This window comes from Streptomyces sp. NPDC058685 (assembly GCF_042714725.1).
Classification (GTDB): Bacteria; Actinomycetota; Actinomycetes; order Streptomycetales; family Streptomycetaceae; genus Streptomyces.
In genome coordinates this window covers 1-41,798 of record NZ_JBHXSL010000062.1, presented here as the reverse complement: position 1 = coordinate 41,798, position 41,798 = coordinate 1, and the positions used below count along the sequence as shown (strand labels likewise).

The 41,798-nt window shown below is 71.7% G+C and carries 39 protein-coding genes and 1 pseudogene; 30 read left to right on the top strand and 10 right to left on the bottom strand.

Annotated elements, in window-relative coordinates; all coding sequences use genetic code 11:
• The first annotated feature begins 476 nt into the window (after positions 1-476).
• Entirely contained in the window at positions 477-1,373 is an 897-nt protein-coding gene (locus ACFWU3_RS32070) for a hypothetical protein (RefSeq protein ID WP_384444550.1), read from the top strand.
• An 86-nt stretch (positions 1,374-1,459) separates the two neighbouring features.
• Here ACFWU3_RS32070 and ACFWU3_RS32065 read toward each other — a convergent pair whose 3' ends face one another.
• Positions 1,460-2,740: a DUF1015 domain-containing protein gene (locus ACFWU3_RS32065; RefSeq protein ID WP_384444543.1), complete on the bottom strand. Its 1,281-nt coding sequence runs from the start codon at positions 2,738-2,740 to the stop codon at positions 1,460-1,462.
• 71 nt (positions 2,741-2,811) lie between these two features.
• Between ACFWU3_RS32065 and ACFWU3_RS32060 the strand changes: the two genes are divergently transcribed.
• On the top strand, positions 2,812-3,840 hold the full coding sequence (locus ACFWU3_RS32060; protein ID WP_384444542.1) for an HAD-IIA family hydrolase: 1,029 nt from the start codon (positions 2,812-2,814) through the stop codon (positions 3,838-3,840).
• 89 nt (positions 3,841-3,929) lie between these two features.
• On the opposite strand, the gene ACFWU3_RS32055 is transcribed toward ACFWU3_RS32060, so the two are convergent.
• Complete coding sequence (locus ACFWU3_RS32055) at positions 3,930-4,919, bottom strand: ABC transporter substrate-binding protein (RefSeq protein ID WP_384444549.1); 990 nt, start codon at positions 4,917-4,919, stop codon at positions 3,930-3,932.
• A gap of 129 nt (positions 4,920-5,048) precedes the next feature.
• On the opposite strand from ACFWU3_RS32055, the gene ACFWU3_RS32050 reads away from it, so the two are divergent.
• The 3 genes from ACFWU3_RS32050 (at position 5,049) to ACFWU3_RS32040 (ending at position 8,025) form a co-directional block, all read left to right on the top strand.
• The gene (locus tag ACFWU3_RS32050; RefSeq protein WP_384444541.1) at positions 5,049-6,101 is read left to right on the top strand and encodes a FecCD family ABC transporter permease; all 1,053 of its coding nucleotides are present in this window, start codon (positions 5,049-5,051) and stop codon (positions 6,099-6,101) included.
• The gene (locus ACFWU3_RS32045) at positions 6,098-7,126 is read left to right on the top strand and encodes a FecCD family ABC transporter permease (protein WP_384444540.1); all 1,029 of its coding nucleotides are present in this window, start codon (positions 6,098-6,100) and stop codon (positions 7,124-7,126) included. The genes ACFWU3_RS32050 and ACFWU3_RS32045 overlap by 4 nt, the downstream gene beginning before the upstream one ends.
• 92 nt (positions 7,127-7,218) lie before the next feature.
• Positions 7,219-8,025, top strand: coding sequence for an ABC transporter ATP-binding protein (locus tag ACFWU3_RS32040; RefSeq protein ID WP_384444539.1), 807 nt, complete (start codon positions 7,219-7,221; stop codon positions 8,023-8,025).
• On the opposite strand, the gene ACFWU3_RS32035 is transcribed toward ACFWU3_RS32040, so the two are convergent.
• Positions 8,009-8,356 carry an SCP2 sterol-binding domain-containing protein gene (locus tag ACFWU3_RS32035; protein WP_384444538.1) on the bottom strand — a complete coding sequence of 116 codons (348 nt, stop codon included), beginning with the start codon at positions 8,354-8,356 and terminating at the stop codon, positions 8,009-8,011. The genes ACFWU3_RS32040 and ACFWU3_RS32035 overlap by 17 nt on opposite strands.
• A 156-nt stretch (positions 8,357-8,512) precedes the next feature.
• On the opposite strand from ACFWU3_RS32035, the gene ACFWU3_RS32030 reads away from it, so the two are divergent.
• The 5 genes from ACFWU3_RS32030 to ACFWU3_RS32010 all read left to right on the top strand — a co-directional run bounded on the left by ACFWU3_RS32030 (position 8,513) and on the right by ACFWU3_RS32010 (position 13,684).
• Positions 8,513-8,851 (top strand): hypothetical protein, encoded by a 339-nt coding sequence (locus tag ACFWU3_RS32030; RefSeq protein WP_384444548.1) that lies wholly within the window; start codon positions 8,513-8,515, stop codon positions 8,849-8,851.
• 7 nt (positions 8,852-8,858) lie between these two features.
• Positions 8,859-9,674 carry a TlyA family RNA methyltransferase gene (locus ACFWU3_RS32025; protein WP_384444537.1) on the top strand — a complete coding sequence of 272 codons (816 nt, stop codon included), beginning with the start codon at positions 8,859-8,861 and terminating at the stop codon, positions 9,672-9,674.
• The gene (locus ACFWU3_RS32020; protein WP_340472341.1) at positions 9,671-10,585 is read left to right on the top strand and encodes an NAD kinase; all 915 of its coding nucleotides are present in this window, start codon (positions 9,671-9,673) and stop codon (positions 10,583-10,585) included. Before ACFWU3_RS32025 ends, ACFWU3_RS32020 begins: the two co-directional genes overlap by 4 nt.
• A 118-nt stretch (positions 10,586-10,703) precedes the next feature.
• Complete coding sequence (gene recN, locus ACFWU3_RS32015) at positions 10,704-12,431, top strand: DNA repair protein RecN (protein ID WP_384444547.1); 1,728 nt, start codon at positions 10,704-10,706, stop codon at positions 12,429-12,431.
• A gap of 170 nt (positions 12,432-12,601) precedes the next feature.
• Positions 12,602-13,684 carry a glycosyltransferase family 4 protein gene (locus ACFWU3_RS32010; RefSeq protein ID WP_384444536.1) on the top strand — a complete coding sequence of 361 codons (1,083 nt, stop codon included), beginning with the start codon at positions 12,602-12,604 and terminating at the stop codon, positions 13,682-13,684.
• A gap of 89 nt (positions 13,685-13,773) precedes the next feature.
• Here ACFWU3_RS32010 and ACFWU3_RS32005 read toward each other — a convergent pair whose 3' ends face one another.
• The 3 genes from ACFWU3_RS32005 to ACFWU3_RS31995 form a co-directional block, all read right to left on the bottom strand.
• Entirely contained in the window at positions 13,774-15,411 is a 1,638-nt protein-coding gene (locus ACFWU3_RS32005) for a PucR family transcriptional regulator (RefSeq protein ID WP_313947175.1), read from the bottom strand.
• Between the two features lie 106 nt (positions 15,412-15,517).
• Entirely contained in the window at positions 15,518-16,912 is a 1,395-nt protein-coding gene (locus ACFWU3_RS32000; RefSeq protein WP_384444535.1) for an FAD-binding oxidoreductase, read from the bottom strand.
• 102 nt (positions 16,913-17,014) lie between these two features.
• Positions 17,015-18,817, bottom strand: a complete 1,803-nt coding sequence (locus ACFWU3_RS31995; RefSeq protein ID WP_384444534.1) for a glycoside hydrolase family 15 protein — start codon at positions 18,815-18,817, stop codon at positions 17,015-17,017.
• A 496-nt stretch (positions 18,818-19,313) separates the two neighbouring features.
• Between ACFWU3_RS31995 and ACFWU3_RS31990 the strand changes: the two genes are divergently transcribed.
• The 14 genes from ACFWU3_RS31990 to ACFWU3_RS31925 all read left to right on the top strand — a co-directional run bounded on the left by ACFWU3_RS31990 (position 19,314) and on the right by ACFWU3_RS31925 (position 34,743).
• Positions 19,314-20,963 carry a CTP synthase gene (locus ACFWU3_RS31990; protein WP_384444533.1) on the top strand — a complete coding sequence of 550 codons (1,650 nt, stop codon included), beginning with the start codon at positions 19,314-19,316 and terminating at the stop codon, positions 20,961-20,963.
• Positions 20,964-21,082: 119 nt separating this feature from the next.
• The gene (locus ACFWU3_RS31985) at positions 21,083-21,709 is read left to right on the top strand and encodes an NUDIX domain-containing protein (protein ID WP_384444532.1); all 627 of its coding nucleotides are present in this window, start codon (positions 21,083-21,085) and stop codon (positions 21,707-21,709) included.
• Between the two features lie 161 nt (positions 21,710-21,870).
• The gene (locus ACFWU3_RS31980) at positions 21,871-23,892 is read left to right on the top strand and encodes a tetratricopeptide repeat protein (protein WP_384444531.1); all 2,022 of its coding nucleotides are present in this window, start codon (positions 21,871-21,873) and stop codon (positions 23,890-23,892) included.
• Between the two features lie 145 nt (positions 23,893-24,037).
• Complete coding sequence (gene ald, locus ACFWU3_RS31975) at positions 24,038-25,153, top strand: alanine dehydrogenase (protein WP_384444546.1); 1,116 nt, start codon at positions 24,038-24,040, stop codon at positions 25,151-25,153.
• A gap of 419 nt (positions 25,154-25,572) precedes the next feature.
• Positions 25,573-26,703: a ParA family protein gene (locus tag ACFWU3_RS31970; RefSeq protein WP_313949067.1), complete on the top strand. Its 1,131-nt coding sequence runs from the start codon at positions 25,573-25,575 to the stop codon at positions 26,701-26,703.
• Positions 26,700-27,239, top strand: coding sequence for a hypothetical protein (locus ACFWU3_RS31965; protein ID WP_384444545.1), 540 nt, complete (start codon positions 26,700-26,702; stop codon positions 27,237-27,239). Before ACFWU3_RS31970 ends, ACFWU3_RS31965 begins: the two co-directional genes overlap by 4 nt.
• Positions 27,240-27,287: 48 nt before the next feature.
• Complete coding sequence (locus tag ACFWU3_RS31960; protein WP_384444530.1) at positions 27,288-28,655, top strand: segregation/condensation protein A; 1,368 nt, start codon at positions 27,288-27,290, stop codon at positions 28,653-28,655.
• A gap of 32 nt (positions 28,656-28,687) precedes the next feature.
• Entirely contained in the window at positions 28,688-29,257 is a 570-nt protein-coding gene (scpB, locus tag ACFWU3_RS31955) for an SMC-Scp complex subunit ScpB (RefSeq protein ID WP_327686925.1), read from the top strand.
• A complete protein-coding gene (locus ACFWU3_RS31950) occupies positions 29,257-30,309 on the top strand; it encodes a pseudouridine synthase (RefSeq protein WP_313947184.1) in 1,053 nt (350 codons plus the stop codon). Before scpB ends, ACFWU3_RS31950 begins: the two co-directional genes overlap by 1 nt.
• A 201-nt stretch (positions 30,310-30,510) precedes the next feature.
• The gene (pnuC, locus tag ACFWU3_RS31945; RefSeq protein ID WP_384444529.1) at positions 30,511-31,164 is read left to right on the top strand and encodes a nicotinamide riboside transporter PnuC; all 654 of its coding nucleotides are present in this window, start codon (positions 30,511-30,513) and stop codon (positions 31,162-31,164) included.
• Entirely contained in the window at positions 31,161-32,240 is a 1,080-nt protein-coding gene (locus ACFWU3_RS31940; protein WP_384444528.1) for an AAA family ATPase, read from the top strand. The genes pnuC and ACFWU3_RS31940 overlap by 4 nt, the downstream gene beginning before the upstream one ends.
• Positions 32,240-32,959 carry an NUDIX domain-containing protein gene (locus ACFWU3_RS31935; protein ID WP_327684992.1) on the top strand — a complete coding sequence of 240 codons (720 nt, stop codon included), beginning with the start codon at positions 32,240-32,242 and terminating at the stop codon, positions 32,957-32,959. Before ACFWU3_RS31940 ends, ACFWU3_RS31935 begins: the two co-directional genes overlap by 1 nt.
• Positions 32,956-33,987, top strand: coding sequence for an ADP-ribosylglycohydrolase family protein (locus ACFWU3_RS31930; RefSeq protein ID WP_384444527.1), 1,032 nt, complete (start codon positions 32,956-32,958; stop codon positions 33,985-33,987). The genes ACFWU3_RS31935 and ACFWU3_RS31930 overlap by 4 nt, the downstream gene beginning before the upstream one ends.
• Before the next feature lie 3 nt (positions 33,988-33,990).
• Positions 33,991-34,743 carry a DNA polymerase beta superfamily protein gene (locus tag ACFWU3_RS31925; RefSeq protein WP_384444526.1) on the top strand — a complete coding sequence of 251 codons (753 nt, stop codon included), beginning with the start codon at positions 33,991-33,993 and terminating at the stop codon, positions 34,741-34,743.
• On the opposite strand, the gene ACFWU3_RS31920 is transcribed toward ACFWU3_RS31925, so the two are convergent.
• From ACFWU3_RS31920 to ACFWU3_RS31905, 4 genes and pseudogenes are all read right to left on the bottom strand, one after another.
• Positions 34,669-35,412 (bottom strand): DNA polymerase beta superfamily protein, encoded by a 744-nt coding sequence (locus tag ACFWU3_RS31920; RefSeq protein ID WP_384444525.1) that lies wholly within the window; start codon positions 35,410-35,412, stop codon positions 34,669-34,671. The genes ACFWU3_RS31925 and ACFWU3_RS31920 overlap by 75 nt on opposite strands.
• Before the next feature lie 10 nt (positions 35,413-35,422).
• Positions 35,423-35,878 (bottom strand): Rieske (2Fe-2S) protein, encoded by a 456-nt coding sequence (locus ACFWU3_RS31915; protein WP_384444544.1) that lies wholly within the window; start codon positions 35,876-35,878, stop codon positions 35,423-35,425.
• 141 nt (positions 35,879-36,019) lie between these two features.
• Positions 36,020-36,076: pseudogene (locus tag ACFWU3_RS31910) on the bottom strand (hypothetical protein); the annotation flags it as partial.
• Between the two features lie 63 nt (positions 36,077-36,139).
• Complete coding sequence (locus ACFWU3_RS31905; protein WP_384444524.1) at positions 36,140-36,472, bottom strand: DUF952 domain-containing protein; 333 nt, start codon at positions 36,470-36,472, stop codon at positions 36,140-36,142.
• Positions 36,473-36,567: 95 nt separating this feature from the next.
• On the opposite strand from ACFWU3_RS31905, the gene ACFWU3_RS31900 reads away from it, so the two are divergent.
• The 6 genes from ACFWU3_RS31900 to der all read left to right on the top strand — a co-directional run bounded on the left by ACFWU3_RS31900 (position 36,568) and on the right by der (position 41,656).
• Positions 36,568-37,044: a YidB family protein gene (locus tag ACFWU3_RS31900; protein ID WP_384444523.1), complete on the top strand. Its 477-nt coding sequence runs from the start codon at positions 36,568-36,570 to the stop codon at positions 37,042-37,044.
• 217 nt (positions 37,045-37,261) lie between these two features.
• Entirely contained in the window at positions 37,262-37,624 is a 363-nt protein-coding gene (gene aroH, locus ACFWU3_RS31895) for a chorismate mutase (protein ID WP_313947194.1), read from the top strand.
• Complete coding sequence (locus ACFWU3_RS31890; RefSeq protein ID WP_384444522.1) at positions 37,621-38,706, top strand: prephenate dehydrogenase; 1,086 nt, start codon at positions 37,621-37,623, stop codon at positions 38,704-38,706. Before aroH ends, ACFWU3_RS31890 begins: the two co-directional genes overlap by 4 nt.
• Positions 38,707-38,828: 122 nt before the next feature.
• Entirely contained in the window at positions 38,829-39,512 is a 684-nt protein-coding gene (gene cmk / locus ACFWU3_RS31885; protein WP_384444521.1) for a (d)CMP kinase, read from the top strand.
• Positions 39,470-40,153, top strand: coding sequence for a lysophospholipid acyltransferase family protein (locus tag ACFWU3_RS31880; protein WP_384444520.1), 684 nt, complete (start codon positions 39,470-39,472; stop codon positions 40,151-40,153). The genes cmk and ACFWU3_RS31880 overlap by 43 nt, the downstream gene beginning before the upstream one ends.
• A gap of 54 nt (positions 40,154-40,207) precedes the next feature.
• Entirely contained in the window at positions 40,208-41,656 is a 1,449-nt protein-coding gene (der, locus tag ACFWU3_RS31875; protein ID WP_384444519.1) for a ribosome biogenesis GTPase Der, read from the top strand.
• The last annotated feature ends 142 nt before the right edge of the window (positions 41,657-41,798 follow it).

The window sequence follows — 41,798 nt, the reverse complement described above, 5'->3', positions numbered from 1 at the left end:
ACCGTCCCAGCGGTGGTGGCTACGGCCGTCGTGACGACCGCCCCAGCGGCCCCCGTCGTGACGACGACCGCGGAGCCCGCCCCACTGGTGGTGGCTACGGGCGTCGTGATGACGACCGTGGTGGTCGTCCGAGCAGTGGTGGCGACCGTGGTGGGTTCCGTCGCGACGACCGTCGTGACGACCGTCCCAGCGGTGGTGGCTACGGCCGTCGTGACGACCGCCCCAGCGGCCCCCGTCGTGACGACGACCGCGGAGCCCGCCCCACTGGTGGCGGTGGCGGTGGCTACGGACGCCGTGACGACCGCCCCAGCGGCCCCCCGCGCCGGGACGACCGCGACCGTGGTGGATACCGCGGGCAGCGCGACGACCGTCGTGACGACCGGGGTGGTTACCGGGGCTCCCGCGACGACCGCGGTGGCTACGGCCGTCGCGACGACCGCGATCGGGACCGTGGCGATCGTGAGCCGATCAAGCGGCTGCCGATTCCCGACGACGTCACCGGCGACGAGATCGACAAGGACGTGCGTCAGGAGCTCCAGAGCCTGCCGAAGGGCCTGGCCGAGGATGTGGCGAGGAACCTCGTCATGGTCGCCAACCTGATCGACGAGGACCCTGAGCAGGCGTACGCCTACTCCAAGATCGCCCTGCGGCTCGCCTCTCGTGTCGCCGCTGTGCGTGAGGCCGCAGGCTTCGCCGCGTACGCGACGCAGAAGTACTCGGAGGCGCTTGCCGAGTTCCGCGCCGCCCGGCGGATGACCGGAAGTGTCGAGCTGTGGCCCGTCATGGCGGACTGCGAGCGCGGCCTGGGCCGGCCCGAGCGGGCCATGGCCATGGCCGGCGAGCCCGAGGTGCAGAAGCTCGACAAGGCGGGCCAGGTCGAGATGCGGCTGGTCGCGGCCGGGGCGCGGCGGGACATGGGGCAGATCGATGCCGCCATCGTCACGCTGCAGAGCCCTGAGCTCGCCTCCAACTCCGTACAGCCCTGGACCGCGCGGCTTCGTTACGCCTACGCGGACGCGCTGCTGGCGGCCGGGCGTGAGGGCGAGGCGCGTGAGTGGTTCGCCAAGGCGCTGGAGGCGGACAAGGACGGCGCCACTGACGCCTCCGACCGGCTCGCCGAGCTGGACGGCGTGGAGTTCGTCGACGCGCACGACGAGCACGACGAGCAGGACGCGCAGGACGCGCAGGACGGCGTTCACGGTGACCTGAGCGACCCGACCGACGTGCGGGACGACGCGGACGACGAGCAGGACGACCTGAGCGACGATGTCGTCGACGCACAGTCCGACGAGTCCCACGACTCCGACGAGTCCGACGATGTCGTCACCGACACCGACACCGACACCGACACCGAGGGCGACAAGTCCTCGTAGTCGTCAGCGATGACAGAAGGGCGGCACCCCGTGGGTGCCGCCCTTTTTGCTGTCGCCTTCGTGTGACGTCACGCCGTATACGCGCGTCACTCCAGTGTCAGACTCCGCAGCACCAGGCCCGTGGCCGGCTTCGGGCCGAACGATGTGGACTTGCGGGGCATCGTGACGCCTTCGCGGGCCAGGTCCCGTACGACCTCCTCGCGTACCGGATGCATCAACACGGCGGTGCTGTCGTGGCGTTCGGCCTGCAGGACGGCCGCCGCGGTGTCGTGGATGTACGCGATGTGCTCCGGCGCGTCCGGGATGTTCCAGATGTGGTCCAGCAGCGTGGAGTGCAGGACCGCCGCGTCCAGGGTGCGCCATGCCTCCGGGCGGTCCGTGCGGACCGTACGGGACAGCAGCTCGGGATCGGGGCGGTCCACGAGATGGAACGAACCGTCGCCGGCGAGGAGGAAGGCGTTGCCCTCGGCCGCCGCTTCGGCCAGGGCTGCCGTCGCCTCGGCGAGCGGGACCTCCAGGCGCCGCACCCGGAAGGCGCCGTTCAGGGACGCGAGGGCCTTGCGGACCGGGAGCCGGTGCAGCAGCCGGTGGATGGCGCGCACACGCAGGGGGTAGCGGGCCGTGTCCACCAGCAGGACGAGGCCGTAGCTCCACGGGCTGGGAGCGTCGTGCTCGGAGTTCAGTTGCAGATAGGTCGCCCAGCGGTGGTGGCCGTCGGCGATCAGGGCCTGGCGGTCGCCCAGGTCGCTCCGGATCTCCGCGAGGTCGCCGGGGTCCGTCACCGACCACAGGCGGTGGCTGAAGCCGTCCTCGGTGGTCGTCGACAGCAGGGGGGAGCCCAGGACGGTCCGTTCGATGACGGCCGTCGCGCCCGTCGCGTCGCCCATGCTCCGATAGGTGAGGAGCAACGGCTCCAGGTTGGCGTCCGTGGTGCGCATCAGGTCCGTACGGTCCGCCACGATGTCCGGCATGACGTCCTCGTGGGGCAGGACGACCCCCTCGGACGGCTCGGACAGGGCGAGCGCGCCGATGATGCCGCGCTGGAGGATGTCGTCCTGGCGCTGCTCGTACACGTACAGCGCGGGCTCGGGGTCCGGGGCCAGGACACCCTCGTCCAGCCAGCGGGACAGCGTCTGGGCGGCCAGCCGGTGGCGGGCGCCCGCGGTGTCCGCCTGCGGCAGGATGAGCCGGACGATGTTGTACGGGTCCGCGGACTCCAGATGGTGCAGTCCGTCGGGCCTGACGACCACGTCGTAGGGCGGCGAGGTCACGGCGGCGAGACTGCCGACCCGCTCGGGGACGTATCGCAGTCCACGGAAGGGGATCAGGCACAGACCGTCGTTGGCCGCGGGACCTTCGCTGTTCATTCGAGCATCGTATGTGCGTTGCCCGATGCGCGATGATCGGGGGAGTGACTCGGACGAAGGAGCGGAAGCGAATGAGCCAGCCCAGCAGGACCCGGCCGAGCGGAAGCGCTACGGCGCTGAGCGAGGCGTACGACACCGCTCTGCTGGACCTGGACGGTGTCGTGTACGCGGGGGGCGCGGCCATCGCGCACGCCGTGGAATCGCTGCTGACAGCGCGGGACGGGGGCATGCATCTGGCGTATGTGACGAACAACGCGCTGCGCCCGCCGGAGGCGGTGGCCGAGCACATCACCGAGCTGGGTGTGCCGACGTCGGCCGACGATGTCATCAACTCCGCGCAGGCCGTCGCCCGGCTGATCTCCGAGCAGGTGCCGGCCGGGTCGCGGGTGCTGGTCATCGGTGGCGAGGGGCTGCGGGTGGCGCTGCGCGAGCGCGGTCTGGAGCCGGTGGAGTCGGCCGACGACGACCCTGCGGCGGTCGTGCAGGGCTACGGCGGCCCGGACCTGGCCTGGGGCCGGTTCGCGGAGGCCTGCTACGCCATCGCGCGAGGTGTGCCGTGGTTCGCGTCCAACACCGACCTGACGATTCCGAGCGGACGCGGGATCGCGCCCGGCAACGGCGCGGCGGTCGAGGTCGTCCGGATTGCGACGGGTGCCGAGCCCCAGGTGGCGGGCAAGCCCCTGCCGCCGATGCACAAGGAGACGATCCTGCGGACGGGCGCGACGAAGCCCCTGGTGGTCGGCGACCGGCTGGACACGGACATCGAGGGTGCCCACAACGGCGGTGTGGACTCGCTGCTCGTGCTGACCGGGGTGACCGACGGTGCGCAGCTGCTGGCCGCGCCGCCGCAGCACCGGCCGACGTATGTCGACGCCGATCTGCGCGGGATGCTGACGGGGCAGCCCGAAGTCTCCGCGGACGGTGAGGGGTTCACCTGCGGCGGTTTCACCGCGTCGGTACGGGACGAGGAGCTGGCGCTCGACGGTGAGGGTGAGCCGCTGGACGGGCTGCGTGCCCTGTGTGCGGCGGCGTGGACCCGGGCCGGGGACGGCACCTGCACGCTCGACGCGGGCAAGGCGCTGTCCCGGCTGGGTCTGTAGAGGCTCGGGGTCTTGGAGTCACATGGGCTCTGCGGAGCCGTCGCCGTTCGGTCCCCCCGCCCCCGCCGCGCGTGGGCGGGGGAGTCCGCTCAGCCGCTGAGCTTCTTCGACGAGCTGATGGCGGCGGCCAGTTGCTCCAGGACCGGCGCGTAGCCGAGGTAGCTGTAGCGCTCCTCCATCGCCCAGGGCACGGTCTGGCCCGCCTTGACCGCGGGAAGCCGTGCCCAGGTGGGCTTCTTGGCGAGTTCCTTGGCGGGCAGGGCGCTGGAGCGGTTGTCGATCATGATGAGGTCGGCGTGGTACCTGCCGGCGTTCTCCCAGCTGAGGAACTCCCAGAAGCCCCACTCGTCGCTCTTCTTGCCCTCGACGAACTCGATGCCGAGATCCTTGAAGTAGTTGAGGTCGCAGTAGGAGTCGGGCACGGCGACGTACATCTGCTCGGCGTCCCCGGTCATGGCGAGGACCTTGAGGCCGCGCTTGGCCTCCGCGGCCTTCCGCAGGGTCGCCTCGGCCTTGTCGAAGCGCGCCCGGGCGGCGGTCACCTGCCGGGTCTTCAGGTCGGCGCCGAGTGCCGCGGCGAGGTCGGTGACCCGTTCGAGCGGTTCGCGCAGGGAGCGGTGGGCACCGGCGATACCGACGGTCGGCGCCAGGGCCTCGATCTTCTTGCTGCTCTCCTCCGGCACGAACCACAGGGCGGGCGGCGGGAACATGTTGCTGATCAGCAGGTCGGGCTGGAGCGCCGCGTACTTCTCGACGTTGAACTCGCCCCAGGCCTCGCCGAGACTGGTCAGCTTCGCGACATCGAGGTTGCCGGCCTGCGGGTTGGGCTTGCCGTTCACCGGCTTGCTGGGCCCGAAGACGCCGGTGCACTCGATGCCGTAGTCGTGGAGCGCGGCAGCGGTACTGACAAAGGCGACAAGGTTCTTCGGCGTCTTGTCGGTTCTGGCGACCTTTCCGCGGTCGTCCTTGAAGCTCCAGGGCCCGCCGTCCGCGGTTCCGCTTGCGGCGGGCTTCTGCTCGCCGCCTCCGCAGGCGGCGAGCAGGGCGCCGAGGCCGAGGGCGCCGGTGGCGGTGAGCAGTCCGCGTCGGCTGAGGCCGCCGCCGGGCGCGGGTGCCGCGGATTCGTACGGCTGGGCGGGTACGGAGCGGTTCGGCACAGGCTGTTCCCTCGTCTCAGAGCAAATGCGAGGGTAGGCTAACCTAACCACGTGTTGGTCGACAGTCCCCCCAAACAGAGCGCGGAGCCGCAATCCGCACCTGCGTCCCGGAAGCGCCATCTCCTGCGCGCCACCGGGCTGCTGGTGGCCGTCGGTGTCCTGCTGCTGGTCTGTGTCGCGAGCATCGCCGTCGGTGCGAAGTCGATTCCGCTTGCCGATGTCTGGCACGGCCTCTTCGACAACCAGGGCTCGGGCAACGACGTGATCGTGGCCGATGTGCGCGTACCACGGACCCTGCTCGGTCTGATCGCGGGCGCCGCCCTCGGGCTCGCGGGCGCGGTGATGCAGGCGCTCACCCGCAACCCGCTCGCGGAACCGGGACTGCTGGGGGTGAACGCGGGTGCCTCAGCAGCCGTCGTCTCCGCCATCAGCTTCCTCGGCGTCACCTCCCTCACCGGATATGTCTGGTTCGCGTTCCTCGGCGCCGGTGTGGTCTCGGTCCTCGTCTACATCCTCGGCGGCAGCCGCAGCGCAACTCCCGTACGGCTCGCGCTCGCCGGAACGGCCGCCACCGCCGCGCTCTACGGCTACATCAACGCCGTACAGCTGCTGGACTCGGCCGCGCTCGAACGCCTGCGGTTCTGGACCGTGGGTTCGCTGGCCTCCGCCGACATGGAGACCATCACCAAGGTCGCGCCGTTCATCGGCGTCGGTGTGCTGCTCGCCCTGCTGCTCGCCCGGCCGCTCAACGCCATGGAGATGGGCGACGACACCGCCCGCTCACTCGGTGCGCACCTCAACCGCACACGCGCGCTGTCGATGCTGGCCGTGACCCTGCTGTGCGGGGCGGCGACCGCGGCCTGCGGGCCGATCATCTTCATCGGGCTGATGATTCCGCACCTCGTGCGCTCCATCACCGGCCCCGACATGCGGTGGATCCTGCCGTACGCGACCGTCCTCGCCCCCGTACTGCTGCTCGGCGCCGACGTCGTCGGCCGGGTCGTCACCCGCCCCGCCGAACTCCAGGTGGGCATCGTCACCGCCCTGATCGGCGGGCCGGTCTTCATCCACCTCGTACGCCGCAAGAGGATGGCCCAGCTGTGAAAGCGATACGCACCCCGGGCGGGTTCTCCGTCCGGACCGACCCGAGGGCCGTCGCCGTCGTCCTCGTCCTCACCGCGGTCACCCTCGGCGCGGGAATCGTCCTCATCGGCAGCGGAGACTTCCCGATCGCGCCCGGCGACGTCGTCGCCACGCTGCTCGGGAACGGCACGGCCGCACAGGAGTTCATCGTCCAGGACCTGCGGCTGCCCCGCGCGCTCGTCGGGCTCCTCGTCGGCGCCTCGCTCGCCCTGAGCGGCGCGATCTTCCAGACCATCTCCCGCAATCCGCTCGGCAGTCCGGACGTCATCGGCTTCGGACAGGGCGCGACCGTCGGGGCGCTCACCGTGATCGTCATCTTCCACGGCAACCCCCTCGCCGTGGCGGGAGGCGCGATCGTCGGCGGACTGGTGACGGGAGTCGCCGTCTACCTGCTGGCGTGGAAGCGCGGGGTCCACGGCTACCGTCTCGTCCTCATCGGCATCGGCGTGGCCGCGATTCTCACAGCCGTCAACCACTACCTGGTCACCAAGGCGAGTCTCATCGACGCCACCCGGGCCACGCTGTGGATGACCGGCTCGCTCGACGGCCGTGACTGGGCCCAGTTCTGGCCGCTGCTGGCGGTCTTCGCGGTCCTCGTGCCCCTGGTGTTCGTGTACGGCCGGCCGCTTCGCCTGCTGGAGATGGGCGACGACGCCGCGTTCGCGCTGGGCGCCCCCGTCGAGCGCACACGCGTCGTCCTGATGGGCTCCGGCGTGCTGCTGATGGCGGTCGCCACGGCGGCCGCCGGCCCGATCGCCTTCGTCGCGCTGAGCGCGCCTCAGCTCGCCCGTCGCCTCACCCGCTCGCCCGGACCCAACCTCGCCGCCTCCGCCGTGATGGGCGCCGCGCTGCTGCTCCTCGCCGACTGGACCGCGTCCACGGCGTTCGGCGACCGGCAGCTGCCGGTCGGTGTGGTGACGGGTGTGCTCGGCGGCTGCTATCTGCTGTGGCTACTGGTCACCGAACGCAAGGCGGGACGCATATGAAGGACCGTTCGCCCGCGAGCACGCCCACGCGAGCCGGGACGAGTACGAACCCCGTGACGCCCGTGAACCCCCGATCCAGGAGTACGACCACCATGCAGCGTCTCACCGCGGAATCGGTCACCCTCGGCTACGACCAGCGTGTCATCGCCGAAGACCTGTCGGTCGAGATCCCCGACAACTCCTTCACGGTCATCGTCGGACCGAACGCCTGCGGCAAGTCGACCCTGCTGCGCGCCCTGTCGCGCATGCTGAAGCCCTCCCAGGGGCGGGTCCTGCTCGACGGACAGGTCATCCACTCCCTGCCGGCGAAGAAGGTCGCCAGGACCCTCGGCCTGCTGCCGCAGTCCTCCATCGCGCCCGACGGCATCACGGTCGCCGACCTCGTCGCACGCGGCCGCTACCCGCACCAGGGCCTGCTGCGCCAGTGGTCGCCGGAGGACGAGCGCATCGTCCAGGAGTCGATGGCCGCCACCGGTGTCGGTGAACTGGCAGAGCGCTATGTCGACGAACTGTCCGGCGGACAGCGCCAGCGCGTGTGGATCGCCATGGCGCTCGCACAGCAGACCCCGCTGCTGCTCCTGGACGAGCCGACGACGTTCCTCGACATCCAGCACCAGCTGGAGGTGCTCGACCTCTGCGCCGAGCTGCACGAGGAGCAGGGGCGCACGCTCGTCGCCGTCCTGCACGACCTCAACCAGGCCGCCCGCTACGCCACCCACCTGATCGCTCTGCGGGAGGGACGGGTCGTCGCCGAAGGAGCGCCCGTCGACATCGTCACGGCCGAGCTCGTCGAGCAGGTCTTCGGGGTGAAGAGTCAGGTCATCGCCGACCCGGAGTCCGGGACACCCCTGGTGGTGCCGGCCGCCCGCAGGCGTGGTGCGGTTACAGCAGCGTCCTGAGGCGGATCAGATCGCGGAAGCCGGCCTCCAGCCTGACGCGGCCGGAGGCCCACGCCTTCGCGAAGTTCAGCTCGCCGTTCACCATCGCCACCAGGTCGTCCCCGGTCATCGCGAGACGGATCTGCGCCTTCTCGGGCGGGGGTCCGTCGACCGTGTCCGCGACCTCGATCCGGCCGCCCTCCAGGCGGCCGGTGAACGTCACGTCCAGATCCTTGATGTGGCAGCTCAGGGAACGGTCGAGCGCGGCCGCGCTGCGCACATCACCATCCGCCTGCGCCAGGTTGTCCGAGAGCTTCTTGAGTGCGCTGCGGCACTCCTCCGTCGTCGCCATCGTGATCGACGGTACCGCAGCGCTTCGCGGTAGCGTCTGGGCATGAGCGACTCGATGCCGGGCCCGCACGCCCGGATGATCCAGGAGCAGGGGAACGACGGCGACCCACCGGGCCCGAACGCCGGGCACGCCCCGGACATCTCCCTGGAGCAGGAGATGGAGCGGGAACCGGCGGTGACGGCCGGGCAGGAGCGCGAGCACGAGTCCGAGCAGGACGCCGCGACCTCAGAGACCTCAGAGACCTCCGCGACCTCCGCCTACGAACCCGCCGCGCCCGCCCCCCTCGGCGTCCAGCGCGTGCCCACGGGCAACGCCGAGATCGACGCCCGGCTCGAGCGGCTCGGTGATGCCGACCACCTCCCGGCGGACGGACACCTCGCGGTGTACGAGGATGTACACCGAGGGCTGCGCGACGCGCTGACCGCGCTCGACGCACGCCCGGCGCCCGCACCCCAGGCGCCCCCGCCGTCACCCCCGTACAACTACAGGAGCTGAACCGAACGTGGCAGGAGTGGCCCGCCGCCGTCTCGACGCCGAGCTGGTACGCCGCAGCCTCGCGCGCTCTCGCGAGCACGCCGGCCAGCTGATCGCCGCGGGGCGGGTGACCGTCGGAGGCAATGTCGCGACGAAGTCCGCCACCCAGGTCGAGACCAGCGCCGCCGTCGTCGTGTCGGCGGACGACAACGACCCCGAATACGTTTCACGCGGTGGGCACAAACTCGCCGGGGCGCTGGCGGCCTTCGTGCCGCTGGGGCTGCGGATCGAGGGACGGCGGGCCCTCGACGCGGGAGCGTCGACCGGGGGATTCACCGACGTCCTGCTGCGTGCGGGCGCCCGCGAGGTGGTCGCGGTGGACGTCGGATACGGACAACTCGCCTGGTCTCTGCAAAGTGATGAACGCGTGAAGGTCAAAGACCGTACGAATGTGCGCGAGCTGACGCTCGGCACGATCGACGGTGAGGCGGTGGACCTGGTGGTGGGAGATCTCTCCTTCATTCCGCTGGGCCTCGTCCTGCCGGCACTCGTCCGGTGCACGGCCCCGGACGCCGATCTGGTGCTGATGGTCAAGCCGCAGTTCGAAGTCGGCAAGGAGCGCCTCGGCAGCGGAGGGGTCGTACGCAGCCCCGAACTGCGCAAGGAGGCTGTGAGGACCGTGGCCGGCAAGGCCGCGGGACTCGGTCTGGGCGTACTGGGTGTCACCGCCAGCCCGCTGCCGGGACCCTCCGGGAACGTCGAGTACTTCCTGTGGCTCAGGGCCGGCGCGCCCGAGCTCGATCCGGCGGACGTCGATCGTGCAGTTGCGGAGGGACCTCGTTGACCACACCAGCAGCGACTTCAGGACGCACCGTCTTCCTGCTCGCCCACACCGGCAGGCCTGCGGCGATCCGCAGCGCCGAACTCGTCGTGCAGGGGCTGATGCGCAACGGTCTCGGTGTGCGTGTGCTCCAGGCCGAGGCGGCCGACCTGCCACTGCCGCCGTCCGTCGAGACCGTCCCCGAAGCGACACCGGGCGTGCTCGACGGCTGTGAGCTGCTGATCGTGCTCGGCGGCGACGGGACGCTGCTGCGCGGCGCCGAGTTCGCCCGGGCCTCCGGCGTGCCGATGCTCGGCGTCAACCTGGGGCGCGTCGGGTTCCTGGCCGAGGCCGAGCGCGACGACCTGGACAAGGTCGTCGACCGCGTCGTCACCCGGGCGTACGAGGTCGAGGAGCGGATGACGATCGATGTGGTCGTGCACCGCAACGGAGACATCCTCCACGAGGACTGGGCGCTGAACGAGGCGGTCGTCCAGAAAGTCTCGCCCGACCGCATCCTGGAGGTCGTCCTCGAGATCGACGGGCGGCCGGTGACCGGGTTCGGCTGCGACGGCGTCGTCTGCGCCACCCCGACCGGCTCCACGGCCTACGCCTTCTCCGCCGGCGGCCCCGTGGTGTGGCCCGAGGTGGAGGCGCTGCTGATGGTGCCCATCAGCGCGCACGCCCTGTTCGCCAAGCCGCTGGTGACCTCGCCGACCTCCGTTCTGGCGGTCGAGGTGCAGGCCCACACCCCGCACGGGGTGCTGTGGTGCGACGGACGACGGACGGTGGAGCTGCCACCGGGCGCCCGGGTCGAAGTACGGCGCGGAGCCGTTCCGGTCCGTCTGGCCCGGCTGCATCACGCGTCGTTCACGGACCGCCTGGTCGCCAAGTTCGCGCTGCCGGTGTCCGGTTGGCGCGGAGCGCCCCATTGACGTCCCCGTGACGAGGGCCCCGGAACCGCCGCTCGCGGCCCGGGAGAGTGAATCCGACACCGGGGTCCGTCGCACGGGCGGCCCCGGACCTCGTAAGGTCGTGTCCGTGTTGGAGGAGATGCGGATACGGTCGCTCGGCGTCATCGACGACGCGGTCGTCGAGCTGTCACCCGGTTTCACCGCGGTGACCGGCGAGACGGGCGCGGGCAAGACCATGGTCGTCACCAGCCTGGGGCTGCTGCTCGGCGGGCGCGCCGACCCCGCCCTGGTGCGGATCGGCGCGAAGTCGGCGGTGGTGGAGGGGCGCATCGGCGTACCCGCCGGGGCTCCCGCCGCCGTACGGGCCGAGGAGGCCGGGGCCGAACTCGAGGACGGCACGCTGCTCATCAGCAGAACGGTGTCGGCGGAGGGACGCTCCCGCGCGCACATCGGCGGCAGGTCCGTGCCGGTGGGTGTGCTGTCCGAGCTCGCCGACGAGCTGGTCGCCGTCCACGGCCAGACCGACCAGCAGGGGCTGCTGCGCCCGGCGCGGCAGCGCGAGGCCCTCGACCGGTACGCGGGCGGGGCGGTGTCCGGACCGCTCGCCAAGTACGCATCGGCCTACCGCAGGCTGCGGTCCGTCGCCACCGAACTCGACGAGCTGACCACCCGCGCCCGCGAGCGCGCCCAGGAAGCCGATCTGCTGCGCTTCGGGCTGAACGAGATCGCCGGAGTCGAGCCACGCGCCGGTGAGGACGTGGAACTCGCCGCGGAGGCGGAGCGACTGGGTCACGCGGAGGCGCTGGCGTCCGCCGCGTCCGTCGCGCACACCGCGCTCGCCGGCAACCCCGAGGACCCCGAGGGCGTCGATGCGACGACCCTCGTCGCCGGCGCCAACCGTGCGCTGGACGCCGTGCGCGCCCACGACCCGGCACTCGCCTCGCTCGCCGACCGGATGGGCGAGATCTCCATCCTGCTCGGCGATGTGGCCGGTGAGCTCGCCGGATACGCGGACAACCTGGACGCCGATCCGCTGCGGCTGGCCGCGGTGGAGGAGCGCCGGGCCGCGCTGACCGGGCTGACGCGCAAGTACGGCGAGACCGGTGAAGGCATCGCCGCCGTGCTCGCCTGGTCCGAGGAGAGCGCGGGCCGGCTCACCGAGCTGGAGGGCGACGACGACCGGATCGGCGAACTGACGGCCGAGCGGGACGCACTGCGCGGTGAACTGTCGGGTCTGGCACAGGCCTTGACCGACGCCCGCACGGAGGCGGCGGCCCGGTTCGCCGAGGCCGTCACCGAGGAGCTGGCGTCTCTCGCGATGCCGCACGCACGCGTGTCCTTCGCCATCGGGCAGACCGAGGACCCGGAGGGCGTCGAGGTCGGCGGCCGGACGGTGGCCTACGGCCCGCACGGCGCCGACGAGGTGGAGCTGCTGCTCGCCCCGCATCCGGGAGCCCCGCCGCGGCCGATCGCCAAGGGTGCGTCCGGCGGTGAGCTCTCCCGGGTGATGCTCGCGGTCGAGGTGGTCTTCGCGGGCACGGACCCCGTGCCGACCTATCTCTTCGACGAGGTCGACGCGGGCGTGGGCGGCAAGGCGGCCGTCGAGATCGGCCGGCGTCTCGCGAAGCTCGCGAAGACGGCGCAGGTGGTCGTGGTGACGCACCTGCCGCAGGTGGCGGCGTTCGCGGACCGGCAGCTGCTGGTGGAGAAGACGAACGACGGCTCGGTGACCCGCAGCGGTGTCACCGTCCTGGAGGGCGAGGACCGGGTCCGGGAGCTGTCGCGGATGCTGGCGGGCCAGGAGGACTCGGAGACGGCGCGGGCCCACGCGGAGGAGCTGCTGGCGACGGCGCGGGCGGACGGCTGAGGTCCGGACCGTCCGTGCGGTCGGGGACAGGGCCGCGGGCCGTGTGACGCACCGCTGAGCGACAGCGCGTCACCCGCCTGGGTGAAGACCATCGTTGGCTGCCGTGCTGCGACACGGGAACGACACCCGGACGGTGCCGGAACGTGCGTACGGGCTGGCATCCTTGGCGGGTGACACAGCTGCGTACGGTCCAGGTCCTGGGCGGCGGCAGCGCGGGCAGCAGCGCGCACGTCCGGTCGCTGGCCTCGGGGCTGGTGGCGCGGGGCGTACGGGTGACGGTGTGCGCGCCCGCCGGACTGGAGCACGTCTACGACTTCCCGGGCGCCGGGGCCGACTTCGCGCCGGTGCCGCGCCGCAGCGACCCCGCCGCCGTCGGGGCCCTGCGCGCCGCGTGTGCGCGGGCCGACGTGGTGCACGCGCACGGACTGCACGCGGCCGTACGCGCCTCGGTGGCCCTCAGGGGTCTGCGGGTGCCGCTCGTCGTCACCTGGCACAGCCGCCCGGACGCCGACGGACCGCGCGGGCCGTTGCTGCGTCTGCTGGAGCGAAGGGCCGCCCGCGCGGCGGCGGTTGTGCTCGGCACCTGTTCCGAACTGGTCGACCGGGCCCGCCGGCACGGCGCCCGGGACGCCCGCCTCGCGCCGGTCGCGGTGCCCGCCCCGCGTCGCGCCGATCGCTCCGAGGGCAAGGCCAGGGCCGAAGTGGGCGCGGTCGACCGGCCGTTGGTGATGGCCGTCGGCTCCCTGGTTCCGCAGCGCGGGTACGGCACGCTGCTCGACGCGGCCGCGCGGTGGCGCACCGTCGATCCGCTGCCGCTGGTGGTGATCGCGGGGGAGGGGCGCGAGCGGGCCGCGCTCCAGCGGCGTATCGAGGCGGAGGGCCTGCCGGTACGGCTGGTGGGCCGCCGCGACGACATCGGAGACCTGATCTCCGCGGCGGACGTGGCGGTGCTCCCCAGCCGCTGGGAGGCACGTGCCCTGCTGGCCCAGGAGGCCCTGCGGGCGGGAGTGCCGCTGGTCGCGACGGCCGTCGGCGGTGTCCCGGAACTCGTCGGCGACGCGGCGGAACTGGTGCCCTACGGCGACGGGGACGCGCTCGCGGAAGCGGTGGCCCGGCTCCTGCGAGAGCCTGCCCGACGGGACGAGCTGGCCGCAGCGGGCCGTGCGCAGGCGGCGACCTGGCCGACGGAGGACGAGACGATCGCGCAGGTGCTGAGCGTGTACGACGAACTGACAGCGGGGCGGGCGGGCTGAGCCCCGCGGCAGTGGGCTGAACCCCGAACGGCCCGGGCTGAACCCCGAACGGGCCGGGAGCGCGGTCCCGCCACCCCCACCCCCTCACCTCATGGCAGGTGCCGTCTCGCCCCCAGCGCCAGGCTCAGTGCCAGCACCGTCTGCGGGTCGTCCAGGTCCGTGCCCAGCAGTTCGGAGATGCGGGCCAGCCGGTTGTACAGCGTCTGGCGGTTCAGATGCAGTTCACGGGCCGTCTCCGCCTTCCGGCCCGCGTGGGCCAGAAAGGTCTCCAGCGTCGGCAGCAGCGGCGGGCGCGAGGTGGCGTCGTGGTCGCGCAGCGGGCCGATCGCGCGCTCCACGAACGCGGCCAGGTCCGGATGGTCCCGCAGTCGCCACAGCAGCAGGTCGGTGTCCAGCCGACGCGCGTCGTACCAGGGCCGGTCGCTCAGCCCCTGGGCCGCTGTCGCCGTCTCGGCCGCATGGCGCAGACCCGCCGATGCCGCGGCCCAGCCGCCCGCGACGCCCACGACCACCACCGGCGGGTGGCCGCCCGCGCGTTCGAGCCCGGCGCGTTCCACCCCCGCCCGCAGCGCGACCGCCACCCGGTCCGCGACCGCCGTGCGTTCGGACTCGGTGCGCAGCCCCAGCAGCAGGGGCACCCGGCCCTCGACCGGCCGTACGCCCAGCAGGACGGGCACGCCCACCACGGACAGTTCCTCCAGCACCGCACGGGCGAGCAGCGCCCAGTTGCCCGACGGCGACAGTTCGGGCGCCAGTCGCATCACGACCGGCAGCAGCGGTCCGTCGCCGGGCTTGAAGCCGAGTACCCGCGCCTGGGCCGGCGCGTCCTCCGCGGTGATGCGGCCCTCGGCGAGGTCGGTGAGGAAGTCGCCCCGGCCGCGCGCCGCGAGCTCCTCCTCCTGCCGGGCCTGCATCAGGACCACGGCCAGCAGCCCGGCGGCCCGTTCAGCGGCCATGCGGTGGACCGTCAGCAGCGGGGAGCCGACGGCCGGCACCACGAGCCGGGCCCGTACCGAGGCCGCGCCCTGACCCCCGCCGGGCACGTCCACGAGGACCGTCCCGGCCGGCGGGCTCTCGCGCGCGGCGGGCTGTCCGCGCAGACCCTCCCACACCTGGAGGGGCTCGGCGCCCGCCTGCCCGGACCCGGAGCCCGCCGCGTACAGCAGCTGGCCGTCGGCCGTCTCCAGGAAGACCGGGTTGGCGGTGAAGTCCGCGAGGATGCGCAGCACCTGGGGCACCCCGCCGCCGCCGAGCAGCACCTCAGTGCACCGCCGGTGCACGTCCTCGGCCCGCCGCAGCAGCGCGTAGTGCCCGTTGACGATCTCGGTGTGGACCTCCTCCGTCACCGAGACGAAGGGGACCTCGCGGTGCAGCTGTACGAGCGGGAGCCCGGCCGCGCGGGCTGTGTCCACGATCGCGGCGGGCAGCCGGCTGAAGCGGGGCCCGAGCTCCACCACCAGCGCGGCGATGCCGCGGTCGGCCAGCTGCCGTACGAACGCGCGCTGCTCGGCGGGCCGGGTGCCCAGCCCGAGGCCCGTGGTGAGCAGCAGCTCGCCGCCCTTCAGCAGGGAGGCGATGTTCGGCACCTCGCCCGCGTGCACCCAGCGGACCGTCCGCTGAAGCCGTTCGGCCCCGGCGACGACCTCCGGAAGGCCGGAGCGCAGCCCCGGCAGCTCCAGCGCCCGGCGGACGGTGATGCCGCCCTGGGGCTCGCCTTGCGTCTCCACTGACGGTCGCCTCGCGCTTCACTCGGCAGTACGGGAGCTTCGGACGCTACCTGGCCGGGGGATCGCCGCACATCACCCGGGTCCCGCAGTCCCGCAAGGGGCGCGGTCAGACCGCGGGCTGAAGCGGCTTGATGTTGTGGTTGAGCCGGAAGACGTTGTCGGGGTCGTACTCCGTCTTCACGGCCGCCAGCCGCCGGTAGTTCTCCTCGCCGAAGGCGGCGAGGACCCGGTCCTCGCCCTCCAGCCCGATGAAGTTGAGGTAGACGGTGCCGATCGACCAGGGCCGCATGCCGGCGCGGACGTCACGGACCCACTCGACGGCCCGTTCGTCGTCCGCCGGACTCTCCCAGATCCCGAAGGGGTGCACCGCCCACGGCGCCGTGCGCCAGGGCAGGGGGTGGTCGCCGGGGCCTGCGGCCACGGCACCGCCCATCGGGAACAGGATGTGCTGAGAGCTGGAGGGCACGGGCATGGTCCCGGCGCGGGCGGTGAAGGCGTCGACGGCCGCGTCCGGGAAGCCGGCCAGATACTCGGCCGACCAGTAGTTCCGCTGCCCGGGCGGGTCGTCGAGCATGCACTGGAGCTCCGCGTACGGGAGTTCGGCGATGAGCTCGGCCTCGCGGGGGAGCGCCAGCAGCGGCTCGGCCACATTGCGGGCCTCCATCTCGGTTCCCGCGTAGGTGATCAGCAGGATGCAGGTCAGCTTGCCGACGAGATGGTCGGGCACGAACGGCTCGGGCGGTCCGGTGAGATAGAACAGGCCGCCGCCGAGCTCGTCGGGCGCCGAACCCAGGAAGTCCCGGTAGGCGCGGGCGACGTGGAGTCCTTCCTCCGGCCGGAACAGCAGCATCATCATCGACATCGCCGGCAGGGGGTGCAGCTTCAGCGTGATGGCGGTCGCCACCCCGAAATTGCCCCCGCCGCCGTGCAGCGCCCAGAACAGCTCCGGGTTCTCGTCCGCACTGGCGTGCACCGTGCTGCCGTCCGCCGTCACCAGCTCGACGGCGACGAGGTTGTCGCAGGCGAGCCCGAACTTCCGCTCCAGCCAGCCCGATCCGCCGCCGAGCGTGAAGCCGCCGACGCCGGTCGTGGAGGCCCGGCCGCCGGTGGTCGCCAGGTCGTAGGGCTGGCAGGCCCGGTCGAGGTGGCTCATCGTGGCTCCGCCGCCGATGCGTGCCGTCCGCTCTGCCGGGTTGACGATCACGGTGTGCATCCGGCGCAGGTCCACGACGATCCCGTCGTCGTTGAGCGCCATGCCGGCGACGCTGTGCCCGCCGCCGCGTACGGCGATCTCGAGGTCGTGCTCGCGGCCGAAGCGGATGGCCCGGGCGACATCGGCCCCTGTCTCGCACTGTGCGACGACCGCCGGGTGCCGGTCGATCATTCCGTTGAAGACGGCGCGGGCCTCGTCGTACCCGGGGTCACCGGGGGCGATGGCATCGCCGGTCAATTGCTGACGGAGGCCGCCCAGTGCCGCCTCCGCGATGGCGTGGGGCGCCATGGCAGGCCCCCTTCCGAGGGCTGATCAGGACCATTTCATCGTAGTCCCGTTCGGCGGAGCCCGATCGGTGAACGGGCTCCGCCGGTCCTGCCGCGGGCGGGGTCAGCCGCCGTACGCGCCGGAGGCCGTCAGCCGCAGCGCGGTGTCGATGAGCGGCACGTGGCTGAAGGCCTGCGGGAAGTTACCCACTTGCCGCTGGAGCTTGGGGTCCCACTCCTCGGCCAGCAGTCCCAGGTCGTTGCGGAGCGCGAGCAGCTTCTCGAAGAGCTTGCGCGCCTCGTCGACCCGCCCGATCATCGCGAGGTCGTCGGCGAGCCAGAACGAGCACGCGAGGAACGCGCCCTCGTCGCCCTCGAGACCGTCGACGCCCTCCTTCTCGCCCGCGGTCGGATAGCGCAGGACGAACCCGTCCTCCGTCGACAGCTCGCGCTGGATCGCCTCGATCGTGCCGATGACCCGCTTGTCGTCCGGCGGCAGGAAGCCCATCTGCGGAATCAGCAGCAGCGAGGCGTCGAGCTCCTTGGAGCCGTACGACTGCGTGAAGGTGTTCCGCTCCTGGTCGTAGCCCTTCTCGCAGACGTCGCGGTGGATGTCGTCCCGCAGGTCGCGCCACCGGTCCAGCGGGCCGTCGGCGTCGCCGGACTCGATCAGCTTGATGGTGCGGTCGACCGCGACCCAGGCCATCACCTTGGAGTGGACGAAGTGGCGGCGCGGTCCGCGCACCTCCCAGATGCCCTCGTCCGGCTGGTCCCAGTGCTTCTCCAGATAGCGGATCAGCTTGAGCTGGAGCAGGGAGGCGTAGTCGTTGCGCGCCAGACCCGTCATATGGGCCAGGTGCAGCGCCTCGGTGACCTCGCCGTACACATCGAGCTGGAGCTGATGGGCAGCTCCGTTGCCGACCCGTACCGGCTGGGAGTTCTCGTAGCCGGGCAGCCAGTCCAGTTCGGCCTCGCCCAGCTCACGTTCGCCGGCGATGCCGTACATGATCTGGAGGTTCTCCGGGTCGCCCGCGACGGCACGCAGCAGCCACTCGCGCCAGGCGCGGGCCTCCTCGCGATAACCGGTGCGCAGCAGCGACGACAGGGTGATCGCCGCGTCGCGCAGCCAGGTGTAGCGGTAGTCCCAGTTCCGTACGCCGCCGATCTCCTCCGGCAGGGAGGTCGTCGGGGCGGCGACGATCCCGCCGGTCGGCGCGTAGGTCAGCGCCTTCAGCGTGATCAGCGAGCGGACGACGGCCTCGCGGTAGGGCCCGTGATAGGTGCAGTGCTCGACCCACTCGCGCCAGAAGTCCTCCGTCGCCTCCAGCGACCCCTCCGGATCCGGCATCGCCGGTGAGGTGCGGTGCGAGGGCTGCCAGCTGATGGTGAACGCGATGCGCTCGCCCGGGGCGACGGTGAAGTCGGAGTACGTGGTGAGGTTCTTGCCGTACGTCTCGGTCGGGGAGTCGAGCCACACCGAGTCGGGTCCGGCGACCGCGACCGTGCGCCCGTCGACCTTGTGGACCCAGGGCACCACGCGTCCGTAGCTGAAACGCATCCGCAGCGCGGAGCGCATCGGCACCCGTCCGCTGACACCCTCGACGATCCGGATCAGCTGCGGGGCGCCGTCACGCGGCGGCATGAAATCCGTCACACGGACCGTGCCGCGCGGTGTGTCCCACTCCGATTCGAGGATCAGCGAGTCGCCCCGGTAGCGCCGGCGGTCGGCGGCCGGGGGGTCGGCATGCGCGGCGTGGGCCGGTCCCAGTCTCCAGAACCCGTGTTCCTCGGTCCCGAGCAGGCCGGCGAAAACGGCATGCGAGTCGAAGCGGGGGAGGCACAACCAGTCGGCGGTGCCGTCCCTGCAGACCAGTGCTGCGGTCTGCATGTCTCCGATGAGTGCGTAATCCTCGATGCGCCCGGCCACGTGTTTCTCCAGTCGAACGGCCACTTCGCCCCGGGGGGCGCTTACTGCGGTCAAGGGTCGTTGACGAGCGGGCCCGGGAATGGGGGTGCCTCCCAGGCGAAGCTCTGGGGAGGGCGTCATCCTGCCATTACCACGGCCACCCGCCGCCCACCACCACCCTGCTCGATGCGCTTCGCGCGTTCCCTCTGCGTCGCTCGGCAGAGCGAGTGTCCGAGCAGGATACGACGCACCTCAATGATCCGCGCGACGGTCTCGACAACGCGACTCCGCCGAACGGGTGAGCCAAGGGTGAATCGCTGGTGAGCGGGGTACGCGTGCGGCGGCGCGTGGCCGGAAGCAGCCTCCCCTGGTCGCTGATACCCTGGTACCCCGTGGACCGGTGGCCGTCCTGTGCAGAACGAGGGCCCCGAAACCGCAGCGGACGGCACCCCTGACCATCTGGAAGGGATGCCGGACACGCATCTCACTTCGCGACCACGGGAGCCCCCTCTTGGCGATGCCGCCCAAATCCATGACGACCAAGCACATCTTCGTCACCGGGGGTGTCGCCTCCTCCCTCGGCAAGGGCCTGACGGCCTCCAGCCTGGGTGCGCTGCTCAAGGCGCGGGGCCTGCGGGTCACGATGCAGAAGCTCGACCCGTACCTCAACGTCGACCCCGGCACGATGAACCCCTTCCAGCACGGTGAGGTGTTCGTCACCAACGACGGCGCCGAGACCGACCTGGACGTCGGCCACTACGAGCGCTTCCTCGACGTCGACCTCGACGGCTCGGCCAACGTCACCACCGGCCAGGTCTACTCGCAGGTGATCGCCAGGGAGCGGCGCGGCGAGTACCTGGGCGACACCGTGCAGGTCATCCCGCACATCACCAACGAGATCAAGCACCGCATCCGCCGGATGGCGACCGAGGACGTGGACGTCGTCATCACCGAGGTCGGCGGCACGGTCGGCGACATCGAGTCGCTGCCGTTCCTGGAGACCGTCCGCCAGGTCCGCCACGAGGTCGGCCGGGACAACGTCTTCGTCGTGCACATCTCGCTGCTCCCCTACATCGGCCCGTCCGGTGAGCTGAAGACCAAGCCGACCCAGCACTCCGTCGCCGCTCTGCGGAGCATCGGTATTCAGCCGGATGCGATCGTGCTCCGCGCCGACCGCGAGGTGCCGACCGCCATCAAGCGCAAGATCTCGCTGATGTGCGACGTCGACGAGGCCGCCGTGGTGGCCGCGATCGACGCCAAGTCGATCTACGACATCCCCAAGGTGCTGCACACCGAGGGGCTGGACGCCTACGTCGTACGCAAGCTGGACCTGCCGTTCCGCGATGTCGACTGGACCACGTGGGACGACCTGCTGGACCGGGTCCACAACCCCGACCACGAGGTCACCGTCGCGCTCGTCGGCAAGTACATCGATCTGCCCGACGCCTATCTCTCGGTGACCGAGGCGCTGCGCGCCGGCGGTTTCGCCAACAAGGCACGCGTCAAGGTCAAGTGGGTCGCCTCCGACGACTGCAAGACCCCGACCGGCGCCGCACGGCAGCTCGGCGACGTCGACGGCATCCTGATCCCCGGCGGCTTCGGCGACCGCGGTGTGACCGGCAAGGTGGGCGCGATCACCTACGCCCGGGAGAACAAGATCCCGCTGCTGGGCATCTGCCTCGGCCTCCAGTGCATCGTGATCGAGGCCGCGCGTCATCTCGCCGAGATCCCCGAGGCCAACTCCACCGAGTTCGACGCCGCCACCGCCCACCCGGTGATCTCCACCATGGAGGAGCAGCTGGCGTATGTGGAGGGCGCGGGCGACCTCGGCGGCACGATGCGTCTCGGTCTGTACCCGGCCAAGCTGGCCGAGGGCTCGATCGTGCGCGAGGTCTACGGCGACGAGCCCTATGTCGAGGAGCGCCACCGCCACCGCTACGAGGTGAACAACGCCTACCGCGCGGAGCTGGAGAAGAAGGCCGGCATCCTCTTCTCGGGCACGTCCCCCGACAACAAGCTCGTGGAGTACGTCGAGTACCCCCGCGATGTGCACCCCTACCTGGTGGCCACTCAGGCGCACCCGGAGCTCCGCTCACGCCCGACCCGCCCGCACCCGCTGTTCGCGGGGCTGGTGAAGGCCGCGGTGGAGCGCGCGTCGGGCGCGTAGTCGCAGGCGATACGGTGGACCGGGGTACGCATTCCTCACGGAATCCGTACCCCGGTTCCATCGGGGCACGTGGCCGCTCGCGGCCCGGCCCGGCGTGAGCACAGCGGGAGGACGGCGACATGGCGATCAAGGACACCCCCGAGGAGTGGCAGGTCGTCGCGACCGCGACCCCCTTCGAGGGCAAGAAGACCAGTGTCCGCGCGGACGACGTGGTCATGCCCGACGGCGCGGTGGCGCGGCGCGACTACCAGGTGCATCCGGGCTCCGTCGCGGTCCTCGCGCTCGACCCCGAGGACCGGGTGCTCGTCCTGCGCCAGTACCGGCACCCCGTGCGCCAGCGGCTCTGGGAGATCCCGGCCGGTCTGCTGGACGTGCCCGGCGAGAACCCGCTGCACGCCGCACAGCGCGAGCTGTACGAAGAGGCGCACGTCAAGGCCGAGGACTGGCGGGTGCTGGTCGATGTCTACACCACGCCCGGCGGCTGCGACGAGGCCGTCCGCATCTTCTTGGCGCGCGACCTGTCGGCCGCCGAGGGCGAGCGCTTCGAGGTCGAGGCCGAAGAGGCAGACATGGAACTGGCCCGGGTGCCCGTGCGGGAACTCGTCCGCGACGTGCTCGCCGGCGATCTGCACAACAACTGCCTCGTGGTGGGCGTCCTTTCGCTGGTCGCCGCCCGCGACGGCGACGGCCTCGACGCGCTGCGTCCGGCCGAGGCTCCGTGGCCGGCCCGCCCCTTCGAATCCTGATCGTCAGTCAGTCCCACTATCCGACTGTCCAATTGATCCGATCGGGCGACCGGTCGGGCATGCTCCACCCGGTTCGTAGCAGAGCGTGAACTAGGCTCGGAACGCCCGTGCGGAGCCCCTGCGGGCTCGGCTTGTGCGCGGACTGGACGGGAGCGTGGCCCGTGACGGATCAGGCGGTGGACTCGGGCGGACGGGCCGACGCGGCCAGGGGCCAATTCTTCGGCAGGCAAAGGGAGTTGAAGGCCCTTCGGGCCGACATCGAACGCGCCGGACTGGACACGATCGCCGGTCGCAAATCCCCCCGCGCACGGGTACTGCTGATCGCGGGACGGCCCGGCTCCGGACGGACCGCGCTCGCCGAGGAGCTCATCGGCCGGCTGACCGCGGCCTATCCCGACGGTGTGCTCCGCGCCCGGCTGACGGAACCGGGCGGACGGCGGGTCCCCACCGAGGAGACGGCCCGCGATCTGCTCGACACGCTCGGCGTCCCCGCGCCGCCCGGTGCCGACGAGGACGAACTGTCCGGCATGGTCCGCGACACGCTCGCGGACCGCCGGGTCGTGCTGCTGCTCGACGACGCCGCCGACGCCGAGCAGGTCGACCCGCTGCTGCCCGACAACCCCGACTGCCTGGCGGTGGCTGTCGCCGCGGGTCCGCTGACCGGCATTCCCGACGTACGGCCCTGCACGCTCGGCGGAATGGACGCCAAGGCCGCGATCGAGCTGCTCGGCTCCTTCACCGGATCGGTGCGGATCACGGTGGATCCGCAGGCCGCAGAGACCGTGGCGGAGGAGTGCGGCGGCCTGCCCGCGGGGCTCCTGCTGGTCGGAGGCTGGCTGGCCGCCCGCCCCAAGGCGTCGGTCGCCGACGCGACCAAGCAACTGCGGGCCGTGCCCGACGACGACGAACAGTCCCAGGGAGCCCGGCCGCTCTCCCGGGCCTTCCGGCTGGCGTACGGATCGCTGAATCCGACCAACGCCAGGATGCTGCGGCTGCTGTCCCTCGCCCCGGCCGGGGTCGCCGACGCGCACACCGCGTCCGCGCTGAGCGGGTGCGCGGTGGAGGACGCGCAGCGGGCGCTGGACGAATTCGTGCTGCTGGGCCTGCTGCGCCCGGAGGGCAGCCGCTACCGGGTGCCCGGCTCGCTCGCACCGATGCTGCGGTCCCTGATGGAGTCGCAGGACAAGCCCGCCGAGGTGCAGCTGGCGCGGGCCCGGATGCTGGAACGGACCGTCCGGCAGCTCCAGGCGTGCCGTGCCGTCACCGAGCCCGAGGGCTCGCCGGCGCGCAAGATGCTGGCCGGACTGCCGCGCGCGATGCGTTTCGCCGACACGCAGGCGGCCGAGGAGTGGCTGCGGTCCCGCCAGCCCGTGCTCATGGCCTCCGCACGGCTCGCGGTGGAGGACGGCGGGCTGGACACGCTGGCGCGCAGACTGGTCGCCGCCCTCGTCCGGGCGCTCGCGGCCCATCGCGGCACCGAGGCCGCCGCCCCCGAGCTCTACGGCCTGCACCAGCTGGTGCTCGGTGTCGCCGAGCGGCGTGGGCTGCACCGGGAGCAGGCCGCCGCCCTGCTGAATCTGGGCGATCTGGACGCGCAGACCGGACGTACCGCGGACGCGCTGGCCCGGTACCGGGCCGCTCTGGACGCCGGACGGGCCGCGAACGACATGTACGCGACCGGCCGCGCGATGGAATCCGTCGGCGGCGCCTACCAGGAACTGGGGGACTGGCACCGGGCGGCCGACTGGTTCGGCCGGGCGCTCGCCCAGTGCCAGGGCCGCGGGGAGCGCGCGGACGAGGCGCGGCTCTACGGCCGCCTCGGTGCGGTGCACTCCTACGCCGGCCTCTACGGCGAGGCGCTGCGCAACTGGCGCGCCTCGGTCGCGGGCTACCGCAAGGTGGGCGACCTCGCCTCCCAGGCGCGTTCGCTGAGCGAGGCGGCCCGCGTCCAGGAGTACGCGGGCCGGCCGGAGGAGTCCCTGCACACCTGCAAGCAGGCGGTGGAGTGGGCCCGCCGTGCCGGCGACGACCGGCTCCAGGCAGCTCTGCAGCTCAGGCTGGCCGACACCCTCGACCGGCTGGGCGACCCGGCGGCGGCCCGTGTCCATCGCTCCACTGCCGAAATGTTGCTCAATGATGGGGGCTCAGCCTACGAAATCCGTAGTGCTTCGGCTCAAGATTAATGCTTTGTAAGGCTAGACAGGGAGAAGTCCTTCATTAGACTGGCTCCGCCGCGGTCGTTTTCGTGGTGTCTCTGGATGCCCCCGTGTGTCCGGGTAAGTATGGAAGTAAGCCCCTGTATCCCCTGAGCCAAGGACCGTGATCGACGTGAAGGTCGGCATCCCCCGCGAGGTCAAGAACAACGAGTTCCGGGTGGCCATCACCCCCGCCGGCGTGCATGAGCTGGTGCGCCACGGCCACGAGGTCGTCATCGAGCAGAACGCCGGTGCCGGCTCCTCGATCACGGACGTCGAGTTCGTCGCCGCCGGTGCGCAGATCCTGCCCACCGCCGACGAGGTCTGGGCCACCGCCGACCTGCTGCTGAAGGTCAAGGAGCCCATCGCGGAGGAGTACCACCGCCTGCGCAAGGACCAGACGCTCTTCACGTACCTGCACCTCGCCGCGTCCCGCGACTGCACGGACGCGCTGCTGGAGTCCGGCACCACCGCCATCGCGTACGAGACGGTCGAGACCGCGAACCGCTCGCTGCCGCTGCTCGCTCCGATGTCCGAGGTCGCGGGCCGGATCGCTCCCCAGGTCGGCGCCTACCACCTGATGCGCCAGGTCGGCGGCCGCGGTGTGCTGCCCGGCGGTGTCCCGGGCGTCGCCGCCGGCAGGGCCGTCGTCATCGGTGGCGGTGTCTCCGGCTGGAGCGCCACCCAGATCGCGGTCGGCATGGGCTTCCACGTCACCCTGCTCGACAAGGACATCAACAAGCTCCGTGAGGCCGACAAGATCTTCGGCACCAAGGTGCAGACGATCGTCTCCAACGCCTACGAACTGGAGAAGGCGGTCGTCGAGGCCGACCTCGTCATCGGTGCCGTTCTCATCCCCGGTGCCAAGGCGCCGAAGCTGGTCACCAACGAGCTCGTCGCCAAGATGAAGCCCGGAAGTGTCCTTGTCGACATTGCGATCGACCAGGGCGGCTGCTTCGAGGACTCGCACCCGACCACGCACGCCGAGCCGACCTTCCAGGTGCACAACTCGGTCTTCTACTGCGTCGCGAACATGCCGGGCGCCGTCCCGAACACCTCGACGTACGCCCTCACCAACGCCACGCTGCCCTACATCGTTGAGCTCGCGAACCGCGGCTGGGTCGAGGCGCTGCGCCGGGACCCGGCGCTCGCGCTGGGCCTCAACACCCATGATGGCCAGGTCGTTTACGGTCCGGTCGCCGAGGCCCACGGCCTGCAGAGCGTCGAGCTGAGCGCCCTTCTCGGCTGAGAGTCAACGCACACCGTCAACATCACGCCCCCGGCCGGATCTTGCAGAGCGAGGTCCGGCCGGACGCGTGTCCGAGGCCTTTGCGGCACTCGCTCAACTCGCGTCGAACGTAACCCTTTAACCGATTCGCGCACCCTCGAAACCAGAGCGCCGGGTTGCGGCGGAAGGTCTGAGCACCCTTGACAGAAGGGTGTTCCGTTGCCGACACATCGGGCCGGGTCCGGTTGATTGTGTTGCTGCGGAGCGGTGACACGCCATAGAGTCGCCAACCGTCGGCATGGTGCCACGCTGACCTATCGATAAGTTTCCTGGTCACGTCCAAGGAGGTAAGACGACTTGTGAATGAGTCGACATTTACTCCCGGGGGTGGTCAAGCAGGAACGCATCCTCTACGCCCCGCGGGCGTGGGGGTGCCAACGGTGCCGGGCCAGGGCCCGTCTTCCGGGCTCGAAGCTGTCGGCTCCGTCGCTGTCCGCACTTCCGCGACACACCAGGACTCCACGCACATGACGACAGCCCACACGATGAAGACGATGGACGGCCAACACGTGAACGCCATGGCCGGCAACGAGAGTGGCCGAGAGTCCACCCACTTCGCCGCCTACGAGGAAGTCCCTGAAGGGCACTTCTACGACCCCGACGCCGAGTACGAGCCCGATCCCGAGTACGCCGCCACCCTCGCCCCTGACGCCGCGCGTCAGCGCCGCGAGCGGATCGGCCCCACCGGGCGGCCGCTGCCGTACTTCCCGATCCCGGGCCCGCTGACCGATCACGGCCCCGCGAAGATCATCGCGATGTGCAACCAGAAGGGCGGCGTCGGCAAGACCACGTCGACCATCAACCTGGGTGCCGCGCTCGCGGAGTACGGACGGCGCGTTCTGCTCGTCGACTTCGACCCGCAGGGAGCCCTGTCGGTCGGCCTCGGCGTCAACCCGATGGAGCTGGACCTCACCGTCTACAACCTGCTCATGGAGCGGGGCATGGCGGCGGACGAGGTGCTGCTGAAGACCGCGGTTCCCAACATGGACCTGCTGCCGAGCAACATCGATCTCTCGGCCGCGGAAGTGCAGTTGGTCAGCGAGGTCGCGCGCGAGTCGACGCTCCAGCGGGCGCTGAAGCCCCTGATGGCCGACTACGACTACATCGTGATCGACTGTCAGCCCTCGCTCGGTCTGCTCACCGTCAACGCGCTGACCGCCGCGCACAAGGTGATCGTGCCGCTCGAGTGCGAGTTCTTCGCACTGCGCGGTGTGGCACTGCTGACCGAGACGATCGAGAAGGTCCAGGAGCGGCTCAACCCCGACCTGGAGCTCGACGGCATCCTCGCCACGATGTACGACTCCCGCACGGTGCACAGCCGTGAGGTGCTGGCGCGTGTGGTCGAGGCGTTCGACGACCACGTCTACCACACGGTCATCGGGCGCACCGTGCGCTTCCCGGAGACCACGGTCGCCGGCGAGCCGATCACCACGTACGCCTCCAACTCGGTCGGTGCGGCCGCCTACCGCCAGCTCGCCAGGGAGGTGCTCGCCCGGTGTCACGCCGAGTGAGTCTGCCCGGGGCCGACGAGCTGTTCCGTACGACCGGGGGCATGGCGCTGAACTCGTCCTCCCCGCGCAGGCAGGCGAACGGCGAACCGAGGGTGCCCGCACCGGCGGGGGAGAGCGACCCGGTGGAGACGGCGGACGCGTCCGCCTCACCGGCGTCGGCCTCACCGTCGTCGGAGGAGCACTCGGCCGCCGAGTCCGACGCGGGCGACGAAGGACGGGCCCGGAGTACCGACGACCCCGAGGCGAAGCGCCGGCCCCAGGAGGCCGCGGCCGGCGCGCCGGCCCGCCGCTCCCGGGGAGGCCGCGGTGCGAACCGCCGCCCGAGCGGACGCGAACGGCACGACGAGAAGATCACGGTCTACGTCTCGGCCGAGGAACTGATGGACCTCGAGCACGCGCGGCTGGTGCTGCGCGGCGAGCACGGGCTGGCCGTCGACCGCGGGCGGATCGTCCGCGAGGCGGTCGCGGTGGTGCTGGCGGATCTCGAGCAGCGGGGCGACGCGAGCATCCTCGTGCGTCGGCTGCGCGGCCGCTGACGGTAGCCTCGCGCTGCCCCTGCCTGCTCCTTCCGCCCCTGGACCACGATGCCACCGCCCGTTGACCCCGCCCGTTCGTCCCGCCGCACTCTCGGCCGGGGCCCGGGGTCGACGCGTCCGCCGGGCGCTGCGGGGGCGGGTTCCTGGGGGCCGGCCGACCCGCTGTCCGGCGATCCGGAGGCGGAGCTCGACGCCGCTCCCGAGCCCGGGACCGAGGTGGTCGCGCCCGAGCCCGGTGCCGAGGCGCCCGCCGACCCCGGGAGCGTGCCCGAGCCGGCGCCCGTCGACGCTGGGACCGCGCCGGTCACGGAGTCCGTTGCCGAAGCCCCCGAAGCCCCCGAAGTCCTCGAAGCCCCGGAAGCCCCGGAGGCTTTCGAGACCGCTGACGTGCCCGTCGCCCTGGACGGCTCTCTCGCGCCCCCGGCGTATGGGCCGGGGCCTGCGGCCACGGACGTGCTCCCGACCCCGCACAGCGCACCCGACGGCGGCTCCGGGGACCTCCTCGGCGAGGCGGCCGCCCCGTCCGGGCCGGCGCCCGCGGTCCCGGCACCTGCCGAGCCTTCGCCCGACGGTCGGGAGCCGGAGCAGCCGGACCAGCCCGAGGAGCCCGAGCCCGACGACGGCCGGTTCAAGGTCCGGCTCGCGAACTTCGAGGGCCCCTTCGACCTGCTGCTCCAGCTCATCGCCAAGCACAAGCTCGATGTGACCGAGGTCGCCCTGTCCAAGGTCACCGACGAGTTCATGACGTACATCCGCGCCATGGGCAACGACTGGGACCTCGACCAGACCACCGAGTTCCTCGTCGTCGCCGCGACCCTGCTCGATCTCAAGGCCGCCCGTCTGCTGCCCTCCGCCGAGGTCGAGGACGAGGCCGATCTCGCGCTGCTCGAATCGCGGGACCTGCTCTTCGCGCGGCTGCTCCAGTACCGCGCCTACAAGCAGATCGCCGAGATCTTCAGCGTCCGGCTGGACGCCGAGGCCCGCCGCTACCCGCGGACCGTGGGGCTGGAGGCGCACCACGCCGAGCTGCTGCCCGACGTGGTCATCAGCATCGGCCCCGAGGGCTTCGCCCGGCTGGCCGTGAAGGCCATGCAGCCCAAGCCCCGCCCGCAGGTCTACGTCGACCACATCCACGCCCCGCTGGTCAGCGTCCGTGAGCAGGGTGAGATCGTCGTCGCCCTGCTCAAGGAGCGCGGGCAGATCAGCTTCCGGGAGCTCGCCGACGACGCCGCGGACACCCTCACCGTCGTGGCCCGCTTCCTGGCACTCCTGGAGCTCTACCGGGACAAGGCCGTCGTCCTCGACCAGGAGGACGCCCTCGGGGAGCTCCTGGTCACCTGGACCGGCGGCGACGCGGAGGCGAGCGTCACCGACGAGTTCGACCGAGCACCCGAGATTCCTGAGGAGAAGGCGTGAGCGATCTCAAGCCCGCCCTCGAGGCCGTTCTGATGGTGGTGGACGAGCCTGCCACCGAGGAGCACCTCGCCAAGGTCCTGGAGCAGCCGCGCAGGGCGGTGGCGGACGCTCTGCGGGAGCTGGCCGACGAGTACACCGTCCAGGGCCGCGGCTTCGAGCTGAGGCTCGTGGCGGGCGGCTGGCGCTTCTACTCGCGCGCGGAGCACGCCGACGCCGTGGAACGCTTCGTCCTGGACGGGCAGCACGCACGCCTCACGCAGGCGGCGCTGGAGACCCTCGCGGTCGTCGCGTACCGTCAGCCGGTCAGCCGTTCGCGGGTCTCCGCGGTGCGCGGAGTGAACTGCGACGGCGTCATGCGCACCCTCCTTCAGCGCGGTCTGGTCGAGGAGGCGGGCGCGGAACCCGAAACAGGTGCGATCCTGTACAGGACGACGAACTACTTTCTGGAGCGGATGGGCCTGCGCGGCCTGGACGAGCTCCCGGAGCTCGCGCCCTTCCTCCCCGAGGCCGAGGCGATCGAGGCCGAGACGCTGGAAGGGGTGCCGTCGTTCGATCCGGATGCTCCGGACACCGACGAAGACGACAAGACGACGGAACTTTGATGCGAAGCAGCGGCAACAACAGCAGCGGGCGCGGCAACTACCGGGGTGCCGGCAACAACCGCGACGACCAGCAGAAGCGCTCGGGCAAGCCCCGGCCCGAGGAGCGCCGCTACGACGTCGGTGGTTCCTCCGAGGCGCCGAAGAAGGGGCGGGGAGAGGGAGCCCGTGGCGGTGCCAAGGGCGGCCCGAAGCAGTCCCCCCAGCGAGGCCGCGGCCGGACCGCCCCCTCGCGTTCGCGTGAGTACGACGCCCGGACCGAGGAGCGCAACCGCGAGCGCTACGCGAACAAGCCCGAGGTGAAGACGCCCAAGACCTTCCCCGGCGCCGAGCAGGAGGGCGAGCGGCTGCAGAAGGTGCTGGCCAGGGCCGGTATGGGCTCGCGCCGTTCCTGCGAGGAGCTGATCGACTCCGGCCGGGTCGAGGTCAACGGCCAGGTCGTCGTCGAGCAGGGCGTCCGGGTCGACCCGGAGAAGGACGAGATCAAGGTCGACGGGCTGACCGTCGCGACCCAGTCCCACCTCTTCTTCGCGCTGAACAAGCCCGCGGGTGTCGTCTCCACGATGGAGGACCCCGACGGCCGCCAGTGCCTGGGCGACTACGTCACCAACCGCGAGACGCGGCTGTTCCACGTCGGACGGCTGGACACCGAGACCGAGGGCATCATCCTGCTCACCAACCACGGTGAGCTGGCCCACCGTCTCACCCACCCCAAGTACGGGGTGAAGAAGACCTACCTGGCCGCGATCCAGGGCCCGCTCCCGCGTGACCTCGGCAAGCGGCTCAAGGACGGCATCCCGCTGGAGGACGGCTACGCGCGCGCCGACCACTTCCGCGTGGTGGAGAACACCGGCAAGAACTACCTGGTCGAGGTCACCCTCCACGAGGGCCGCAAGCACATCGTCCGCCGGATGCTGTCCGAGGCGGGCTTCCCGGTCGAGAGGCTCGTGCGGACGTCGTTCGGGCCGATCGGTCTCGGCGACCAGAAGTCGGGCTGGCTGCGCCGTCTGACGAACACCGAGGTCGGCATGCTGATGAAGGAAGTCGGCCTCTAGGACCTGTCGTTCGGATCAGGCCGGATCCGAACGGAAGACCCTGGAACACCTGTTGCGCCGGAGCCCTCAGGTCCGGAACGCAACGCACGCAGAGCCCGCGGCAGTTGATGCCGCGGGCTTTCGTCGTTCCCGGGAGCCGCCACGCCTTGTGGGACCACCCCCACTGCCTTTATAGTCAGAGTGACCATTAAGGAGGCGGGCGTGAGTCTCGCGGACATCGTCGAACCGTTGCAGCAACCGCTGTTCACCGTTCTGGACACCCCGGTGAGCTGGACCGAGGTCCTCGGCTTCGGAAGCGGCGCACTCTGCGTCTGGCTCGTCGCCCGCCAGCACCTCGCCAACTGGCCGATCGGCATCGCCAACAACCTCTTCTTCGTCCTTCTCTTCGTCCAGGCCGGGCTCTACGCCGACGCCGGCCTGCAGATCGTCTTCATCACCCTCGCCGTGTACGGCTGGTGGACCTGGACCCACGGGGGTGGACCAGGCCGCGACGGCCTTCCGGTGCGGCGCACGAGCCGCACGGAATGGTCGTGGCTGTGCGCGGCGGGGGTGGTGGGGACCGCCGGGCTGACGCTCCTGCTCGCCCGCGCCACCGACTCGACCGTCCCCTTCTGGGACGCGCTGACCACCGCCCTGTCGCTGATGGCGACGTACGGGCAGTGCCGCAAGCGGGTCGAGTCGTGGTGGCTGTGGATCGCGGCCGACGTCGTCTACATCCCGCTGTACGCGTACAAGGAGCTGTATCTGACCTCGCTGCTCTACATCGGGTTCATGACGCTCTGCGTGCTGGGACTGCGCAACTGGTCGCGCGATCTCGCGGCCGTGCCCCGCGAGCCGGTCGGGGCGAGGGCATGAGCCGGTACGGACACGGCCTCGTCCTCGGGAAGTTCTATCCGCCGCACGCGGGCCACCACCATCTCGTGACGACCGCGGCCGACCGGTGCGAGCGGCTCACCGTGCTGGTCTGCGCCTCCGCGGTCGAGACGATCCCGCTCGCGGCGCGCGTGGCATGGATGCGCGAACTCCACCCGGAGGTACGGGTCGTCGGCGCCATCGACGACATTCCGGTGGACCTGAACGACCCGGACGTGTGGGAGGCCCACATGGCGGTCTTCCGCGCCGCCGTGCCCGAGCCGGTGGACGCGGTCTTCACCTCCGAGACCTACGGCGCCGAACTGGGCCGCCGGTTCGGCGCCGAGGCGGTGTGCGTCGACCCCGACCGCACGCTCTTCCCGGTCTCCGGCACGGCCGTGCGCAAGGACCCCGTCGGCTCCTGGGACCTGCTGCGCGCACCCGTCCGCGCGGCGCTCGCCCGGCGCGTCGTCGTGCTCGGCGCCGAGTCGACGGGCACCACGACGATGGCCCGCGCGCTCACGGACCACTACCGGCGGCGCGGCGGCGTCTGGTCCCGCACCCAGTACGTGCCCGAGTACGGGCGGGAGTTCAGCGAACTGAAGCTGGCGCGGCTGCGCTCCGTGCGGCCGGGAGCCGACTGGAGCGAGGTGTCCTTCTCCTCGGACGAGTTCCCGGTCATCGCCCGGCGGCAGACGGAGCTGGAGGAGGCGGCCGCCCGCGCCGGTTCCCCGGTGCTGTTCTGCGACACCGACGCCTTCGCCACCACGGTGTGGCACGAGCGCTACCTCGGCGCCGGCCACGACGAGGTGGCCCGGATCGCCGCCCGCGGCGGACAGCATCTGTGGCTGCTCACCGACCACGAAGGCGTGGACTTCGAGGACGACGGACTGCGCGACGGGGAACATCTGCGACCGTGGATGACCGGCCGCTTCGCCGACGAACTGCGGCGCACCGGCCGGCGTACCGTCCGGCTGCGCGGCCCGCACGAGCAGCGCTTCGCCACCGCCGTCGCCGCCGTCGACGCCCTGCTCGACGAGGGCTGGGACCTCGCCGACCCACTCCCGGAGCGCCGCTGATGCAGGACTACGACCCGGGAGCCTTCCCTCCCTTCGCCGTCACCGTCGACCTCGCCGTCTGCACGGTCCGCGAGCAGCGGCTGCACGTCCTGCTCGTCAGGCGCGGCGAGGACCCCTACAAGGGGGCCTGGGCCCTGCCCGGCGGCTTCGTGCGGCCCAGGGAGTCCGCCGAGATCGCCGCGCGCCGCGAACTGGCCGAGGAGACCGGGCTGTCGCAGCGGACCGTCGAGCACCTCCACCTGGAGCAGCTGCGCACCTACAGCGATCCGGACCGCGACCCGCGGATGCGCGTCGTGTCCGTCGCCTACACGGCCCTGCTGCCCGACCTGCCGGAACCACGCGGCGGCGGGGACGCGGCCCACGCCCAGTGGATGCCGCTCGCGTCCGCGTCCCCGCTCGCCTTCGACCACGACCGGATCCTCGCCGACGCGTACGACCGCATCGGCGCCAAGCTCGAGTACACCTGCCTGGCCACCAGCTTCTGCCCGCCGGAGTTCACCCTCGGCGAGCTCCAGCAGGTGTACGAGACGGTCTGGGGTGTCGAGCTGGACCGGCCCAACTTCCGGCGGAAGGTCCTCACCACACCCGGCTTCGTCGAAGCCGTCGAGGGCGCGCCGCGCCGCACCGGCGGCCGGGGGAAACCGGCCGCGATCTACCGGGCCGGTGCCGCATCGGCCCTGCACCCTCCACTCCTGCGACCGGAAGGACGGCAGCCATGACCACGCTGAGGACCACGAGGACCGTCACCAAGCAGGCCGCGACCGGCTCGCTGATCGGACTGGCGATCGGGGACGCGCTCGGCTTCCCCACCGAGTTCGACGACGTACCGCAGATTCTCGCCAGGACCGGACCCTGGCGGGAGATGCAGCTGCCCGGGCCCGCCATCGTCACGGACGACACCCAGATGACCCTGGCCCTCGGCCGGGGCATACGCACCGCCATGGACCGCGGGCTGCTGGACGCGTCCCGTATGGCCGGGCCCGTGCGCAAGGAGTTCGTCGACTGGTACCACTCACCGGACAACAACCGCGCCCCCGGCCGCACCTGCCTCGTCGCCTGCGAGAAGCTCGACAGCGACCTTCCCTGGCAGGAGGCGAGCCAGATCGGCTCCAAGGGCTGCGGCGCCAACATGCGGGTCGCGCCGGTCGGTCTCGTACCGGGACTGAGCGAGGAACAGCGAGCGGGCGCGGCCCAGTTGCAGGCGGCGCTCACCCACGGCCACCCCACCGCGCTGGCGGCCTCCGACCTCACCGCCCGGGCCGTGCACCTGCTGGCGCAGGGCGGCGAACCGATGGGCCTGGTGGGCCAGCTCCGCTCGTACGCCTACGAGAGCCGCAGCCGCTACCACGAGCGCTGGCTCGGCAACCTCTGGACCTACTCCCACGACCCGACGCCCCAAGCCTTCATCGCCCGCGGCTGGGACGAGTGCCTCCAGGCACTCGAACGGCTCGCCACCGCCCTGCGCACCACCAACCCGGAGACCGATCCGTGTCTGGCCACCGGGGACGGCTGGATCGCCGAAGAGGCCCTCACCACCGGGCTGCTGTGCTTCCTGCTCTTCCCGGACGAGCCGGCCACCGCGCTGCGCCGGGCCGCCTGCACGCGGGGCGACTCGGACTCCATCGCCTGCCTCGCCGGTGCCTTCGCCGGGGCGCACCTGGGCGCCGGGGCGTGGCCCAAGGAGTGGTCGGAGCGGATCGAGTACCGCAGCGACCTGATGTCCCTCGGAGCGCTCTGGGATTCTTGATCCATGACTGCCCCACTCGCCATGGACCTCGGCCCCGTCGTGGCCGAACAGCCCGACCCTCTGCTCTTCGCCACCGTCTCGGGTGCGCATCTGTACGGATTCCCGTCCAAGGACTCGGACGTGGACCTGCGGGGCGTCCATCTGCTCCCGGTGGCGGAGCTGGTCGGGCTGCACGAGCCCGAGGAGACCAGGTCTCTCCTGTGGGACCGGGACGGGACCGAGATGGACCTGGTCACGCACGACCTGCGGAAGTTCGTCCGGCTCATGCTGCGCCGCAACGGCTATGTGCTGGAGCAGCTGCTGTCACCGCTGGTCGTCCACACCGGCGAGGCCCACGACGAGCTGGTGGCCCTCGCACCCGGTGTGCTCACCGTCCACCACGCCCACCACTACCGGGGTTTCGCGTCCACGCAGTGGCGGCTGTTCGAGAAGACCGGCGAACTCAAGCCGCTGCTCTACACCTTCCGCACCCTGCTGACCGGCATCCGTCTGATGCGCAGCGGCGAGGTGCAGGCACATCTGCCCACGCTGCTCGACGAGGTCGCGGCTCCCGCGTACCTGCCCGACCTGATCGCGGCCAAGGCGGACGCCGAGCACGGTCTCGCCTCCGGCGTCGACAAGGACAGGGCCCGGGCCGACGTCGAAGCGCTGCGCCTCGTCCTCGACGAGGCGCAGCAGGCCTCACGGCTGCCCGACGAGACCTCCGCCCACGCCGCCCTCGGCGCGCTCGTGGTCCGCGTCCGGCTGGAGGGCTGAGGCCCGCCGGACCCGTACGAGGAAGTCCTCGACGCGGGCGCGGTCCGGCGCCGGCGGCAGCGGTGTGCGCAGCGCCGCCTCATCGGCCTCGTGGGCCGTGCGGGCCATCCACGACGTGATCTCGGGCCAGCTGAACTCGCCGCGCTTCACGGCCAGCAGACGCTCCCGGTCCTCGCCCACGTCGAGGACGAGGTCCCCGGTGCACAGCAGGTCCCGGCAGGACGCGAGCAGCCGCAGCAGATGCATCGCGTGCTTCCAGCGCGGTGCGCCGTACCGGCGGACGTCCGACTCCAGCTTCCTGTGCTGGCCCTCGGCGTAGCGCACGAACGTCCGGTGGACCTCGCGGGACAGGAACGCCGCGCGCAGGGCGAGCAGTTCACGGCCGGTGTCGTCGACGCGCTCGATGTGCGGGGAGTGCAGGCACTCCAGGATGTTCGGGTTGGCGCGCAGGGCCAGATCGCAGAAGCGCTCCAGCTCCCAGGAGAACTGCTCGTCGGCCGGCCCCTCGACATGCGTCGGGGGCTTCTCGAACCGCCAGTGGAGCGGGGTGGGTGCGACGAACACACCGCGCAGGTCGGTGTCGCTGTCCTCCGTCGCCAGCCCAAAGGCGCGCGAACCCATGACACATGAGTAGATCGTGTGGTCGCGCACCAGCTCATGCGGGGTCATACGGCACAGGCTACGTGAGCAGGATCGTCTCCCCGGAGACGGTGATCTGCTTGGGCGGCAGGGGCTTCGTGGCCGGTCCCTTCGCTACCGACGCGTCGGTGACACGGAACCTGCTGCCGTGGCACGGGCAGTCGATGGTGCCGTCGGCGACCTTGTCCACGGTGCAGCCCTGGTGGGTGCAGACGGCGGAGAAGGCCTTGAACTGACCGGCCGTCGGCTGGGTGACCACGACCTTCCGGTCGGCGAACACCTTCCCGCCGCCCACCGGGATGTCGGTGATCCGCGCCAGCTCCTCGCCGGCAGGTGCCGAGCCCGCGGGCGACTCATCGGTCGCGGTCGTCGCACCGGGAGAGGCCGGCTGCTCGGACGCGGCAGCGCCGTCGTTGCCGTTCCCGCCACAGCCCGTCATCACCGCCAGAGCACCTGCCGTGCCTGCCGTCAGCACCGTACGCCGCCGTGCGTCCATGGCCCGTCTCCCTGCGTCGTGACCCCGGCCGTGCGGAAGAACCACAGCGCCGACGTCAGCCCGATCACCAGGATCACCGTGAATGGCGACCCCACTGCCGACCGGCAGCACCCGCCGGGGCAGGCGCTCCGCTCGCAGCAGGAGCATCTTGGCGCTGAATGCCGCCGAGAAGAAGCAACCTGCCGGTGCGTGCCCCATCACGCGCGTGCGCCGTACGTCCGACAGCCCAACGCGTACCGGCAGGGCACCACCGGTGCGATGTCACACCCAGGGGGTGAGTTCCCGCGCGTGGCCGTCCGCGTCCCGCCGCACCACGAGCACCGCGGTGACCGCGGAACGCTCGATCGGTCCGTACACATGCGGGAACAGCATGTCCTCCGAGCCTTCCCAGCGGACCTCGGCGCCGAGCGCCGCCTCGTCGATCTGGAGCACCAGCAGATCGGGGACGTCACGGTAGAGGCCGTCGGCGATGGCGAGTGCCGCCGGCCCGTCGGGCGAGCAGTGCACAAAGCCCTCGGAGACCAGGGAGGCGGGGGCGTACGGACGGTCGACGTCCGTCGTCCATTCGTCCACGGGTACGACGTGAAAGAGCATGCGCCAGTTGTAGCGCAGAGCGGTGGCACCCGGTCCGTCGCGGGGAGGGCCGAGAAGAGGCCCGAGTGGCGACCGTCCGGGATCCGGGGTGACATGTGACGGGCCTCACCGAGCATCACTCCACCTCACCGAAGGGCACCACCATGGCGGGTAACGACCTCGGCAGCCTTCTGGGCGGCCTCCTCGGCGGCGGTCAGCAGGGCGCCGGCTCCGGCGGCGGCGCGAACATCCTCGGCGCCCTGATCAGCGCACTCGGCAACAGGAACGGCGCTGCCGGCGGCAGCCCGCTCGGCGGGCTGGTGGACATGCTGGCCAAGTCCGGCCTGGCCGACCATGCCCAGTCGTGGATCGGTACGGGGGCCAACCAGCCCGTCAGCGGTGTGCAGATCGCCGAGGCGGTGCCGGAGGCGACGTTGCAGAAGGTCGCCCAGGACGCCGGGGTCACACCGCAGCAGGCCGCCGACCAGATCGCCCAGGTGCTGCCGCAGACGGTGGACAAGCTCACCCCGGACGGAGCGGTGCCGCCCGCGGGCCAGTCGATCGAGGACCTGATCCGGCAGCAGCAGCTCTGACCGACGGCACACGGCGGCTCCGGCCCTTGCGGCTGCGGGCCTCTCCGGCACCCGGGACTCCGGGCCTCTCCGGCACCCGTGACTCCGGGCCGCTCCGGCGCAGACACCTCGACGCGTGCCCTGCCGGCGTCCCGTCTCGGAGAGCGGTCGTGGCGTTCCCGCCTCCGGCCGCGTGACTACGCTGAACGGAGCACTCGCACAGGGTTAGGAGCACGAGGTGGCGGTACGAGCGGTCCGCGGGGCGGTCCAGCTGGAACGGGACGACGCCGGACACATGGACGAGCAGGTCAGTCAGCTGCTCACCGCCGTGCTGGAGCGCAACGGGCTGGTCGCGGACGATCTGATCAGCGTCTGGTTCACCGCCACCCCCGATCTGCACAGCGACTTCCCGGCCGCCGCGGCGCGCAACCTCGGCATCGTGGACGTACCGCTGATCTGTGCCCAGGAGCTGGACGTCGTCGGCGCGATGCCCCGCGTCGTACGGATACTGGCCCATGTCGAGTCGCATCTCGACCGGTCCGAGATCGCTCACGTCTACCTCGGCACCGCCGCCGCCCTGCGCAAGGACATCGCCCAGTGAGAACCGCCGTCGTCATCGGAACCGGACTGATCGGCACCTCCGCGGCGCTCGCGCTGGCCGGCCGCGGGATCGCCGTCCATCTCGTCGACCACGACCCGGAGCGTTCACGTACGGCCGCCGCGCTCGGCGCCGGTACGGACGATCCGCCCGAGGGTCCGGTCGACCTCGCCATCGTCGCCGTGCCGCCCGCCCATGTCGCCGCCGCGCTCGCGGAGGCCATGCGTGCCGGGACCGCCCGGGGCTACCTCGACGTGGCCAGCGTCAAGGGCGGACCGCGGCGCGAGCTGGAGGCCCTCGGCCTCGATCTCGGCACGTACATCGGCTCCCACCCGATGTCGGGCAAGGAGCGCTCCGGTCCGCTCGCCGCCACCGCCGACCTCTTCGAGGGCCGGCCCTGGGTCCTCACGCCCACTCGCGACACCGACACCGAGGTCCTCAACCTCGCCCTCGAACTGGTCGCGCTGTGCCGTGCCGTCCCCGTGGTGATGGACGCCGACGCCCACGACCGCGCCGTCGCGCTCGTCTCGCACACCCCCCAGCTGATCTCGTCGATGGTCGCCGCCCGCCTGGAGGAGGCCGACGAGACGGCCGTACGCCTGTGCGGCCAGGGCATCCGCGACGTCACGCGGATCGCGGCGTCCGACCCCCGCATGTGGGTCGAGATCCTGTCCGCGAACCCGGGGCCCGTCGCCGATGTGCTCGCCGGGGTGGCCGCCGACCTGGACGAGACGGTCCAGGCACTGCGCGCCCTGCAGTCCGCCGACGCGTCCAAGCGGCAGGGCGGGGTCGAGGGCATCGAGGACGTCCTGCTGCGGGGCAACGCGGGCCGCGCCCGCGTCCCGGGCAAGCACGGCGCCGCACCGGCCTCGTACGAGGTCGTCGCCGTGCTGATCAGCGACCAGCCGGGCGAGCTGGCGCGGATCTTCGCGGACGCCGGCCGGGCCGGCGTCAACGTCGAGGACGTCCGCATCGAGCACGCGACCGGCCAGCAGGCCGGCCTGGTGCAGCTGATGGTCGTCCCGGCCGCGGCCCCCGTCCTGGCGGCCTCCCTGCGCGAACGCGGCTGGTCGATCCGGCAGTAGCGGGCTCCCCGAACCGGGTGATCCGGGCTCCGCCATCCGTGTGTCAGGGCGGTGCCCGGCAATCGGTAACCTTGTTCGGGGCCCCTCGGCATTCCGCCGGCCCTCTCCGCAGACCAGGAAAGGTGTCCGACACCGTGGAATCCGTGATCGTCGCCATCGACGGCCCCGCCGGCACGGGCAAGTCGAGCACGTCCAGGGCGGTGGCCGCCGCGCTCGGGCTGAGCTACCTGGACACCGGTGCCCAGTACCGGGCGATCACCTGGTGGATGATCACCAACGGTGTCGACGTCGACGACCCCGCCGCGATCGCCATGGCGGCCGGCAAGCCCGCGATCGTGTCCGGCACCGACCCGGACGACCCGACGATCACCGTCGACGGTGTGGACGCCGCGGCCCCCATCCGGACCACGGAGGTCAGCGCCAGGGTGAGCGCGGTCAGCGCCGTCCCCGAGGTGAGGGCCAGGATCACCGAGCTCCAGCGCTCCATCGCCGCGTCCGCCACGGGCGGCATCGTCGTCGAGGGCCGCGACATCGGCACCACCGTCCTGCCGGACGCCGATCTGAAGATCTTCCTGACCGCGACGCCGGAGGTCCGTGCGGCCCGCCGCAGCGGCGAGCTCAAGGGCTCCGACGTGGCGGCCACCCGGGACGCCCTGATCAAGCGGGACGCGGCCGACTCCAGCCGCAAGACCTCCCCGCTCGCCAAGGCCGACGACGCCGTCGAGGTGGACACCAGCGAGCTGACCCTCCAGCAGGTCGTCGAATGTGTCGTCACCCTCGTCGAGGAGAAGCGGGCGGCCCGGTGACCCTGCCGTCCGAGCGGGGCGCCGCCGTCGGGCGCCGTATCGGGATCGGGCTGATGTACGGGCTGTGGAGACCGCGGGTGCTGGGCGCCTGGCGGGTTCCCGCTACCGGGCCCGCCATCCTGGCCGTGAACCACTCGCACAACATCGACGGGCCGATGCTGATGGGCACCGCGCCCCGGCCCGTGCACTTCCTGATCAAGAAGGAGGCGTTCGTCGGTCCCCTCGACCCGTTCCTGCTCGGAATCGGTCAGCTGAAGGTGGACCGGTCGACCGCCGACCGCACCGCGATATCCAACGCGCTCGGCGTGCTGGAGACTGGGGGTGTCCTCGGCATCTTCCCCGAGGGCAGCCGCGGAGATGGAGACTTCGCCTCGCTGCGCGCGGGGCTCGCCTACTTCGCCGTACGCTCGGGGGCTCCGATCGTCCCGGTCGCGGTGCTGGGAAGCAGTGAGCGCGGCGGACGGTTGATACGACAGCTGCCCCCGCTGCGCAGCAAGGTGGACGTCGTGTTCGGGGACGCCTTCGAAGCGGGCGACGCCGGCGGGCGCCGTACGCGCAAGGCGCTGGACGAGGCCACCGTACGGATCCAGGAGCGGCTGACAGCCCACCTGGAGAACGCCAGGCGCCTCACCGGGCGCTAGGCCAGACTTGAGTAGTGGATCGCGCGATCCATCGATGAACGAGGAACGGACTTCATGAACGACCAGCACGACCACGGAGCGCTCGGCGATGCCGAGTACACGGAGTTCATGGAGCTCGCCGCGGAAGAGGGCTTCGACGTCGAGGACGTCGAAGGTGCCATCGAGGAGGCCGGGCACGGCCCGCTGCCCGTCCTCGCCGTCGTCGGCCGCCCCAATGTCGGCAAGTCGACCCTGGTGAACCGCATCATCGGCCGCCGTGAAGCCGTCGTCCAGGACAAGCCGGGCGTCACCCGCGACCGCGTCACCTACGAGGCCGAGTGGGCGGGCCGACGCTTCAAGGTCGTCGACACCGGTGGCTGGGAGCAGGACGTCCTGGGGCTCGACGCCTCCGTCGCAGCCCAGGCCGAGTACGCGATCGAGGCGGCCGACGCGGTCGTCTTCGTGGTCGACTCGACCGTCGGCGCCACCGACACCGACGAGGCCGTCGTCAAGCTGCTGCGCCGGGCGGGCAAGCCCGTCGTGCTGTGTGCCAACAAGGTCGACGGACAGAGCGGCGAGGCGGACGCCACCGCGCTGTGGTCGCTCGGCCTCGGCCAGCCGCACCCGGTCTCCTCGCTGCACGGCCGCGGTACGGGCGACATGCTCGACGCCGTCCTGGAGGCCCTGCCCGAAGCCCCGGCCCAGACCTTCGGCAACGCCGTCGGCGGCCCCCGCCGCATCGCCCTGATCGGCCGCCCCAACGTCGGTAAGTCCTCGCTGCTCAACAAGGTCGCAGGCGAGGACCGGGTGGTCGTCAACGAGCTGGCGGGCACCACCCGCGACCCGGTCGACGAGCTGATCGAGCTCGGCGGCATCACCTGGAAGTTCATCGACACGGCCGGTATCCGCCGCCGCGTCCACCTCCAGGAGGGCGCGGACTACTACGCCTCCCTGCGGACCGCCGCAGCCGTCGAGAAGGCGGAGGTCGCGGTCGTCCTGATCGACGCGTCCGAGTCGATCAGCGTCCAGGACCAGCGGATCATCACCATGGCGGTCGAGGCCGGCCGTGCCATGGTCGTCGCGTTCAACAAGTGGGACACCCTCGACGAGGAGCGCCGCTACTACCTGGAGCGCGAGATCGATACCGAGCTCGCCCAGATCGCCTGGGCGCCCCGGGTCAACGTCTCGGCCGTCACCGGCCGCCACATGGAGAAGCTGGTCCCGGCGATCGAGACGGCGCTGGCCGGCTGGGAGACCCGGGTTCCGACGGGACGGCTGAACGCCTTCCTCGGCGAGATCGTCGCCTCCCACCCGCACCCGATCCGCGGCGGCAAGCAGCCCCGCATCCTGTTCGGCACCCAGGCGGGCACCAAGCCGCCGCGGTTCGTCCTCTTCGCCTCCGGCTTCCTGGAGCACGGCTACCGCCGCTTCGTGGAGCGCAGGCTGCGCGAGGAGTTCGGCTTCGAGGGCACCCCGATCCACATCTCGGTGCGGGTGCGGGAGAAGCGCGGCCGCAAGAAGTGACGCGCTGACACGACAGGACAAGGGCGCTGCCCCGGCCGGGGGACGGTCGGGGCCGCGCCCGGGTGGCCGGGGGGGCGGCCGGCGCGCCGACGGGGGGCCGGCGGCGGGGGCGCCGGGGTGGGGCGGCCGGCGTGCGCGCGGC

Coding starts and splice junctions, on each gene's coding strand:
- ACFWU3_RS32065 (WP_384444543.1), bottom strand. CDS start 2,740: ATGAACAGCGAAGGTCCCGCGGCCAACGACGGTCTGTGCCTGATCCCC.
- ACFWU3_RS32060 (WP_384444542.1), top strand. CDS start 2,812: ATGAGCCAGCCCAGCAGGACCCGGCCGAGCGGAAGCGCTACGGCGCTG.
- ACFWU3_RS32040 (WP_384444539.1), top strand. CDS start 7,219: ATGCAGCGTCTCACCGCGGAATCGGTCACCCTCGGCTACGACCAGCGT.
- ACFWU3_RS32035 (WP_384444538.1), bottom strand. CDS start 8,356: ATGGCGACGACGGAGGAGTGCCGCAGCGCACTCAAGAAGCTCTCGGAC.
- ACFWU3_RS32030 (WP_384444548.1), top strand. CDS start 8,513: ATGGAGCGGGAACCGGCGGTGACGGCCGGGCAGGAGCGCGAGCACGAG.
- recN (WP_384444547.1), top strand. CDS start 10,704: ATGCGGATACGGTCGCTCGGCGTCATCGACGACGCGGTCGTCGAGCTG.
- ACFWU3_RS32000 (WP_384444535.1), bottom strand. CDS start 16,912: ATGGCGCCCCACGCCATCGCGGAGGCGGCACTGGGCGGCCTCCGTCAG.
- ACFWU3_RS31990 (WP_384444533.1), top strand. CDS start 19,314: ATGCCGCCCAAATCCATGACGACCAAGCACATCTTCGTCACCGGGGGT.
- ACFWU3_RS31985 (WP_384444532.1), top strand. CDS start 21,083: ATGGCGATCAAGGACACCCCCGAGGAGTGGCAGGTCGTCGCGACCGCG.
- ACFWU3_RS31960 (WP_384444530.1), top strand. CDS start 27,288: ATGCCACCGCCCGTTGACCCCGCCCGTTCGTCCCGCCGCACTCTCGGC.
- scpB (WP_327686925.1), top strand. CDS start 28,688: ATGGTGGTGGACGAGCCTGCCACCGAGGAGCACCTCGCCAAGGTCCTG.
- ACFWU3_RS31950 (WP_313947184.1), top strand. CDS start 29,257: ATGCGAAGCAGCGGCAACAACAGCAGCGGGCGCGGCAACTACCGGGGT.
- ACFWU3_RS31940 (WP_384444528.1), top strand. CDS start 31,161: ATGAGCCGGTACGGACACGGCCTCGTCCTCGGGAAGTTCTATCCGCCG.
- ACFWU3_RS31935 (WP_327684992.1), top strand. CDS start 32,240: ATGCAGGACTACGACCCGGGAGCCTTCCCTCCCTTCGCCGTCACCGTC.
- ACFWU3_RS31930 (WP_384444527.1), top strand. CDS start 32,956: ATGACCACGCTGAGGACCACGAGGACCGTCACCAAGCAGGCCGCGACC.
- ACFWU3_RS31925 (WP_384444526.1), top strand. CDS start 33,991: ATGACTGCCCCACTCGCCATGGACCTCGGCCCCGTCGTGGCCGAACAG.
- ACFWU3_RS31920 (WP_384444525.1), bottom strand. CDS start 35,412: ATGACCCCGCATGAGCTGGTGCGCGACCACACGATCTACTCATGTGTC.
- ACFWU3_RS31915 (WP_384444544.1), bottom strand. CDS start 35,878: ATGGACGCACGGCGGCGTACGGTGCTGACGGCAGGCACGGCAGGTGCT.
- ACFWU3_RS31905 (WP_384444524.1), bottom strand. CDS start 36,472: ATGCTCTTTCACGTCGTACCCGTGGACGAATGGACGACGGACGTCGAC.
- ACFWU3_RS31880 (WP_384444520.1), top strand. CDS start 39,470: ATGTGTCGTCACCCTCGTCGAGGAGAAGCGGGCGGCCCGGTGACCCTG.
- der (WP_384444519.1), top strand. CDS start 40,208: ATGAACGACCAGCACGACCACGGAGCGCTCGGCGATGCCGAGTACACG.